Origin of the sequence: Roseovarius sp. A-2, from assembly GCF_002072155.1 — a bacterium.
Taxonomy (GTDB): Bacteria; Pseudomonadota; Alphaproteobacteria; order Rhodobacterales; family Rhodobacteraceae; genus Roseovarius.
In genome coordinates, this window is the sequence record NZ_BDIY01000007.1 from 112,757 (window position 1) to 163,911 (window position 51,155).

Genomic DNA, 51,155 nt, shown 5'->3' on the forward strand with positions numbered 1-51,155 from the left:
GTGATCAAGGCGATCGAGGCCACCGGCAACGAAGATCTCGTCTCCGATATTCAACAGGTGCTCGGGGCCACCTCGCAGACCGCCGAAGAGGCGTTCCTTGCAGCCGTCCGCGTGCGCCGCGCCAATATCAAGGCGCGCGCGGTGTTGATGACCAAGCTCAAGAAGTTCAAGGCCGAGAAAGAGGCGGCCGCCGGCAAGGCCGACGGCTGAACGGTCGAGCGTCGCGATTTTTTGGCCTTGAGCGGTCGTTGGACTGAGCCGCGCATCGTCGTGCCGCGGTGTGGCGATCCAACGTCCGCTTTGTAGCGCTTTATCTCAGCCAAACCCGAAAAGCATCAGAGCGCAGAGCAGGTTGTAGCCAAATCGCCGCGCCGGGGGGCGGCACGGCGATGCGCGGCGGCCTTACGGCCTTGATTCCGCGCAGAGGCATAAGGGCCAACGGCAGCTTCAGGTCAAACACACCCCCCGTGTCCGCCTCTCACGCCCTGAGCCGCCCCCCCTCCGGATCGAACGGCGGCGCGTGCAGGATACGCGCGCGGTGTGGCTGGCCCAGCACCATCACCTCCACCGCATCACCGGGGCCGGCATCGCCCTTCACATATCCAAGCGCCAGGCTCATCCCCACGCCATAGCCGTAAGCCCCGGACGTCACGCGCCCCACCCCCACGCCATCCTTGAAGATCGGCTCGCCGCCCGTCGCATCGGCGTTCGAGGCACTCACATCCTCCTCGTCCAGCGCCAGCAGCACCAGCCGCTCGCGCGGCGCCTCACCGATCACCCGCTCCAGCGCCTGCTTGTTCAGGAAATCCTTGTCCATCTTGCACAGCCCCGCCAGCCCGGCCTCCTGCGGCCAGTATTCGGGGCTGTATTCGCGCGACCATGATCCATAGCCCTTCTCGATCCGCAGGCTCATCAGCGCGCGGCTGCCGACCGGCCCGGCACCCATTTCGCGCCCCGCCTCGATCAACGCGGAGTAGAGCCGCGTCTGATCCTCGGCCGCACAATGCAACTCCCAGCCCAGATCGCCGGTGAAACTCACCCGCAGCGCCACGCACGTCACCCCCGCGATCTCGATCTGTTGACTTGCCATGAACGCAAAATCCTCCGTGGCCAGCGACGCATTGGTCAGTCGCTGCAACATCTCGCGCGAGCGTGGCCCCGCCACGTTGAAGCCGCAAACCGCCTCGGTCAGGCTCTCGAACACGGTCCCTTCCGGCAGTGGCACGGCATCGAAGAACCGCTTGTGATAACGCTCCGCCATGCCCGAGGAGATCACCAGGAACTCCTCTTCGCCCAACCGCGTCACCGTCGCATCCCCGGCAATCCCGCCGCGCACGCCAATCAGCGGCGTCAGGCACGACCGGCCCACAGCTTTCGGCATCCGGTTGGCGAAAACGGCGTTGAGCCAATCCTCCGCCCCCGGCCCCTTGACCCGATACTTGGCGAAATTCGAGATGTCGATGATGCCCGCCCGCTCGCGCAGCATGCGGGCCTCGGCGCCCACCGGCCCCCACCAGTTCTGCCGGGTGAAACCGTTGGTATCGACCACCCCCGGCTCATCGGCGAACCACAAAGGATGCTCCCAGCCATAGTTGAGGCCAAAGACCGCACCCATGTCCTTCTGCATCCCGTAGGCGGGCCGCATCCGCAAGGGCCGCCCCACCGCGCGCTCTTCATTTGGGTAATGGATGGCAAAGCGATGCGCGTATTGATCGCGCACCTTCGCCTTGACGAACGCCCGGTCATTGGCCCACAGCCCGAACCGCGCGATATCCCAGGCGAACATGTCGTATTTCATCTCGCCATGCACCAGCCATTCCGCCACCATCCAGCCCATGCCCGCCGATTGGCTGAATCCGGGAATAATCCCGTTACAGCAGAAATAACCCTTCAACTCCGGCACCGGCCCAAGGATCACATTGGCATCGGGCGACCAGATCATCGGGCCGTTGATGACCCGCTTGATGCCTGCCTCGCCCACCACCGGAACCCGGTCGATGGCGCGCATCATGTTCTCCTCGATCCGCTCCAGATCGTCGGGAAAGAGGTCATGCGCGAAATCGAGCGGCGTGCCATCTTCCGCCCAGAACCGCATGTCACGCTCATAGGCCCCGATCAGCAGGCCCTTACCCTCCTGCCGCAGGTAATACTCCCCATCCCGGTCCGCGACCGAGGGCAGCCGCCGGTCCATCCCGGCGATTTCCGCGATCGTCTCGGTCACGAAATACTGGTGTTCGGTCGGCTGCAAGGGCAGGTCGATCCCAGCCAGCTTCGCCACCTCACGGCCCCAGAGGCCCGCTGCATTGATCACCCAAGGGGTGTGAATATTGCCCTTGGGCGTCTCGACGATCCATGTCCCGTCGGGTTGCGGCACTGTCGCCATAACCGGGGTGAAGCGATGGATCTCCGCCCCCCGCTGCCGCGCCCCTACCGCATAGGCATTGGTCACGCCCGAAGGATCAACATTGCCGCCATCGGGCTCATACATGATGCAGCGGATGCCGTCGAATTCAACCAACGGGTGCAGCCGCTCGGCCTCGTCCCGGGAAATCTCGTGGAAATTCATTCCGTAAAGCTTGGCCTTCGCGGCCTGCAACCGCAACTGATGCGCCCGGTTCTCGGTCTGCGCCAGATAGAGTGACCCCGGCTGAAATACCCCGCAGCTTTGCCCGGTCTCCTCCTCCAGCGCGTTATACAAATTCATCGTGTAATGCTGCAGGCGGCTGATATTGGCGCTGTCATGCAACCCATGAATATTGGCCGCTGCATGCCATGTGCTGCCGCTCGTCAACTCGTCGCGTTCCAGCAGGACGACATCGCTCCAACCCAGCTTGGCCAAGTGATAGAGGATCGAACATCCGATAACGCCGCCGCCGATCACGACAGCCTGTGCATGGGTCTTCATGGGGTGCCCTTCATTTTTTTCTCGCCCTCCACCCTGAAGCGCGCAGTCTTAGCGCGATTGCCCGTTTCCGACACGTTCTGTCGCGGTGATACACGGCCCCGCTGTTTCTTTACGGCTCAAGTACTCCGGGGAGTTTGAGGGGCAGCGCCCCTCATCCCGACAAATGCAGCGCGGCGCAGCCGCCCTGCATCGAAAGACACAGACACCCAAGAAAAACGACACATCCTGTCGCAAACCGGCATGCGGCGCGGTGGCGCGGCCTCAAATCTGGGCGCAGCATCAGCGAGGAGGCCGCATCCATGAAAACCAGCACCCGTGTGGTCGTGATCGGCGGCGGCGTCGTCGGCTGTTCCGTGCTCTATCACCTGACCAAGCTGGGCTGGTCCGATGTCATGCTGCTGGAACGCTCGGAACTCACCTCCGGCTCCACCTGGCATGCGGCGGGCGGATTTCACACGCTCAATGGCGACACGAACATGGCCGCGCTTCAGGGCTACACCATCCGGCTTTACAAGGAACTCGAAGAGATCACCGGCATGTCCTGCGGACTGCATCACGTCGGCGGCGTGACGCTCGCCGACAATCGCGACCGCTTCGACATGCTGCTCGCCGAGCGCGCCAAGCATCGCTACATGGGCCTCGAAACCGCGATCGTCACGCCCGATGAAATCCGTGAAATTGCCCCCGTTACCAACATCGAAGGCATCATCGGCGGGCTTTATGACCCGCTTGACGGCCATCTCGACCCGTCTGGCACCACTCATGCCTATGCCAAGGCCGCGCGCATGGGCGGCGCGCAGATCGAAACCCATTGCATGGTGCAAGAAACCAATCAGCGCCCCGACGGCACTTGGGACGTGGTGACGGACAAGGGCACCATCCACACCGAACACGTGGTCAACGCGGGCGGCCTCTGGGCGCGCGAGGTCGGGGCTATGGCGGGCGTCTACCTGCCGCTGCACCCGATGGAGCACCAGTATATCGTCACCGACGAAATACCGACAATATACGACCGCGACTCCGAACACCCCCACGTGATGGATCCGGCGGGCGAAAGCTATCTGCGGCAGGAAGGGCGCGGGCTGTGTATCGGCTTCTACGAGCAGCCCTGCAAACCCTGGGCGGTGGACGGCACGCCTTGGGATTTCGGCCATGAACTGCTGCCTGACAACCTCGACAAGATCGAGGCCAGCATCGAATTTGCCTATCGTCGCTTTCCGGTGCTGGAGAAAGCTGGCGTGAAATCGGTCATTCACGGCCCCTTCACCTTCGCCCCCGACGGCAACCCGCTGGTCGGCCCCATCCCCGGTCTGCGCGGCTACTGGTCGGCCTGCGGCGTGATGGCGGGCTTTTCCCAGGGCGGCGGCGTCGGCCTCATGCTGGCGCAGTGGATGACCGAAGGGGAATGTGAACGCGACGTGACGGCGATGGACGTGGCCCGCTTCGGCGACTGGATCAGCCCGGGCTATACGCGTCCGAAAGTCATTGAAAACTATCAGAAAAGATTCTCCGTCTCCTACCCGAACGAGGAACTGCCCGCCGCCCGCCCCTTCCGTCAGACGCCAATGTATGATGTCTTTGACGACATGGGCGCGGTCTGGGGCGCGCAATACGGGCTTGAGGTGGTCAATTACTTTGCCACCGGCGATGAACCGCGATACGAGACTCCGTCGTTTCGCCGCTCAAACGCCTGGGAGGCCACCGCGCGCGAGGTGAAAGCGGTGCGCGAGGCCGTCGGCATCAACGAGGTCCACAATTTCGGCAAATACCTCGTCAGCGGCACTGGTGCCCGCGACTGGCTCGACCGGATCATGGCGGGCCGCATCCCCAAACCGGGGCGGCTCTCGCTCACGCCGATGCTGTCGCCCAAGGGGCGGCTCTGGGGCGATTTCACCGTGTCCTGCCTCAACGACGAGACCTTCCAGCTCACCGCCTCCTACGGCGCGCAGGCCTTCCACATGCGCTGGTTCGACCAGAACGGGGCCAGGGACGTTAGGGTCGAAAACATCTCCGACCGGCTGAACGGATTTCAGATCGCAGGACCAAAGGCGCGCGAGGTGCTCATCGCCTGCACCCGTGACAGGCTCGCGGACATGAAATTCATGGATATCCGTCCCGCCGTGCTCGGCATGGTCGATTGCCTCGTGCAGCGCGTCAGCTATACCGGCGATCTGGGATACGAGATCTATTGCGACCCGATGGCGCAACGCGCGCTGTGGGATGTGCTGTGGTCCGAGGGGCGAAAGCACGGCATGCGGCCCTTTGGCATGCGCGCGATGATGTCGCTGCGGCTTGACCGGTTCTTCGGTGCGTGGCTGCGTGAATTCTCACCCGATTACACCCCCGGCGAGACCGGGATGGACCGGTTCATCGCGTGGAAGAAAAACACCGATTTCATCGGCCGCGCGGCGGCAGAGGCCGAACGCACCCAAGGGGCCGCGCGCGCGCTCGTCGCTTTTGAGGTAGAGGCCGAGGATGCCGACGTGAACAGCTATGAACCGGTCTGGATTGAGGGCGCGGTGCGCGGGTTCTGTACCTCGGGCGGCTATTCGCATCATACGGGCAAATCCATCGCCCTTGCCCTCATTCCGACCGAACACGCGCAGGGCGGGCTGGAGGCCGAGATCGAAATCCTCGGACACCGCCGCGCCGCTCGGCTCATCACCGAACCGCTCTTTGATGCGGACGGGACGCGGATGCGGGGCTAAGCGCACAACCCCGGCGCAGATGAAGAATCGAGCCGGGGTTTATTTGAGTATTTTCAGAACGATGAATGGCAAAGTTAATCTTTTGTCTCGTCTGGATCGGCTTGTCCCACGCCGAGGAACAGCCGCTTGAGCGGCGCGATCCAGATGAATCCCAGCCCCACATAGACCAGCAGTTCGATCCAGAAAGATGGCCGGTCGATCCAGTTCACGATGGTCACGGCGGTCACGATGTAGGCGGGCAAACCCACCAATAGCACCACCAGCGACCAGCGTTTCCGGGCCTTGTAGCTGAGCATTGCGCCTCCTCAATCCGCGAACGGGTCGGTCACCAGGATGGTGTCCTCGCGTTCCGGTGAGGTGGAGAGTAGTGCTACGGGGCAGTCGATCAACTCTTCGACGCGGCGCACGTATTTGATCGCGTTGGCGGGCAGATCGGCCCAGCTGCGTGCGCCTTCGGTCGAGTCTGTCCAGCCCGGCAGTTCTTCGTAGACGGGCGTGCAGCGGGCCTGTTCCTCGGCGGCAATCGGCAGGTAATCCAGCCGCTTGCCGTCAAGATCATAGCCCACACAGATCTTGAGCGTCTCGAACCCGTCGAGCACGTCGAGCTTGGTGAAGGAAATGCCGTTCACGCCGCTCGTGACGCAGGTCTGCCGCACCAGGCAGGCATCGAACCAACCGCAGCGCCGCTGCCGCCCGGTCACCGTGCCGAATTCATGCCCGCGCTCACCCAGCCGCTGACCATCGGCGTCTTGCAACTCGGTCGGGAACGGCCCCTCGCCCACACGGGTGGTATAGGCCTTGACGATGCCCAGCACGTAATCGATCGAACCCGGCCCGATCCCGACACCCGTCGCCGCCTGTCCCGCAATCACATTCGACGAGGTGACAAAGGGGTAGGTGCCGAAATCAATATCCAGCAGCGCGCCCTGCGCGCCCTCGAACAGGATGCGCTTGCCCGCCCGGCGCTGCTCGTTGAGCACCTTCCAGACCGGTGCGGCATAGGGCAGGATCTGCGGTGCGATCTCGATCAGCTGCGCAATCAGTGCCTCGCGGTCCACCGCCTCGATCCCCAGTCCCCGGCGCAGCGGATCGTGATGCTGCAACGCCCGGTCAACCCGTGCGATCAGAGTCTCCTCATCGGCCAGATCGGCCACCCGCACTGCGCGGCGGCCCACCTTGTCCTCATAGGCGGGGCCGATGCCGCGCCCGGTGGTGCCGATCTTGGTGCCCTTGCTCGCCGCCTCTTCGCGGGCCCGGTCCAATTCGCCGTGAATCGGCAGGATCAGCGGTGTGTTCTCGGCGATCATCAGCGTCTCGGGCGTGATCTCCACCCCTTGCTCGCGGATCTGCGCGACCTCATTCATCAGATGCCACGGGTCGAGCACCACGCCATTGCCGATCACGCTCAGCTTACCGCCTCGCACTACGCCCGAAGGCAGCGCGTTGAGCTTGTAGACCTTGCCGTCGATCACGAGGGTATGGCCCGCGTTGTGGCCACCCTGAAACCGCGCGATCACATCGGCGCGCTCGCTCAGCCAGTCCACGATCTTGCCTTTTCCCTCGTCCCCCCACTGGGCCCCGACGACGACGACATTTGCCATGATTTACCCCTCGGCATTTGGTCCAAACCGCACGCCGGTATAACGGTGCGCGGCCCCGGGCGAAACAGCTAAATGGTGACGACCCACTGGACAGCCCGCGCGCCCTGCGGCACATCTTGGCAAGGTATTGGGCGATGGGGGTATAAGACATGGGATTTCTGGCAAGGTGGGTGGTGGCCTTTGGGCTTTTGGCGTCGACCTTCAACCCGACTGAGCTGAATTTCATCAGCTGGGCACGGGCGAATGTCAGCACGCAACTGCCGCTCACTGTGCTGCTTGGGCTGCTGCTGATGGTGGGTTACATCATATACCTGCGCGCCACGCTGCGCTCCATCGGCGGGGTCGGAATGGGGCTGGTTCTGGCGATCGCGGCATCGTTGATCTGGGTGCTGCACGATTTCGGACTGATCAGCTTCGACGATCCGACGCTCAATGTCTGGCTGGCGCTCGTGGCGCTGTCGCTGGTGCTCGGCATCGGGCTAAGCTGGAGCCACGTGCGCCGAAGACTTTCGGGTCAGGCGGATATGGATGATGTGGATGAATAGGGCGCGCGGCCGATAAGGCCCGATTGAACACACGGTCCTCACACAACTGACCTGGCACAACTGATCCCGGTCAAAAGAATGCCCCGGACATGATCCGGGGCATTTTCATCTCTCTCAGTGGGCAACCGCTCCCCGGCCTTCATTGCCGGATTTGAGCGCCGTCTCGGCGGCGGCGGCCTCTTCGGCTTCCTCGTCCCAGTCCACCGGCTCGGGCGTGCGCGTCAGCGCCAGTTTCAGCACATCGCGAACATGATCGACCGGAATGATATCGAGCCCCTCCTTCACGTTGTCGGGAATCTCGGTCAGGTCCTTCTCGTTGTCGCGCGGGATAAGCACCGTCTTGATCCCGCCCCGCAGCGCCGCCAGCAGTTTCTCCTTGAGCCCGCCGATGGGCAGCGCGTTGCCGCGCAGCGTGACCTCGCCGGTCATGGCGATATCCTTGCGCACCGGGATGCCGGTCAAGACGGATACGATCGAAGTCACCATCGCCAGACCGGCCGACGGCCCGTCCTTGGGCGTCGCCCCTTCGGGCACGTGGACGTGGATGTCCCACTTCTCGAACTTTGGCGGTTTAACCCCGATTTCGGGCGCAACCGAGCGGACATAGCTTGACGCGGCGTCGATCGATTCCTTCATCACGTCGCCAAGTGTGCCGGTCGTCTTCATCCGGCCCTTGCCCGGCAGGCGCAACGCCTCGATATTCAACAGCTCGCCCCCCACCGAGGTATAGGCCAGCCCGGTGACCACGCCGACCTGATCGCTCTCTTCGGCCAGACCGAACTTGTATTTCCGCACCCCAAGGAAATCTTCAAGGTTCTCGGGCGTCACGGTGATCGCCTTGTCCTCGCCCTTGATGATGCGTGTCACCGCCTTGCGCGCGATCTTGGCGATCTCGCGTTCCAGGTTCCGCACCCCGGCCTCACGGGTGTAGTAACGCACGATATCTGTCAGCGCCGCGTCGGTCAGCTCGAACTCGCCCTTCTTCAGGCCATTGTTCTTGATTTGCTTGTCGAGCAGATGCTGCTTGGCAATCTCGCGCTTTTCATCCTCGGTATAGCCTGCCAGCGGAATGATCTCCATCCGGTCCAAAAGCGGGCCTGGCATGTTGTAGCTGTTGGCCGTGGTCAGGAACATCACGTTCGACAGGTCGTATTCCACCTCGAGGTAGTGATCGACGAAGGTCGAGTTCTGTTCCGGGTCCAGCACCTCGAGCATCGCGCTCGCCGGATCCCCCCGGAAATCCTGCCCCATCTTGTCGATCTCATCGAGCAGAATCAGCGGATTTGTGGTCTTGGCCTTCTTCAGCGCCTGGATGATCTTGCCCGGCATCGAGCCGATATAGGTCCGGCGGTGACCACGGATCTCGCTCTCGTCGCGCACGCCGCCCAGCGAAATACGGATGAACTCACGCCCCGTTGATCGCGCCACGGATTTTCCGAGGCTCGTCTTGCCCACGCCCGGCGGGCCGACAAGGCACATGATCGGGCCTTTCAGCTTTTTGCTGCGTTGCTGCACCGCCAAGTATTCGACGATCCGTTCCTTGACCTTCTCCAGCCCGTAGTGATCGGCATCGAGAATGTTTTGTGCCTTGTGCAGGTCCTTCTTCACGCGGCTTTTCACGCCCCACGGAATACCCAGCATCCAGTCGAGGTAATTGCGCACCACGGTGGCCTCGGCGCTCATCGGGCTCATGTTCTTGAGCTTCTTGAGTTCGGCCGCGGCCTTGTCTTTGGCCTCTTTGCTCAGCTTGGTGTTGGCGATGCGCTCTTCCAGTTCGGCAATCTCGCCTTCGCCGTCCTCGCCATCGCCCAGTTCCTTCTGAATGGCCTTCATCTGCTCATTCAGGTAATACTCGCGCTGCGTCCGCTCCATCTGGGATTTCACGCGCGTCTTGATCTTCTTCTCGACCTGCAAAACGCTCATCTCGCCCTGCATCAGGCCGTAAACCTTCTCCAGCCGCTCGCTTACGCTCAGCGTCTCCAGCAGGTCCTGCTTGCGATCGACCTCGATGCCCAGATGCCCGGCCACAAGATCAGCCAGCTTCGCCGCCTCGTCGGAATCCGTCACAGCGGCCAGCGCCTCGTCGGGGATGTTCTTCTTGACCTTGGCGTAGCGTGCGAACTCGTCGCCGACGCTGCGCAGCAGCGCCTCGATGGTGGTCGCGTCACCGGGCGTCTCGTTCACATATTCGGCGCGCGCTTCGAAGAAATCGTCATTCTCCAGGTACTCGGTGATGCGCACCCGCGCCACGCCCTCGACCAGCACCTTGACGGTGCCGTCGGGCAATTTCAGCAATTGCAGCACATTGGCCAGCACGCCGACGCGGTAGATATCGCCTTCTGCGGGGTCGTCATCGGCAGGGTCGATCTGGCTCGACAACAGGATCTGCTTGTCGTCCTGCATCACCTCCTCCAGCGCGCGCACCGACTTGTCGCGCCCCACGAAAAGCGGCACGATCATGTGTGGAAACACCACGATATCTCGCAGCGGCAGCACGGGATAGGATGCGTTGAGTGGGTCTTGCATGCTCGTTTTCCTGTTCTTGGCAAGAGGACACCGGCCCCGGCTTCGCGGCAGCCCCGGCCCTCTCCGTTTCGCTTGGGTCTTACTTGGGGCAGACCCGGCCCCGTTTCAACGGATGTGGCGCAGAATGCCCCGCCACGCCGGTGGGGGCAAGCGGCGAATCCGCCGGGTTTGAGGCATTCCGCTGCGCCAAACGCGACGGATCCGGGTTTTCGCGCGGCGGCTGTCTGCACGCGGCTGATCCCTGCGTCACACCCGCGCCTGCGTGTGCTTGCGCAGTTCCGCGCGGGCCACCTGGCGGCGATGCACCGCGTCCGGCCCGTCGGCCAGCCGTAATGTGCGCACATGGGTCCACATCGAGGCCAGCGGCACATCCTGTGAAATGCCTTGTGCCCCGAACATCTGCACCGCCTCGTCGATCACCCTGAGCGCTACCCGCGGGGCCACCACCTTGATCTGGCTGATCCACGGCGCCGCGGCGCGCGCGTCACCCTGATCCATCACCCACGCGGCCTTGAGACACAAAAGCCGCGCCTGCTCGATTTCCATCCGGCATTCGGCGATGATGTCGTAATTCGCCCCCAGCTGCGCCAGCGGCTTGCCGAACGCCTCGCGCGCGATGCTGCGTTTGCACATCATCTCTAGCGCGGCCTCGGCCTGCCCTATCGCTCGCATGCAATGATGTATGCGGCCCGGCCCGAGACGTCCCTGCGCGATCTCGAACCCGCGACCTTCGCCCAACAGCATGTTTCGGGCGGGTACGCGCACATTATCGAACTTGAAATGCATATGACCGTGCGGCGCGTCGTCATGGCCGTAGACCTCCATCGGGCGCAGCTTCTTGATGCCGGGCGTGTCGGCGGGCACGACGATCATCGAATGACGCTGATGTTTGGGCAGGTCATCACCCCCCGTCCGGACCATCACGATGTAAACCCGGCACCGCGGATCACCTGCCCCGGTGGCCCACCATTTCTGGCCGTTCAGCACGTAGTGATCGCCGTCGCGCACGCAGGACATGGCAATGTTGGTCGCATCAGAACTGGCGACCTCCGGCTCGGTCATGAGGTAAGCGCTGCGGATCTCTCCCTCCAGCAGCGGCACCAGCCACTGGGCCTTCATCGCCTCGGTACCGTAACGCTCGAACACTTCCATATTGCCGGTATCGGGGGCGTTGCAGTTGAACACCTCCGCACCCATTGGCGTGCGCCCCATCGCTTCGGCGAAATAGGCATATTCGACCGTAGTCAGGCCAAAGCCGCGCGCGCTGTCGGTCAGCCAGAAATTCCACAGCCCCTCAGCCTTGGCGCGCGCCTTCAGACCTTCGAGAATCTCGGCCTGGCGGGGGGTGTAGGTCCAACGGTCGCCTTGGCCCACCTCGGCGTGATACTCGGCCTCCAGCGGCATGATCTCGTCGCGCACCACTGCCTCAACGCGTTCCAGCAGCGCACGAATCTCGGCCCGCATTCCAAGGTTCATCTGCATGCCCGTCTCCATTGGTCTACTGCGTATCGCGGTCCAGGGCAGAGCCTTGCAACCTCTGCGCGACATGCCTGTGGTGGCGCGCAATCACAGGCGGGCGAACCCGGCCAAATGACAAAACCTTACCCGTGCCCGTGCCAAATTCCGCCACATTACAGGTGTTATCTACTCTTGCGCCGGTCACGCTTCGCCGCACCGCGAGCGACCCGCGCATTTAGTGACGTGAGTGATTTAAAGAGTGATCTGTTTTCAGTACGGTAAGCAATAGTAAATCAGGTGGCCGCCGCGCGGCGGTCGCCTGATCTCAAAGCAAAGCCCAACCGGGCCCCCGCGATTACTCAGAGCGCAGTCCAGCCGCCATCGACGCTGATCGTCGTTCCGGTGATCTGCGCCGCTGCGTCGGAACACAGGAACAGCGCCGTGCCGCCCAGTTGCTCTGTGGTGGCAAACTCCTTCGATGGCTGACGCTCCAGCATGACCTTCTCGATCACCTCGTCGCGGTCCATGCCGTATTTCTCCATCGTGTCGGGGATCTGCGATTCGACCAGCGGAGTCAGCACGTAGCCCGGGCAGATCGCATTCGCGGTGATCGGCTCTTTCGCGGTTTCCAGCGCCACCACCTTGGTCATGCCGACGATGCCGTGCTTGGCCGCCACATAGGCCGATTTGTAGGGGCTCGCGGTCAGACCATGCGCCGAGGCGATGTTGACCACCCGGCCCCAGCCCGCCTTGCGCATCATGGGCAGCGCGGCGGCGGTGGTGTGATAGGCCGAGTTGAGGTTGATCGCGATGATCGCGTTCCACTTGTCTGCCGGAAACTCGTCGATTGGGGCGACGTGCTGGATGCCCGCGTTGTTGATCAGGATATCGCAGGTCCCGGCCTGTTCGATCAGCGCGCGGCACTGGTCGCCATCGGACATGTCGGCCTGAATGTAGCGCGTTTTCGTGCCGGTCTCGTCGGCGATCTTTTTGGCCAGCGCGTGATCCTCATCCGAATCGGTAAAGGAGTTCAGCACCACATTGACCCCCGCGCGCGCCAGTTCCCACGCGATGCCCAGACCGATACCGGAATTCGATCCGGTGATGACTGCGGTTTTGCCTTTGACGCTCATGCGCGTTCTCCCTTGTTTAGAATGCACGCGCAGCATATGTGCCGCATCTGCAAATTGCACGGGGAATGAGGATCACGAGGGGGCGAGCGGGCCAAAAAAAACGCCCGCACGAGGCGGGCGTCAAGTTATTGAGGCAGGTTTCATACAGGCAAGAAACCTATCGAGCAGTGCATCCGTTATAAGCAATCCTGCGCCGCAGTCCAAGCTAAAAGTTTGAAAAGACGTGAATCCGCCTCTACCCTCAGCGTCTGATAAACAAGGATCATTGAGGATTGTCGCCAAAATGGGATCAGAATTTTTCCACAAAATACGGGGGGCCCTCTGCGCGATAATCCTTGCAGGGGCGGCCACACAGGCACTGTCGCAACCCGCGCATGGCATAGCTATGTATGGCACCCCCGTCCTGCCACCTGATTTTGTGTCCCTGCCCTATGCCAACCCGGATGCCCCCAAGGGTGGCCGCGTGGTCACTGGCAATGTCGGCGGCTTTGATTCGCTCAACCCGTTCATCCTGCGCGGCAGCCCACCCTGGCAACTAGCGCATCTGACGCATGAGACCCTCATGGGGCGATCCTGGGACGAGCCATTCACGCTTTACGGGCTTCTGGCCGAATCGGTCGATACGGACGAGGCCCGCACATGGGTCGAGTTCACCCTGCGCGAGGACGCCCGATTCTCCGACGGCAGCCCGGTGACGGTCGAAGATGTGATCTGGTCCTTTGAGATCCTGGGCAGCAAGGGCCACCCGCGCTATCGCGGCTTCTGGTCCAAGGTGGGCCGCATCGCGCAGACCGGGCCGCGCAGCCTGCGCCTTGAGTTCACCGAGGCGGACCGCGAACTCGCCCTTCTGGCCGGTCTGCGCCCGATCCTGCAAAAGGCGCAGTGGCAGGGCCGCGACATCGCCGAGGCGGGGATCGACGATATCCCGATTGGCACCGGACCCTATGTCATCGAGGATTACGAGGTGAACCGCCACGTCACCCTGCGCCGCAACCCAGACTATTGGGGCCGCGACCTGCCCTTTCGGCGCGGCACCAGCAATTTCGACGAGATCCGGATCGAGTTTTTCGGCGACGACACCGTGCTGAAAGAGGCGTTCAAGGCCGGAATCATCAGCTATGTCCGAGAATTCAACGCCGAGGCCTGGGCCGAGGAATACGATTTTCCCGCCGTGCAGCGCGGCGAAATCGTAAAATCGGAGATCCCGCATCAGAAACCCTCGGGCATGACCGGCTTCGTTATGAACACCCGCCGTGCCCCGTTGGATGACTGGCGCGTTCGCGAGGCGCTGATCACCGCGTTCAATTTCGACTATATCAACGACACGCTCACCGGCGGGCGACAGCCGCGCATTACCTCGTATTTCTCCAATTCCGAACTGGGCATGGATCACGGCCCCGCCACAGGCCGCGTGCGCGCTTTACTGGAGCCTTACGCCGACACCCTGCCCCCCGGCACGCTGGAGGGTTACAGCCTGCCAGAGGGCGACGGCACCGCGCGCAATCGCACCGCGCTGCGCCGCGCGATGCAGCTTTTGACGCAGGCAGGCTGGCGGGTCGAGGACGGGCGGCTGGTGAACGCCGAAGGTGCACCGCTGCGCCTGACGGTGCTCTTGCAGCAGGACGGGTTGATCGCGCAGGCCAGCGCAATGATGGATATCTATGCCCGCGCGCTTGATCGGCTGGGGATCACGCTTGAGGTCGAGACGGTGGACAAGGCGCAATATGCCGAGCGCGAGGCGCAGTATGATTTCGACCTGACGATGATGCGCAGGTCGCTGTCGCTCAGCCCCGGCAACGAACAGATGTATTACTGGGGCTCCGAAGGGGTGGACGATCCCGGCAGTCGCAACCTGATGGGCATGCGCTCCGAGGCGGCAGAGACGATGATCCGCACCATGCTGGGCGCGCGCGACCGCGAGGAATTCGTCGCCGCCACGCGCGCACTTGACCGGATATTGACGGCGGGGCGCTACGTAATCCCGATCCACCAATACAGCGTCGGCCGTATTGCCCATAAGGCGCAGTTGAAGTATCCTCGCGACAGATTGCCGATTTACGGGGACGGAATAGGGTTCCTCCCCGAGGTCTGGTGGTTCGAGGCAGAAGAATAAAAACAGGCAACAACCATAGGCAGGAGCATGCGAAAACTGATTGCGCTTGTCCTCATCGCCGCGCTGGCAGGCTGTGCCACCGTCGACGGTGTGGGACGTGACATATCGGGTGCTGCGCGCGGCGTTCAGAGCTGGTTCTGAGCGCGGCTTTCAGCAACAGGACCGAGGGTGTTTTGGCCCCTGCCCGCCTGTGGCGGCGCAGGAATGGTCTTTGCTGTGCGGGGTTCGGCGACAGACCGCACGCCTTTCCCCTTGACGCCCCCGCGCATCCTGTCAAAACCGCCCGCATGAGCAGCGCGACCCTGACTATCGACCTTGATGCCATCGCCGCCAACTGGCGCGCCCTTGATGCCATGACCGGCGGCGAGACCGCCGCCGTGGTCAAGGCCGATGCCTACGGGCTTGGGGTCGAGCGGGTAGCGCGCGTTTTGGCGCGCGCGGGTGCGCTGCATTTTTTCGTGGCCATCGCCGAAGAGGGCGTGACCCTGCGGCGGGCGCTTGGCCCCGATGTAGCGATCTACGTCTTTTCCGGGCACATGCCGGGCGATGCGGACATGATCCGCGACATGGACCTGATCCCGATGATCAATTCGCTCGATCAGATGATCCGCCATGCCGAGGCGCTGCCGGGCCACCCCTTCGGCGTGCAGCTGGACAGCGGCATGAACCGGCTTGGAATGGAGCCCACGGAATGGCAGGCGGTGCGCCAGATCGCGCTCGCGCAGAACCCGGTCATGCTGATGAGCCACCTGGCCTGCGCCGATGAGCCCGATCAGGCGATGAACGCGCAGCAACTGGCCGCTTTCCGCGCGATGACCGACGACACCGATGTGCCGCGCTGTTTCGCCAATACCGGCGGCGTCCTGCTGGGCTCCGACTATCATTTCGACCTCGCCCGTCCGGGTATCGGGCTCTATGGCGGACGGCCTTACACCGACGCGCGCCCGGTGGTGACGCTCGACATTCCGGTGATCCAGTGCCGCGACATCGCGCCGGGCGAGACGGTGGGCTATGGCTGCGACTTCACCGCCCCGCGCCCCATGCGCATTGCCACAGGCGCGGCGGGGTATGCCGACGGCATCCTGCGCGCCGTGGGGCCGAAAACCAGCCTCTGGGACGGCGACACCCCCTGCCCCATCACGGGCCGCATCTCGATGGATCTGATCGGCATCGACATTACCCATCTCGGATATGATCCGTCCCATCTGCAACTGCTGGGGCCGCATCAGGGCATCGACGTGCTGGCGGATAATGCGGGAACCATCGGCTATGAAATCCTGACCTTACTGGGGGCGCGTTACATGCGGCGCTATATCGGCGGATGAGTTTTATCCTGGGCTTTCTGGCGTCCATCGGACGCATGGTGCTGGCGGGACTGGCGAGCGTGGGACGGATCACGCTCTACGCCTCGGACGCGGTCAGCCATCTGGCGCGGCCTCCTTTCTACTGGCGCGAATTTGGCCATGCGCTGGTGCAAATCGGCTGGCTGTCCCTGCCCGTAGTGGGCATGACCGCGCTTTTCACCGGCGGCGCGCTGGCGCTGCAGATCTACGCCGGCGGCGCGCGCTTCAACGCCGAAACCGTGGTGCCCTCGATCGTCGCCATCGGCCTGACCCGAGAGCTTGGCCCGGTGCTGGGCGGCCTCATGGTGGCCGCGCGCGTGGCCTCCTCCATCGCCGCCGAGATCGGCACGATGAAAGTGACCGAGCAGATCGACGCGCTCACCACCCTTTCCACCAATCCGATGAAATACCTCACCCTGCCCCGCGTGCTGGCCGCCACCCTCGCCGTGCCGCTGCTCGTGGGCGTGGGCGACGTGATCGGCATCATGGGCGGGTTTCTGGTGGGCGTCGGACGGCTCGATTTCGGCGCGGCGACCTACCTGCACAACACGATTGACTTCCTCGAGACATGGGATGTCGTCTCCGGCATGATCAAGGGCGCGGTCTTTGGCTTTATCGTGGCGCTGATGGGCTGTTATTACGGGATGAACTCGGGCCGCGGCGCGCAGGGCGTCGGGCGCGCCACCAAGACGGCGGTGGTCGCGGCAAGCGTGCTGATTCTGGCCTCCAACTATATCCTGACAGAGGTGTTCTTTTCGGCATGATCGAACTGCGCGACGTCCATAAGGCCTTTGGCGAGAACCGCGTCCTGCAGGGCGTGAACCTGACCATCGAGTCGGGCTCCTCCATGGTGATCATCGGTGGATCTGGCACTGGTAAATCGGTGGCGCTCAAGTGCGTTCTGGGGCTCATCCGGCAGGACAGCGGATCGATCACGCTGGACGGCAAGGACGTCACCACCGGCGACCGCGACGCCTTTCTCGCGCGGTTCGGCATGCTGTTCCAGGGTGGCGCGCTGTTCGATTCGCTCCCCGTCTGGCAGAATGTCGCCTTCCGCCTGCTGCGCGGCTCACTCAAGCGGCCCCGCACCGAGGCGCGCGAGATCGCAGTGGAGAAACTGCGCCGGGTCGGGTTGAAACCCGACGTGGCCGACAAGTTCCCGGCGGAACTCTCAGGCGGCATGCAAAAGCGTGTGGGCCTTGCCCGCGCCATCGCGGCAGAACCAGAAATCATCTTTTTCGACGAGCCAACGACGGGCCTCGATCCGATCATGTCGGGCGTGATCAACGAACTGATCCGTGAGATCGTGGTCGAGATGGGCGCGACGGCGATGACCATCACCCATGACATGACCAGCGTGCGCGCCATCGCCGATAATGTCGCGATGCTGCATGATGGGGTAATACAGTGGACCGGCCCGGTGGCCGAGATGGACAATTCGGGCGATCCATACCTTGACCAGTTCATCCACGGTCGCGCCGACGGCCCGATCGAGGCGGTCCGGTGACGTCCCGCGCCAAGAATTTTCGAAAATTCTTGGCAAAAATCTTGCAAGATTTTTGCGCGGAGCCTCGGCGGTATGGCGCATAACATGCTGAAATACGCCAATCTCTTCCTTCTGATCCTCTTTCCCGTCGCATGGTTCGCGCCGCTTCTGCGCGCCGGGATTGCCCTGCCGCTCTTCGGCCTTAGTGAAATCAGCATCGTCTCCGGGTTGCAGGCGCTATGGCAGAGCGACGTCGTCCTGGCCCTGCTGGTCACCTTCTTTGCGCTCTTCGCGCCCTATCTCAAGACCATCGGGTTGGCGCTGGTGCAGTTCGACCTGCTGGCCCCGCGTGCCCTGCCCACGCTGCATCTGCTGGGCAAGCTGGCGATGGCCGACGTGTTTCTGATCGCGCTCTATGTAATCGTGGTCAAGGGCGTCGGACTGGCGCGGGTCGAGGTAGCCTGGGGGCTCTATCTCTTTTCCGTCTGCGTGCTGGCCTCGATCGCCTTTGGCCATCTGGCGAACAAAGCGCCGCGCGCCACCTGAACTGTCGCCATTTCGGCAACAACCCGGCGCAGTCACGCAACACTCCTCCATTGTTGAGCCGGTGTTGAACGAATTAACCCTTTGCCTTTGCCGCAATCGGCGTAAACTCGCCTATATTGGATATGATCTTTCAGGGGGGAAGTCATGCCCGCACAGTTGAAAACCTTTGCGCTGCTGACCCAGTTTTTGTTCCAACGGCTTGCCGTTGCTTTATTTCTTTTCGCCGCACTCGCGCTGAGCGCGGCCAGCGTCGGGGCAGCGATTGGCCTGCTGCCATGGCTTGAATTCGAGGCCGGGTTCGGCGGTGCGATTTACCACAATGCCGGGCAGATTGCGCAGGTGGGCCTGACCATTCTGGCGGTGCTCTTGTGCTTTTTCCTGCCCTCGAATGCCCGGATCATGGCGCTGGAGACCTCGCACCGGCGCTTCAATATTGGCATGCAGGACGTGGCCCGCGCCTATCACGCCGCCCATGCGGCGGATCGCGAGGGGCTGTTTCAGCTCTCATCCGAGTTCGACGCCGTGCGCGAACGGCTGGCCTATCTGCGTGAGCATCCCGATCTGGGCACGCTGGAGCCGGACCTGCTCGAAGTGGCGGCCCAGATGTCGCATATCAGCCGCGAACTGGCCGAGGTCTATTCCGACGAGAAGGTCGCCCGCGCGCGGCAATTCCTGCATCAGAGGCAGCAGGAGGTCGAGGCGTTCAATGCGCGGCTGGATCAGGCCAAGCAGATCAGCCGCGACCTCAAGCACTGGGCGCATGAGGTTGATCTGGAGGAAAGCGTCGCGGCGAGCCAGCTGACCCGCCTGCGCGATGACCTGCGCGAGGTGCTGCCGGAACTGGGTCTGGAGGAGATGCTGCGCGCCGATGGCACGGTGATCGACCTCAACAAGAAGGCCGCCGAGTAACCGCGCTGCATTTTCGGGTTTGACCGTGGTCCGCCCTTGGGGCATGACCCGGGCATGGCGAAATCCTCGACCTTCACCTGTTCGGCCTGCGGCGCGGTGCATAGCCGCTGGTCGGGCCGTTGCGATGCCTGTGGCGAATGGAACACCATCGTCGAGGAGGCGCCGCTCTCGACCGGTCCCAGGGGCAAGACGCTCAGCGGCAAGCGCGGCGCGCAGCTGACACTCACCGATCTGTCGACGGAAGAGGCCCCGCCGCCGCGCACCCTCTCGGGCATCGGCGAGCTTGACCGGGTTCTGGGCGGCGGTCTGGTGCCGTCGAGCGCGGTTCTGGTGGGCGGCGATCCAGGGATCGGCAAATCCACGCTTTTGTTGCAGGCCGCCGCGCGCTTCGCGGGTGCGGGCCTCAAGACATTCTACGTCTCGGGCGAGGAGGCCAGCGCGCAGGTGCGGATGCGGGCGCAGCGTCTCGGGCTGGAAAACGCGCCTGTCAAACTCGCCGCCGCCACATCGCTGCGCGATATCCTGACCACGCTCGAGGCGGAAAAGCCCGATCTGGTGATCATCGATTCCATTCAGACCATGTGGTCCGACACCGTCGAGGCAGCACCCGGCAGTGTCTCTCAGGTCCGCGCCGCGGCCCATGAGCTGACCACATTCGCCAAGCGCTTTGGCACCTCCGTGATCCTTGTCGGCCATGTCACCAAGGACGGCCAGATCGCCGGCCCCCGTGTGGTCGAGCACATGGTCGATTGCGTGCTTTATTTCGAGGGCGAGCGTGGCCATCAATTCCGCATCCTGCGCTCGGTCAAGAACCGCTTTGGCCCTGCCGACGAGATCGGCGTGTTCGAGATGACCGGCGGCGGGCTGGCCGAGGTCGCCAACCCGTCGGAACTGTTTCTCTCGGGGCGCGGCGCGCCCTCGCCCGGCTCGGTGGTGTTTTCCGGCATCGAGGGCACGCGGCCCGTTCTGGTCGAGATGCAGGCGCTGGTCGCCCCCACGCCGCATGCGCAGCCCCGCCGCGCTGTCGTGGGCTGGGACGGCGCACGGCTGGCCATGATCCTTGCTGTGCTCGAGGCGCGCTGCGGCATCCCCTTTGCGGGGCTCGACGTCTATCTCAACGTGGCCGGTGGCTTGCGGATCAGCGAACCGGCGGCCGATCTCGCAGTCGCGGCGGCCCTGCTCAGCGCGCGCGAAGACGCGGCCCTGCCCGCGGAAACGGTGATTTTCGGAGAAATCAGCCTCTCGGGGGCACTGCGTCCGGTAGGACAGTCCGAAAACAGGTTGAAAGAGGCGCAAAAACTTGGTTTCACATCGGCAATCATTCCGTCCGGAGGCAAGACCGGCGGCACCAGCGGCCTCAGCCTCACCCGGATGGGCGATCTGACCGCGTTCGTGGGCGATATTTTCGGCGCAGGTTAGAGGCGCCCAGAGGGACAGGACAGGGCCATGGAAGGTTTCACCATCATCGACGGCGTCGTGGCGCTTTTCATTGTGCTTTCGGCGCTGCTGGCCTATTCGCGCGGCTTCGTACGCGAGGCGCTGGCCATCGCGGGCTGGGTCGTGGCCGGTATCCTCGCCTTCATCTTTGCGCCGCAGGTCGAGCCGCTGGTCAAGGAAATCCCGGTCGTGGGAGAGTTCATCGCCGACAGCTGCGAACTCTCGATGATCGGTGCCTTCGCTGTGGTCTTTGCCGTGGGGTTAATCGTGGCCTCACTGATCACGCCGCTTTTTTCATCGCTGGTGCAGCGTTCCGTTCTGGGCGGATTCGACCAGGGGCTGGGCTTTGTCTTTGGCGTGGCGCGCGGGGTTTTGTTGATTGCCATTGCCTATTTCGTCTATGAGACGGTGATCAGTTCGCAAAGCATCGCGATCATCGACGACAGCCGCTCGGCGCGGGTCTTCGCGCAGCTGACCGGCAAGGTCGAGGATGGCAATCCCGAACAGGCGCTCGGCTGGATCACGCAGCAATACGAGCAGCTGATCGGCGCCTGCGATGCCCGCAGTCAGTGACGTAGCGTAAAGCGGCACAGGCCCGGCGCGCGCGTCGGTTTCTGTGATAGTTTCGTGACATACGCGATCTGAGCGCGTATGAGGGGCGCAAGTGACAGACACGGGATTCGGAGCTGCCAGCCTTGTCCACTCAAATGCCCCCCGCTCACCCCTTCGACGACGACAAACTGAAGGAAGAATGCGGTATATTCGGCGTCATCGGCCTGTCCGATGCCGCGAATTTCGTAGCCCTCGGGCTGCACGCCCTGCAACATCGCGGACAGGAGGCTGGCGGCATCGTCAGCCATGATCCCGAACAGGGGTTCAACTCGGTCCGCCGGTTCGGTTACGTGCGCGACAACTTCACCCGCCAATCATTGATGGAGACGCTTCCCGGGCCACTGGCCATCGGGCATGTGCGCTATTCCACCGCCGGCGCCAAGGGGGCCGCGATCCGCGACGTGCAGCCGTTCTTCGGCGAGTTTTCGATGGGCGGGGCGGCGATTGCCCATAACGGCAACATCACCAATGCAGACGAGCTGCGCCGCGAACTGATCGAGCGCGGCTCGATCTTCCAGTCCGGCTCCGACAGCGAATGCATCATCCACCTGATGGCGCGGTCCCTGCAACGCAACATCCCCGAGCGGATGGAGGACGCGCTGCGCCGGGTCGAGGGGGCGTTTTCCGTCGTCGCCATGACCCGCAGCAAGCTGATTGGCGTCCGTGATCCGCTGGGCGTGCGCCCGCTCGTGCTGGGCCAGTTGGGCGAAGGCTGGGTGCTTAGTTCCGAGACCTGCGCGCTCGACATCATCGGGGCCACCTTCGTGCGCGAAATCGCCCCCGGCGAGATGGTGGTGATCTCCGAGAAGGACGGCGTCGAGAGCCATTATCCCTTCCGCCGTCAATCCTCGCGATTCTGCATCTTCGAGCATGTCTATTTCTCGCGCCCCGATTCGATCATCGGCGGCCGCTCGGTCTATGAGACCCGCCACCAGATCGGCGTGGAACTGGCGCGTGAGGCCCCTGTCGATGCCGATCTCGTCTGTCCGGTGCCCGATAGCGGCACGCCTGCGGCCATCGGCTACAGCCAGGAATCGGGCATTCCCTTCGCCATGGGTATCATCCGCAACCAGTATATGGGCCGCACCTTCATCGAGCCGACCGAGCAGATCCGCAACATGGGCGTGCGTCTCAAACTCAACGTCAACCGCGCCCTGATCGAGGGCAAGCGCGTAATCCTGGTGGATGACAGCGTCGTACGCGGCACCACTTCGCGCAAGATCAAGGAAATGATCCTTGATGCCGGGGCCGCCGAGGTGCATTTTCGCATCGCGTCCCCGCCCACGGCTTGGCCTTGTTTCTACGGTGTCGACACGCCGCAGCGCGAAAAGCTGCTGGCCGCTACCATGTCCGAGGATGAGATGCGCGAGCATCTCAACGTGGACAGCATCCGCTTCATCTCGCTCGACGGGCTCTACCGCGCCGTCGGCGAGGCGCAGGGCCGCGATGCCAAATGCCCGCAATATTGCGATGCCTGTTTCTCCGGCGAATACCCCGTTGAACCCTCGGACATGATTGCCAAGGGATTCGAGCTGAAAGCCGCCGAGTGATCGGGATCAAACCCGCCGGATAAGCGGGGTTTTGCAGCCCAGTGTCGCGCTCTGGCAAATTCCTGCCGCAGTGCAGAAAACGGGCTTTTCTCTGCCGCGCGCGCCGCATAGACGCGCGGGCAGAGAAAAGAAACTCCCGAGGCATTCATGGCAAACGAAACATCCACCCCTGCGGCCACACTGGCAGCAGCGACCCAACAAGGTGCCCTGCCATTGCGCCGGATCACGTTGCTCGGCACGATGCACGGCCCCAGCAATGCCCGCGCCTTGGTGCGCGTGAGCGGTGGCAAGGTGGCCCGGGTCGAGATCGGCGACACGCTCGACCGCGCCACCGTAGCGGCCATCGGCGAGGGCGTCGTGATCCTGTCGCGCGGCGGTCGTGCTGAGGAACTCCGCCTGCCGGGCGCCTGACTCGGCATAGCATAAGGCCGCCCCCGGTTACCCGGGCGCGGCCTGAATTTCAGTCAAACGCCGTGCGGGTTCAGCCGCGACGCGCCTCCAGCGCTTTCCAGCCGCCATAGACGACCATCGCCGCGATCACGGCCTTGACCGCATCGCCGATCAGGAAGGGTGCCATCCAGTGAGCCCAAAGCTCGGGGACCGTCTTGCCCATCACCGCAGCGGGCCATGCAAGGCCGGGGATATAGAGCAGCGCCGACACCGCGATCCCGCACAGCGCCGTCGAGACGACACCGCGTGCCAGTCCCTTTTCCACCGCCAGACCGGCCAGCCACGCGATGCCGACATAGCCGTAAAGGAACCCGGCGGTCGGCCCGACCAGCGACGCCCCGTTCATCCCGTTGGCGAAGACCGGCAGCCCCATGGCCCCCTCGGCCAGGTAGGCCAGCAGCGTCGCCGCACCCAGACGCGAGCCAAAGGTCAGGCCGACGATCAACACCGCCAGCGTCGACAGCGTCATCGGCACCGGAAAGAATGGCACGCTGACCTGCGCGGCAAGCGCCACAAAGAGCGTGCCGGTCAGAACGAGGCCGATCTTGCGCAGCAGGGTATCTTGGCCGATCACGGCCTTGGCTAGAACTGTGTCGCGCGTCATGTCGCGTCCCTCCGTTTATGTATCTAAGTCTCGACTTTTTCGCTGCACGGCGGCGAAAGTCAAGCGATTGCCCTTGATTTGCCCTGCGACAGGTGGGATTTCCCGCATATGACACAGGATACCGATCTTCCCCTTGCCCTCGTAACCGGAGCCTCGCGCGGCCTTGGGGCCGCCATGGCCGAAGCGCTGAGCGACACCCATCACGTCATCGCCGTGGCGCGCACCACCGGCGCGCTCGAGGAGCTTGACGACCGCATTCAGGCGCGCGGCGGCAACGCAACGCTGGCACCGATGGACATTACCAACACGCAGGCAATGGCGCAGCTTTGCCGCTCGATCCACGACCGCTGGGGCACTCTGGCGCTTTGGGTGCACGCGGCGGTGCATGCCGCGCCTTTGGCCCCCGCCAACCATATCTCCGATGGTGACTGGTCCAAATCCGTGGCCTGCAACGTGACCGCCACCGGCATCCTCATCCCTTTCATAGCCCCGCTTCTGGGCGAGGCGGGACAGGCGATGTTTTTTGACGACCCACAGGCGGGCGAGAAATTCTTTGGTGCCTACGGGGCCACCAAGGCCGCGCAAATCGCGCTTGCCCGCAGTTGGCAGGCCGAGAGCGAAAAGTTTGGGCCGCGCGTGCATATCCTGACGCCCGCGCCAATGGTCACCGCCACCCGCGCGCGCTTTCACCCCGGTGAGGATCGCGAGGACCTCGCGCATCCGCGAGATGAGGCCACCCGTCTTCTTGCCCTGATCTGAAGGACCTTGCGCGCCTTGCCCCTGTGGCAGCGCGCCGCTACACAGGGGCGAAACAGCGACAGGCGGGCACGGGCATGCGAATTCTGATTACCAATGACGACGGCATCAATGCGCCGGGCCTCGCCGTGTTGGAGGAGGTCGCCACAGCCCTTGCCGGTGACGATGGCGAAGTCTGGGTCGTGGCCCCCGCCTTCGAGCAATCCGGCGTCGGGCACTGCATTTCCTACACCCGCCCGATGATGATCTCGAAAATGGCCGAGCGCCGCTATTCCGCCGAAGGCAGTCCCGCCGATTGCGTCCTCGCGGGCCTGCATGACGTGATGAAGGATACGCCCCCCGATCTCGTGCTCTCGGGCGTGAACAGGGGCAACAACGCGGCTGAAAACGCGGTCTATTCCGGGACCGTGGGGGCCGCGATGGAGGCCGCCTTGCAAGGCGTGCCCGCCGTGGCGCTCAGCCAGTATTACGGGCCCGCCAATCGCGATCTCGACGACACGTTCGAGGCCGCCCGCGTGCACGGGTTGCCCACCCTGCGCCGCCTGCTCGACAAGGGCGTTTGGACCAGGGATGATTACGGCATCTTTTACAACATCAACTTTCCGCCCCTGCCCGCCGCGGAGGTCAAGGGTCTGCGCGCCGCAAGGCAAGGCTTTCGCCGCGACATGGGCTTCGGGGTTCAGCCACACTCATCCCCCTCGGGGCGGCGCTTTCTCTGGGTCACCGGCGCGCCCCAGCACGAGCCGACCAGCCCTGGCTCGGATGCGGATGTAAACCTGCAAGGCTATATCTCCGTCACGCCGATGCGCGCGGACCTGACCGCGCATGACGCGCTGGAGGCGCTCAAGGCCATCGAATGAGTGACGATGCCGATCATATCGCGGAACGCAAGATGCAGTTCCTCTTTGCACTGCGCTCTCGCGGGGTGACGGACAAGGCGGTGCTGACGGCGATGGAAAAGGTCGATCGTGGCCCGTTCATCCGCGGCTACTTTTCCGAGCGCGCCTATGAGGACATGCCGCTTCCCATCGCCTGCGGCCAGACCATTAGCCAGCCCTCAGTGGTGGGGCTGATGACGCAGGCGCTAAAGGTCTCGAGCCGCGACAAGGTGCTGGAGGTGGGCACAGGCTCCGGCTATCAGGCGGCGATCCTCAGCCAGCTTGCGCGGCGCGTCTATACCGTCGACCGGCACAAGCGTCTGGTTACCGAGGCGAGCGAGATTTTCCGCACCCATGATCTGACCAATATCACCGCGATTACCGCCGATGGCAGCTTTGGCTTGCCCGATCAGGCCCCGTTCGACCGGATCATCGTCACGGCCGCCGCCGAAGACCCGCCGGGGCCGCTCTTGGCCCAGTTGAAAATCGGCGGTATCATGGTGGTGCCCGTAGGCCAGTCGGACGCGGTGCAGCATTTGATCCGCGTAACCCGGCACGAGACCGGGTTCGATTACGACGAGTTACGCCCGGTGCGGTTCGTGCCGCTGGTCGAAGGGCTGGGACGCGACGGGTAAGGAAGTGTTTTGAACTGGGCCCCGGCCAACAAGGGGCAGGATATGAGGATGATCGAGATGCGTCACTTTCCACGACACCTGATCCTTGGGACGGGCATGGCCCTTGCCCTGGCGGCTTGCGACCGGCCGCTCGATCTCGACATGCGCGGGGCATTCGGCAATGCCCCCTCTACCGCCGAGGCGGCGCGCAACGCCACCGCCCCCCGGCCCGAGCCGGATGCGCGCGGCATCATCTCATATCCCGGCTATCAGGTGGCGGTGGCGCGGCGCGGCGACACGCTGGCGCAGCTTGCCACCCGGATCGGTGCGGACGCGCAGGACCTGGCGCGCTACAATGGCATGCAGACCGGCGATCCTCTGCGCGAGGGCGAGGTGATCGTCCTCCCCGGCCGCGTATCCGAGCCGACCGGCGGCCCGATTCAGCCGCCGGAGGATGTGGACATCGACGCACTCGCCGGGGATGCTATCCGACGTGCCGATGCACAGAACGTCGAGGCCACGCCGCTTGAGCCCGCCACCAAGGTCGGCGTCGAACCGGTCCGCCATCAGGTGGAGCGTGGCGAGACGGCGTTCAGCATCGCGCGGCTCTACGATGTGTCGATCCGCAGCCTTGCGGAATGGAATGGACTCGGCCCGGATTTCTCGGTGCGCGAGGGGCAGTATCTACTGATCCCGGTAGCCATGCCAGGCGAAGGAACCGAAAATTTCAACAGTGCCGAGGTGGCTGCCGTGACGCCTCCCGGCGCGGGATCGCCCACGCCGACCCCACCAAGCGCGTCAAAACCCCTGCCCGACGAGAAGACAGTACCTGTCTCGGAACCCGTGGAAACGGTTGCGGCCCCGGATCTGAGCGACAGCGGCACCGAAACTGCGGCAGCCACCGCCGGGGCGGCGCGCATGGTGGTGCCGGTGGAGGGCGACATTATCCGCGATTATGCCAAGGGCAGCAATGACGGGATCGACATCGCCGCCGCCCCCGGTGCCGCCGTGAAGGCCGCCGATAGCGGCACGGTGGCCGCGATCACCGAAGATACCAACGGCATCCCGATCATAGTCATCAAGCATACGGGCAATCTGCTGACCGTCTATTCCAATGTCGGCGCGCTGAACGTTGCCAAGGGTGACAGCGTGAGCCGCGGCCAGAAGGTCGCCGAGATTCGCCGCGACGGTACGGCAGCGCTTCATTTCGAGGTGCGTGACGGGTTCGACAGCGTCGACCCGAATGACTATCTCAGCCCGTCGTGAGGCGTCGGGCCGTTAGTTCGGGGTGATCCGATAGGCAGCACCCTGCCCGACGCTGAGGAACCAGATCGCCCCATCAGGGCCTTCGATGATATCGCGCACGCGGGACGTTTCGGAGGATTCGAGCCGCTCGACCTCTCGGAGCGGACTGCCGTCCAGCCGTGAGATCATGTCAAACTTGAGCGAGCCGACGAAGATATCGCCACGCCAGTCGGGAAACATGTCGCCCTGATAGATCATCATGCCAGAGGGTGCGATGGACGGATCCCAGTAATGCGCGGGCTGTTTCATGCCCTCCTTCTGGGTGCCCTCACCGATCTTCGCACCGGAATAGTGCCGACCGTAGGAAATCACCGGCCAGCCGTAGTTTGCGCCCTTCTCGACGCGGTTCACCTCGTCGCCACCACGCGCGCCATGCTCGACAAGCCAAAGCGCGCCGGACCCGTCCAGCGCCGCGCCTTGCGGATTGCGGTGCCCGTAGGACCAGATTTCCGGCTGTGCGCCTGGCGTATCGACAAAGGGGTTGTCCGACGGCACCGCCCCGTCGCGTGCGATGCGGATCACCGAGCCGTTCTCGCGCCCCAGATCCTGCGCTGACGGCCTATCGCCGCGATCACCTGTGGTGGCGTAGAAATAGCCATCGCGCCCCTCGACCAACCGCGAGCCGAAATGCCGCCCGCCGGTGGAGCCCGGCACCATCTCGAAAATCACCGAGAGGTCACTCAGCCGATCCGCACCGGGGTCCAGCCGCGCCCGCGCGATGGCGGTGCCCGCCCCGCCTGATTGGGGCTTGGAATAGGTGAAATAGATCTCTCGGCTCTGCGCGAAATCGCGCGGGACCAGCAGGTCGAGCAAGCCACCCTGCCCGCGCACGGCAATCTCTGGCAGTCCCTTGATCGCGCGGCTTTGCCCGTCAGCGATATGCAAAAGCCGCCCATCGCGCTCGCTGATGAGCATCTCGCCACCCGGCAGGAAGTCCAGCGCCCAAGGCTCATCGAGCCCGTCGACCATCTTGGTCACGGTCACATTGCCGACGCTCGTCTCAAGCGCATGGGCAGGAATGGCGGTTACACCTAGGGCGAGCAAGCATACGGCAAGACGGGTCATGGAGATCTCCTTTCCCGTCTCAAGATACGCACGTCAGGCGCGTTTGCCACTCACTTGCGCGATATCGAGCAGATCGAGCACTCGCGCCTCGATATCCGACGCGTTCAGCCGGGCCACTGCGTACATATCCGCCGGGCTCGCCTGATCTATGAAGATATCCGGCAACACCATGGAGCGGAATTTGAACCCTTCATCAAAAACATTAGCTTCACTCAGCAAGTGGCTGACATGGCTTGCAAAACCACCGATAACGCCTTCTTCGATCGTGATCATCGCCTCGTGGTTTTCGACCAGATCTAGGATCAGCGCCTCGTCGAGCGGCTTGGCGAAACGGGCGTCGGCCACGGTCGGCGTGATCCCGCGCGCGCGCAGCGCTTCACTGGCCTCCATCACCTCCTTGAGCCGCGTGCCATAGGACAGGATCGCCACGCGGCTCCCCTCCTGAATGATCCGCCCTTTGCCGATCTCCAGAGGCTCGCCGCGCTCCGGCATCGTCACGCCGGCCCCCTCGCCGCGCGGATAGCGAAAGGCAATCGGCCCGTCGTCATGCGCCGCTGCCGTGGCCACCATATGCACAAGCTCCGCCTCGTCGGCAGCGGCCATCACGACAAAACCCGGCAGGTTGGCAAGGAAAGCCACATCGAACGCCCCCGCATGGGTGGCCCCGTCCGCCCCCACCAGCCCGGCACGATCAATGGCAAAGCGCACCGGCAGGCGCTGAATGGCCACATCATGCACCACCTGATCGTAACCGCGTTGCAAAAACGTCGAATAAAGCGCGCAGAACGGCCTCATTCCCCCCGCCGCGAGGCCAGCGGAAAAGGTCACCGCGTGCTGTTCAGCAATACCCACATCAAAACAGCGTGACGGGTAGCGTTCGGCAAAAAGATCAAGGCCGGTGCCATCCGGCATCGCCGCTGTGATCGCGCAGATCTTGTCATCGCGTGCCGCGTGATCGAGCAGCGCATTGGCGAACACCTTGGTATAGCTAGGTGCGTTCGAGGGGGCCTTTTTCTGCTCGCCGGTCACCAGATCGAACTTGGCCGTGGCATGGCCGCCATCGCGGGCGCGCTCGGCCGGGCCATAGCCTTTGCCCTTCTTGGTCAGCACATGGATGAGAATCGGCCCTGTCGCGCGCGCCTTGACCGTGCGCAGCACCGGCAAAAGCTGGTCCATGTCATGCCCGTCAATCGGCCCGACATAGGAAAAGCCCAACTCTTCGAAGAGCGTGCCGCCCACCGTCATACCCTTGAGCATGTCCTTGGCGCGCCGCGCGCCTTCTTGAAAGGGGGGCGGTAGCAGCGAAATCGCTCCTTTGGCGGCGGCTTTGAACTCTTGAAACGGCTCACCGGCATAAAGCCGCGAGAGATAGGACGAGAGAGCGCCGACAGGCGGCGCGATGGACATCTCGTTGTCATTGAGAATGACGATCAGCCGTTTACCCAGATGGCCCGCGTTATTCATCGCCTCAAATGCCATGCCGGCCGACATCGCGCCGTCACCGATGATTGCGATGGCATCCCCGTGCCCGGTCGGACAGGCCCCGCCCAGATCACGCGCAACAGCAAAACCGAGCGCCGCACTGATCGAGGTGGAGCTATGCGCGGCACCGAACGGATCGTAGGGCGACTCCGAGCGCTTGGTAAAGCCCGACAGCCCGTCCTTTTGCCGGATGGTGCGCATACGGTCGCGCCGCCCGGTGAGAATCTTGTGCGGATAGCTTTGATGCGACACGTCCCAGATGATCTTGTCACGCGGCGCGTCAAAAACGTGATGCAGCGCCACGGTGAGTTCCACCACGCCCAGCCCGGCCCCCAGATGCCCGCCGGTTTCCGACACCGCCGCGATGGTTTCGGCGCGCAGCTCATGCGCCAGCCGCTCCAACTGGCTATCGCTGAATCGCTTCAGATCGGCGGGGCTGTGCACCTGATCGAGAAGCGGTGTGGTCGGGCGGTCTGGCATAGGGCCCCTCCTTGGGGGAAATGGCTAGCTCTGGCGCGAAATAACGAAGCGGGCGAGATCCCGCAAGCTGTCGGCACGTGCCTCATATAGAGATAGAGCGTCACAGGCGATCTCAACAAGGGTGGCGGCGCGGGTTTTCGCCCCTTCCAGCCCCAGAAGCGAGACAAAGGTGGCCTTGCCCGCAGCCGCGTCCTTACCCACCGCCTTGCCGACCTGCGCGGCATCACCGGTCACGTCGATCACATCATCCTGAATTTGAAAGGCGAGACCAAGCGCCCGCGCATAAGCCAGCAGTGGCGCGGGATCGGCGCGGCTCATACGCGCCCCCGCCGTGGCCGACCATTCGATCAGCGCGCCGGTCTTGCCCTCTTGCAACGTGGTGATTTCATCGAGCGTCAGTGGTACATCGGCACTTTCGGCGGCGATATCACGCGCCTGTCCCAACACCATGCCCTGCCCGCCCGCGGCCCGCGCCAGCGTATGGGTCAACTCGGCACGCACCTCCGCGCTCAGCCCGGTATTCGGATCGCTCACCATCTCGAAGGCCAATGAGTGCAGCGCGTCGCCCACCAAAACAGCCGTCGCCTCATCCCAATTGACATGCACCGTCGGTTGCCCGCGCCGCAGATCATCGTCATCCATCGCGGGCAGATCGTCATGCACGAGGGAATAGGCATGCAGCGCCTCGATGGCGCAGGCGGGCCAGAGCGCGGCCCCCGCGTCGACGCCGTGCAGCCGCGCGCTCTCCATCACCAGAAAGCCGCGAATGCGTTTGCCGCCGCGCGTGGCATAGCCCATACCCTCGGTCACCGGCCCCGCCGGAAAGGCGCCGATCACCAGATCTAGCTGCGCCTGAATGGCAGCGGCATCGGCGGCAAGCCTGCGCTGCATCTGTCTCAATCGCCCGAAACGGGGCGCGTGCCGGTGGGCTGACCATCGCTGTCGAGGGTGATCGCGGCGACCTTTTCCTCGGCCTCTTTCAATTTGGTCTCGCAGCGCTTCTTCAACTCCGCGCCTCGCTCATAGAGCGTGATCGACTCGTCCAAGGCCACATCGCCGCGTTCCAGCCGCCCGACCACCTGTTCAAGCTCCTTCATCGCCTGTTCAAAGCTCATCTCGTTGACGGGGGTATCGGGCATGAAAGATCCTGTTGCTGACGTTTTCCGCAACACCATAGACGCGGCGCGCGAGGGGTGCAATTCGGTTGACGCCGCCCGGGGGCTGAGAAAGATTACGGACATGTCACCGCCCACCTATCCGACCGCCAGCCGCGCGCCCGATCCCGAGGCATTGATGGCCGTGCAAACACGGCTGGACGAGGCGCGCGCCGTCGCACCCGCACTGGAGGCGGCAGAAATCGACGAGGTGCTGCGCATCGTGCCCGGCAAGCGCGCGGTGCTGGCGGGGCACTGGCAAGGGCGACCGGCGGTGTTTCGGATGGTGGAACGGGCCGAGGCCGACTGGCAGGCCCGCGAGTGGGCCGAGGTGGCGCGGATCTGGCCGCAAATGCAGGGCCTGCGCTACCGGGTGGCCGAGCCGCTGGCCTATCTACCCGAGGTGTGCATCATGGTTGTGGAACGGGTGGCGGGCACCCCCCTGATGGAGCACCTGTGGTCGCTTGTGCCGGGCGCGCGCGGCGCGCCGATGCAGCAGGCCGCCGCGTGGCTGCGGCGTTATACCGATGTCAGCGAAAGCTGGCGCGCTGCGCGGCCCGAAGGCTGGCTGGCGCGTGCAGAGCGGGCGCGCGGCAAGCAGCCCTTCGCGCGGCTGCGCCAGATCGAGGCCGGGATCGCACGGCATCTGGCCCGTCTCGCGGCGCGGCAGCAGGGCGTGGAATGGCGGATGGCAATCTGCCACGGCGATTTCCACCCCAACAATCTCGTGCTGCGCGGCGAGCGCCTCACGGGGATCGACCTTGGCGGGTCGGCGCAGATGCCGGTCTGCAAGGATATCGCACGCTGTCTGGCGCATATGGGCCGACGGGGCCTGTTTTCCTCGGAGCGGCGGCGGCTCGGGGTCGATGCGGCCGCGCTCGACCAGTTTGCCGAAACCTTTGCCCTGACCGAGACCGAGCGCCGCTGCACTCTGCCATTCTTCATCGGGATCGAGGCGCTGATCCGGGTCGAGAACCGGAGCATGAAGCGCGGGCGCATCCGCCATGCGGAAGCGATGTACAGCGCCTTGCGCGACGATCTGGCGGTCCTGCCGGGATGAGACGCCGCGCAGGGCATGGCGCTCAATCGTGATCGCGTCGCCGAGAGGAAATGTTTGCCTTCCCCTGTGCGTCTTGGCAAGACTGTCGGTATCGTGCACCGGACAGGAGACCACATGCGGCACATCCTGATCGCCCTCTGCCTCGCACTGCTCAGCGCACCGGCGCTCGCCGCGCCGACCGGCACCTTTCGCCACGCGCATAACGTGGGCTTCGGCGCGCAATCCAGCCTCGATCCGGCCTCCAAGGGTCGGGTGCTCCAGATCATCGAGAAAATCCAGAGTCGTCTTGTGCGTCCGGGGCGGGATGGCAAGCCCGCGCCGGACCTTGCGACACGCTGGACCCCCAATGAGGACGGCACGGTCTGGACCTTTCAGATCCGCGAGGGTGTGCGGTTTCATGACGGCAGCACGCTCGATGCCGACGACGTGGTCTATTCAATCGCCCGCGTGATCGACCCTGACTATGGCAGCCCGGCGCGCGCCGCCGTCAAGATGATCGAACACGTCGAGGCCACCGGCCCGCTGACCGTGCGGATGCAGCTTGAGTCAACCTTCGCAGATCTTCCGCTGCAACTGATGGATCCACGGCTGCGCATCATCCCCGAAGGCTCGGGCGAGACGGTGGACCAGACCGGCATCGGCACCGGACCGTTCAGGGTCGAGAAATTCGACCCCGACGGAATCACGGTGCTGACCGCCTATGAGGAGTATTGGGAAGGCCCGCCCGCGCTTGCCCGGATCGAGGTGATCGGCGTGCCCGACGCGCAGGCGCGGCTTCAGGCGTTCCTCAGCGGTCAGTTGGACATGGAACGCGGCATCGCCCCGGTTCTGCGCCGCGCGCTCGACAAATCCTTGCGCTATCAGTTGCTGGAAATCCCCACCGGCAACTGGATGGGGCTGGCCTTTCGCACCGATATCGAGCCTTTCGATGATCCGCGCGTGCGGCAGGCGCTGCGCCTCGTGGTGGATCGCGATGAAATGCTCGATCTCGCACTTGACGGCGGCGGCGTGATCTCCTGCGACACGCCGGTTGCGCCCAATGATCAGTACCGCGCCGAAATGCGCTGCCCGGCCGATCCGGACCGCGCCCGCGACCTGCTGGCGGAGGCCGGGCTGTACGACGGCATCGACGTGGATGTCTATGTCTCCTCGCTCGATCCAAGCTGGCCGGTGATCGGCGTCACCTATCAAGAACAGGCCGCCGAGGCCGGAATCCGGGTCAACGTCGTCACTGCCGCCGCCGATGGCTATTGGTCCACCGTGTGGATGAAGAAACCGGCCTTTACCACGAGCTGGGGCGAGCGCCCCGCCGATCAGGCACTGAACGAGGCGTTCCATTCCTCGGCCAAGTGGAACGAAAGCCATTATTCAAACCCCGAATTCGACCATCTTCTGGAATCCGCCCGCGCCGAGCTCGATTTCAGCAAGCGCCGCGCGCTCTACGTCAAGGCGCAGGAATATCTTGCCATGACCTCGGGCACGCTGATCCCGTTCCACGTCACGCAGCTGGTGGTGTTGTCCAATCGGGTGGCGCATTTTGACCCGGTGCCAAACGATGCCCTGCGCTGGCATCTGGTCGCGGTGGTGGAGTGAGCGCAGTTACCAACGCCCCGACATCACCCGCAGCATGAGGCCGAGCCTGCTGCGCACCGGGGCTAGGTCGAGCGTGCCTTCGGCGACCGATGCCGGGCGGCGCATCGCTGCGCGCAGGACCGGTCCTGTCTCCCACAAAGGAAAAAGTGCCGGGGCCGCCGCGGATGACACATGTGCGCGCGCCGCCCGTGCCCGCGCCAGCCGCCGCAAGCCTTCGCCGGCGAGATTCCGCACCGCTTCCGGTCGTCCGTCAGGCAGGGGTTTGCGTCCCGCAGCCTCCAGCGCGGGCATCGCGCGGAACCAGTTGGAAAGGCCAAGCGCAAAGCCTGCGTCGCACAGCACGTCCTCCTCGGCGGGGCCAAGCGCGCGTGCCGCCGCGCGGATCAGATTGCCCGATGTGGCCTCGATATAGCGGATAAAATCCGCCTCGTCCTCGAACGGCGCGCGCTCGATATCCCACCGCCGCGCCTCGATCAGGTCAATCAGCAACGCGGCCCCCTCCGCATCCAGCACCTGCGCCAGCCTGCTGACCACCTCGTGCCGCCGCACCGCATTGCCTGCGCGGATCTCCTCGAGCGCCTCCACCCACCACTGCAGCCTCATCTCGGCGATCATCGGCTCCTGCGTCACCCAGGGCGCGCGCGCCACCTCGACATTGAAGGCATAGACCGGAAATAGCACTACGCGCGCCGCCACCGGGGCCGCCATCGCCGCCTGAAACCTCGCGGGGTCCGCGCGGCGCACCAGATCGGCACAGGCGGTCAGATCGGCGTCGAACGCAGCGCTCAAACCGCCCCCTCATGCACCAGTTTCCAGTTTATCGCATCAAGCAGCGCCTCAAATGAGGCATCGACGATATTGGGGCTGACCCCCACCGTCGACCAGCGTCGCCCGGCGCTGTCCTGACTGTCGATGATCACGCGGGTCACCGCCTCGGTTCCGCCTTGGGTGATGCGCACCTTGAAATCCACCAGGTGCATATCGGCGATCTGATCCTGATAGGGGCCGAGATCCTTGGCCAAGGCCCGGGCCAGCGCGTTGACCGGCCCCCGGTCATGGCCCTCTGCATCCATCGACTCCGACACTGACAGCTTCTTCTCGTCCCCCACCTTCACGACGACAACCGCCTCTGACAGGCTCACCATCCGGTCATACTTGTTCTTGCGCCGCTCCACCGTGACCTTGTAGCGCTTGACCTCGAAGAATTTTGGCATCTGCCCCAGTTCGGTGCGCGCGAGGATTTCGAAACTCGCCTGCGCGCTGTCATAGGTATAGCCCTGATCCTCGCGCTCCTTGATCACCTCCAAGAGGCGCGCGAGCCGCGCATCGCCCGGGGCCACCTCGATCCCAGCCTCCGCCAGCCGGCGGCGCAGGTTCGATTGCCCGGCCTGATTGGACATCGGGATGATGCGCGCATTGCCCACGGTCTCGGGGTCGATATGCTCGTAGGTGCTGGGGTCTTTCAGGATCGCGCTCGCATGCAGCCCCGCCTTGTGGGCAAAGGCCGAGGCCCCGACATAGGCCGCCTGCCGCAGCGGCACGCGGTTGAGGATCTCGTCCAGTTGTCGGCTAACCGCCGTCAATCTTTTCAGCCCCTCGCGGCTCACCCCGATCTCGTAGGCGTCGGCATAGGGCGGCTTCAGCATCAGCGTCGGAATGAGCGTGGTGAGGTTGGCATTGCCGCAGCGCTCTCCCAGCCCGTTCAATGTGCCCTGCACCTGCCGCGCGCCCGCATCGACGGCGGCGAGGCTCCCTGCCACGGCATTTTCCGTGTCGTCATGGGTGTGTATGCCCAGACGGTCGCCGGGGATACCCGCAGCGATGACCTCGCCCACAATGCGCCCGATCTCGGTGGGCAGGGTGCCGCCATTGGTGTCGCATAGCACGACCCACCGCGCGCCCCCCTCGTATGCGGCGCGCAGGCACGTCAGCGCGTATTCGGGATTGGCGCAGTAGCCGTCAAAGAAATGCTCGGCATCGAACAGCGCCTCGCGTTCCTGCCCCACCAGATGGGCCACGGATTTTGCGATGTTCTCGACGTTCTCGTCGAGCGTGATGCCAAGCGCCTCGGTGACGTGGAAATCGTGGGTTTTGCCGACGAGGCAGACGGCCTGCGTGCCTGCATTCATCACCGCCGCCAGCACCTCGTCGTTCTGCGCCGAGCGCCCCGAGCGCTTGGTCATGCCGAAGGCGGTCAGGGTGGCGCGGGTCTGCGGCACGGCGTCGAAAAAGGCGCTGTCGGTGGGGTTCGCGCCGGGCCAGCCACCCTCGATATAATCGACGCCCAGTCGGTCAAGCGCCTGCGCGATCTGGATTTTCTCGGACGTGGAAAAGCTGACGCCCTGGGTCTGCTGCCCGTCGCGCAGGGTGGTGTCGTAGAGGTAAAGGCGTTCCTTGGTCATAAGGCACCCCGCGCGGAATCAAGGCGCACTTGTGCGCCGCCGCGCGAGCGCCCGACCGCCCGTCGCACCAGAGGTGCGCCGTTGATAGTCGGCACGCCTTTGGCGTGACGGGCGGGCGCTTTTGCAATGTCGCAGCACGCTCCCCGCGCGGAATCAAGGCGCGCCTCGGCGCGCCGCCGCGCAGCGCCCGACCGCCCCCCGGGCGGGCGCTTCTGCAACGTCGCAATCCGAAACGACGTCGCAGTGGTCGGCGCCGTAAAGCGCTCCCCACGACCCGAGTAGCGCCCCCCCGCGGACGGGCGCTGCGCGGCAGGCAGGCGGTGTGCGAAACGGCGCGTCACTTCAACGCCTCCAGCTTAACGGGGTCAAAGTCGGGACCGGGGATCAGGTCGACGCCTTCCTTGGACATACGCACCTCGACGCCAGCTTCAACAAGTTCTGCCTTCAGGCGGTCAAGTTCCGAAAAATCCTTCGACACCATGGCCGCCATGCGTTCTGTCGCAACGCGTTCGGTGAATTGGCTCAATACTGGTGCGTATTTCTTCTCGCTATCTTTTGCCCACAGTCCGATGTCGTCCGTGAGCAGACCTAGTAACTCGGCAGTGGACTTTAGTTTCAATGCGAGTTCGAATCTTCCCTCTGCGGGTCTAGGATAGTTCACATCACCGTCCGCTCTTTGCCGTTCAGCTTTCAACGAAGCCTCTAGACGTTTGGCAAGGCTTGCTACGTTATCGATTGCTGGTTTCGTATTCAGATCTTCCGCCAAATTGATAACGACACTTTCATCAACTGCATCTCGTGATGTACTAATTGGACCGACCTCGTCGAGAAGCGCACGCCAATGTGCCAATTTCACGCGCGCCTCCCGCGACTTCTCTGCCGTCCAGTCCATCGGCTTGCGGTAATGCGTCGAGAGAAACACAAACCGGATCACCTCCCCCGGTATCCCCTGATCCAGCAAATCCCGCACCGTAAAGAAATTGCCCAAGGATTTGGACATCTTCTTGCCCTCGACCTGCAACATCTCGTTATGCAGCCAGTAGCGCGCGAACTCCCCCTCAGGATGTGCGCAGCAGCTTTGGGCGATCTCGTTCTCGTGGTGCGGGAACATCAGATCGTTGCCGCCGCCGTGGATGTCGAAAGTATGCGGATGCTCCCGTGCCTCGGGCGAAAGTTTGGCCTCTACGTCCTCCCATAGCAGCTTCTCCGCCATCGCCGAGCATTCGATATGCCAGCCGGGCCGCCCTCGCCCCCACGGGCTGTCCCAGCCCGGCTGCCCCTCATCCGACGCCTTCCAAAGCACGAAATCCATCGGGTTGCGCTTATAGGGTGCCACCTCGACCCGCGCGCCCGCGATCATGTCATCGACCGTGCGCCCCGATAGCTTGCCATAGCCCTCGCGCCACGAATCCACGGCAAAGAGCACATGGCCTTCCGCCTCATAGGCATGACCCTTGGCAATCAAATCCTCGATCATCGCCACCATCTGCGGGATATACTGCGTCGCGCGCGGCATGTGGTCAGGCTCCAAAGCGCCCAGTTCCGCCATGTCATCCAGAAACCACTGCGTCGTCTCCGCCGTGATCTCGCCAATCGCGCGCCCGCTCTCCGCCGCGCGCGCGTTGATCTTGTCATCCACGTCGGTGAAGTTGCGCACATAGGTGACATGCTCCGGCCCATAGACATGGCGCAACAGCCGATACAGCACGTCGAACACCACCACGGGCCGCGCATTGCCCAGATGCGCCCGGTCGTAGACCGTCGGCCCACAGACATACATCCGCACATTCTCGGGATCGAGAGGCGCGAACACCTCCTTCTTGCGGGTGCGGGTGTTGTGCAGCTTGATCGTCGTCATTTTCGCCTCATGCGCCTGTCCTGCGCGGGCTTAGCAACTTCGCGCCGCCTTGAAAACACGCAAAAGCCGCGCCGTTCAGCCGCGCAGCGCGGGCAGACAGACGTGCCGCCCACTGCCTGTCACCTCCACCGCGACCGGCAGGCCATAGACCCGGCTCAGCGCCGCACCGCTCAGAACGGTCCCGGCGGCCCCCTGCGCGATGATCCGACCGTCGCTCATCAGCACCACATCGGCCCCGAGCGCGAAGGCCTGATCGGGGTCATGCGTCGACAGGATCACCCCCTGCCCGGCCGCACCCGCCAGCCCCGCGATCTGCGCCAGAACCTGTGCCTGATTGCCGAAATCGAGGCTTGCGGTTGGCTCGTCCATCACGATCAGCGGGGCCGCCTGCGCCAAAGCCCGCGCGATCAGCACCAGCTGCCGCTGCCCGCCCGACAGGCGCGAATAGTCGCGCGATGCCAGATCGCCGATCCCCAGCCGGTCGAGTGCGGCCTGCGCCGCGTCCCGGTCCGCCGCCCCCGGCTGCGCGAAGGGCCCCAACCGCGCGGTGCGCCCCATCATCACCACCTCCAGCGTCTCGAAGGGAAAGGGCGGCGCATGGGCCTGCGGCACATAGGCGATGCGGCGCGCAATCTCGGTGCGCCTCAGCCGTGTAATCGGTTCGCCCCCAAGCAGAACCTCGCCCGAGAGCGGCGGCAGGAGGCCCAGAAGCGTGCGGAACAGCGTGGTCTTGCCGCAGCCATTCGGCCCAAGCAGACAGGTAACGCGCCCCGGTGCCACCGTGAGCGACAGCCGCGCCCCCACCGTCTCGCGTCCGTAACCGATGCTCAGATCTCGCGCCTCGAGCCTCATGACCAGCCGCGCCGCCCGCGCGCCAGCAGCCAGACGAAAAAGGGCGCGCCGATGACCGCTGTGAGGATGCCCAAGGGCACCTCGATCGCCGCGATGCTGCGCGCGGCGGTATCCACGACCAACAGATAGCCCGCGCCAATCAGCACCGAGGTGGGCAGCAGACGACCGAAACCCGGCCCCACCAGCATCCGCGCGATATGCGGGATGACAAGGCCAACCCAGCCCACGACCCCGGCCAGCGCCGTCACGCTCGCGGTGATCAGCGTGGCCGCAGCGATCACCAGAAACCGCGTGCGCCCCGCCTCGACGCCAAGCGCGCGCGCCTCCTCATCCCCCAGCGACAGCACATTGATCCGCCACCGCAGCAGCGCCAGCGGCACGAGGCCGAGGATCACCGCAGGCAGCGCGGGCCCGATATCCGCCGAGGTGACCGAGGCCAGCGAGCCCAGAAGCCAAAAGGTGATCGCGGGCAATTGGTCATAGGGATCGGCCAGCACCTTCAACAACGAGGTCGCCGCCCCGGCCAATGCCCCGATCACCACGCCGATCAGCACCAGCGTCAGCGTGCGGTCGGTATTGCGCACCAGCCCCGCCACCAAGGTGACGACCCCCACCGCCGCCATGCCGCCCGCAAAGGCCGCGCCCTGAATCGCCGCCACCGGCAACGACAAAAAGATGCCTGCCACGGCCCCCAACCCTGCCCCGGCAGAGACCCCAAGGATGTCCGGTGACACCAGGGGATTGCGAAAAAGCGCCTGATAGCTCGCCCCCGCCGCCGCCAGTGCCGCCCCCACCAGCAGCGCCGCGCCGATCCGCGGCAGGCGGATGTTCCATACAACTATTTGCGCCTGCGCCTCGCCGCGCCCCATCAGCGCCGCCAGAACCTCGCCGGGCGACAGGCCATAGGGCCCGATCATCAGCGCGAGGAAACACAGCGCCAGCACGCCCGCGCAAAGCCCCGTGGTCAGGCTCAGGCCGAGCGGCAGCACGCTTATCCGGGCGGTCGTCCCTCGGCCCATTCCAGCACCTCCTGCAGCGCCGGATCGTCGAGGCGCACGTGGTAATAAAGCTCATAAAACTCCCGCGTCTCGGCCCGCAGATCACCCCGCCAGCGATCGGGGTAGAGCAACCCCGCCATCCAGATGAGCCCCATGATACGGTTGAGCGAGGGCGGCCGGTCGATCCAACCGAAAGGGGCTGTGGGGGCGAGATGGACGCGCCCCTCACGCACCGCCTCGATCCCCTGCCAGAGCGGATCGTCGAAGACGGAGGCAAAGAAATTGCGATCCCACGTCACGATGATCTCGGGGTTGGCGACGATCACCTGCTCCATCGAGGCGCGCACCAATCCCCGCGTGGCACCCCCGTCATCGGCCACGTTGCGCCCACCTGCGCGCTCGATGATCTCGGTGTTGATCGAGCCTTTCATCCCCGTTTCCAGCCCCTCGGGGCCGCGCGCAAGGTAGACGCGCGGGCGCGCCACTTCAGGTACGTCGGCCAGGATCGCGTCGATCCGGGCAAAGACCCCCTCCACGTGGCTCGCCAACCGCTCCGCCCGCTCCGGCACGCCGAGGATATCGCCCATCAGCCGTAGCGCGGTGGGCGTATTTTCGAATCGTCCGTCGATCAGCACATAAGGAATGTCGGTCTGCGCCTGCGTACGGTCCGCGAGATCGACATAAGTGTCGCGCACCGAGCCGAAATCGAAGATCAGATCGGGCGCGATCTGCAACACCCGCTCCAGATTGGCCTCGCCGCCGCGCCCGGTGAGCCGCCCGGTCTCGGGCAGGTCGCGGTAAGGCGCTGCCAGATACGGGCGCTCATAGTCATGCGGCGCGCGCGGCCAGCCGGTCATCGCCTCGGGCTTGAGAATGTAGAGCAGGATCGACGCAGGCGGACCGGCGGCAAAGACCCGTTCGACCCGCTCCGGCACCTCGACCACGCGCCCCGCGCTATCGGTCACCTCGCGCGCCATGACCGGCCATGACATCATCAGGAGAAGAAATAATATCAACCTCATACAAGATATACCTCATCTGCCCGCCGGTTTCGCCGGGGCCTTGGGGGTGAATTCGCAACGGTCGGGCTTGATGTCGATCAGCGGCGTGCCGTCGAGACAATCGAGCCCGCGCACCACCAGCGCCCCCGGCTCCACCGACACCAGCCGCACCTGCGAGGTGCCGATGGGGTTGGGCCGCTGCGGCGAGCGGAGCGCGAAGGTGCCGAAATAGCGGGTGCCATCGCCTTTGGGGTTCTGCCGCACGAGATCACGGCGCGCGCGATCGAGCCAGTAGAGGATTTCCAGATGCGCATAGGCCCCGACCCCCTCCAGGGCGGCGTGCCAGGGCTCGAAAATCTCGATCCGGCAATCGGAGCCGTCGAGCCGCCCCTGTCGCGGGCAATCCTCGCGACGGGCCCAGGGGGTGCGGATGCGCCCGATGAAATAAAGCTGCGCGTCGCTGGCGTCCGGCAGATCCGTGAGCCGCTCGCCCGCGCGTAACCGTGCCTCCATCCCGTGCCCCCCTTGCCTGGTTCCCTAGATGTACCCCGCCACGCGAATATCGCAAGGGGCGCGTGGTCAGCCTAGCGTAGACAGCTTCGCACGATCCGGCGAGACACGATAGGTCAGTGCCGCGTCGTCGCGCGTGGCATGGGCATCGGCACTGGCCTGCAAGACGCCGTGATGGGACGATTTCACGCAGACCGGATCGGTCGCATCCGGATCACCGAGGATCGCCATCGCCTGACAACGACAACCGCCAAAGTCGATTTCCTTGCGCTCGCAGCTCCGGCAAGGCTCCTGCATCCAGTCGGTGCCGCGATAGGCATTGAACGCCGCGCCCTTGTACCAGATGTCATACAGGGGCCGCTCGCTCACGTTGTCAAAGCTCAGATGCGGGATGCTTTGGGCCGCGTGGCAGGGCAAAACCTGCCCGTCGGGAATGACGTTGAGGCCGCTGCTGCCCCAGCCGCCCATGCAGCGTTTGGGCAGGTCCTCGTGATAATCGGCGGGCACATAGTCGATCACCAGCCGCCCCTTGAGGCGCGCCCGCGCCTCGGCCACCAGCCGTGTCGCCTCGTGCGCCTGTTCGCGCGTCGGCATCAACGCATCGCGATTCTCCAGCGCCCAGCCGTGAAATTGCACCGTCGCCACCTCGATCCGGCGCGCGCCTATTTCCTCGGCCATCTCGATGGCGCGTGGCAATTGATGCAGGTTGCGCCGGTGCAGCACGGCGTTCAGCGTCAGCGGAAAGCCGATCGCACCGATCCACTCGGCCACCTGCATCTTGCGGGCAAAGCCGCCGCGATAGCCGCCGATCTCGTCGGCCATGGCCGGATCGGTGCCTTGCAATGACAGCTGCACATGATCGAGCCCGGCAGCGTCCAGGTCCTTCAACCGACGCTCGGTCAGGCCAATGCCCGAGGTGATCAGATTGGTGTAAAGCCCCGCCTCGCGCGCTCCGGCAACGAGGTCTGTCAGATCGCGGCGCGACGCGGGCTCACCCCCCGACAGGTGCAGTTGCAACACCCCCAGATCAGCCGCCTGCCGGAACACGTCCACCCATGTCGCCGTATCCAACTCACGCTCCTGCCGGGTCAGTTCCAGCGGATTCGAACAATAGGGGCATGAGAGCGGACAGCGATGCGTCAACTCGGCCAGCATGGCTATGGGTGGATTGACCTTGATCATGCAGTCACGTCCAGAAACCGACGGTCGCGCAATGCGGACAGAAACCCGGCGCTGTCCTCGACGATCTGCTCGAGCGGCGCCTCGTATTTCGCGGCCAGCATCTGCGTGATCTCTCCGAAACTGCGCCGCCCGTCCACCTCGGACAGGATCGCATGCCCGACCGCATCAAGCGTCAGCGCACGCTCGGGTGCCAGCAGCACCCAGGTTTCGCGCACCCGGTCGAAATGCAGCCGCACACCGCGCGGCAGGGCGGGGATGTCGGCAGGTTTCATCACGACGCCCTCTGCATAATCAGCCCCTCACCCGGCTGCCACGCGCCGGGCGGGATGCACGCGGGTGCCACATAGGCCGCGTAAAGCGCATCCAGCTGCGCCCATAGCACATCGGTCTTGAAGATCAGCGCGGCGGCGGCGGCCTCCTGTTTTTCGCCGGTGTCGGCGTGGTCCAGCACCCATTGCAACCCGAATGCCACGTCCTTGGGTGCCTCTTTCAACCGATTGCGGAAATAGGACAGCGAACTGTCATCGGCGAACTCGTAATTTTGCAACAGCCCTTCGATGCGCTGCGCGTGGATCTTGGGCGCGAAAAGCTCGGTCAGCGAGGCGGCGACCGCCTCCAGCAGGGTCTTATCGCGCACGAAGCGCACATAGGCATCGACGGCAAACCGCGTGGCGGGCAACACGCCATTGGTCGAGGCCACGTAATCGGGGTCGAGCCCCACCGCCTCGGCCAGCCGAAGCCAGCGGCGAATGCCGCCCTCGTTGGTGTCGGTGCCGTCGTGATCCTCGATCCGCGACCGCCAGATGCGCCGCAGGTCCGGGTCCTCGACCCGGCTCATGAAGGCCGCGTCCTTCATCGGGATCGAATGCTGATAGTAATACCGGTTGATCACCCAGGCCCGCACCTGATCGGGGGTGCAGTCCCCCCCGTGCAACATTCCGTGAAACGGATGCCGGTCGTGATAGCGCTCCGCCCCGATCTGCCGCAGGCGTGCCTCGAATTCCTCTTTCGACGGGGTCATGCCGTGATCTCCATTCCATCCTGACCGATGATCCATCCCGCCGTCTCGGCCTCGGCGCGCTCACTCGATCCGGGGCGCAGGACGGGGTTGGTGTTGTTCATGTGCACAAAAACCTTCTGCCCGATGGTACGCCCGGCAAAGGCGGCGATCGAGCCGTCCGCCCCGCTCATCGACATATGCCCCATGCGCTTGCCGGTCTTCTCGCCCAGTCCCGCGCGCTGCATCTCATCGTCGCGCCACAGCGTGCCGTCGAAAAACACCGTATCCGCGCCGTCCAGCCGCTCGGCCAGCGTGTCGCTCAGCCTCGCGCAGCCCGGAATGTAATAAACCCGCGTCTCGCCCGCGCACAATTCCACCCCAACGGTCTGCTCACCGATCAGATCGGTCTGCACCTCGCCCGCTTCCAGATAGAGCGGCACCTTGCCCGGCACGGCGAACAGCGTCGCGCGCAGACCCGGCACCAGTTCGAACGGCGTATCCAGCGCAATCGCCGCCCGGTCCACGACCGACCGGTTCAGCGCATCGAAAATCGGGTTGGCGTCCAGCACCGCGTGAATGCCCGGCGTCGCGTAGAGGGTAAAGGCCTGCATTTCGCGCAGCGTTAACAGCCCCGCCACATGATCAATATCACCATTCGTGATCAAGACAGACCGCAGCGGCAGCTCGCGCAGCCCGTTTGGATGGAGAGACGGGGCACGCGCGAACTGCTCCCTGATATCAGGAGAAGCGTTCAGGATCGCCCAACTGACGCCATCGGCCGTCACGGCCAGCGATGACTGTGTTTGAGCAGGAATGTCCCCCGCTCGCGCGAGATTACAATTCGGGCACCCGCAATTCCATTGCGGCAGGCCGCCACCGGCAGCCGCCCCGAGTATGCGCGCGCGGAAGGTCATGTCGTCGCGCGCACCCTCGTATTCAGAACAGCACTTCGCGGTCGTCTTCGAATTCCGGGCCGTACATGTTGATTTCCATGCCGCACTCGATTTCGCGGAGCGTGGGTTTGGTCCATGCCATGACAGGGGTCCTCCTCATTGGTATGTCCTTATGACAGTGCCAGACTGCCAGATCACTGGTACTCGGGCTACCCTTATTTTTTTAAGAGATATGCCGACTTTGGTCGGCATCAAGGGGGGGCGATGCGGGGGGGAATGCCCTCAACGCAAAACCCCTTGCTGCGTCTGGACCTAATCTCGAATCCAAAATCACCGGCAGACAGCTTGCGCCGCAGATACCCGCTATAGACATCTGAACCGCCCTGGTTTTCCCGGAGCGGTTCAATCAGGCACAGGGTAAGGATTGCTTCTCCTGCACAAACAGACCGCCACCAGCGCCGGCATCCACAAGGCGACCGTGGTGATTGACGAAAACCCCGCCCCGATGGCTGCGGAGTCGGGCTTTTCCGAGGCGATGGCCCCGCTCGATTTCGAACTGCGCGTGCGCGTGAACCAGTATTCCAACGTCCGTGTCATCGCCGAAACCGACGATGGACTGCACATGACCGGGCGCTTTGACAAGGCGTCGGGCGGCTGTTCGGCCCTCGCCGCGAGGCTCAGAGCATGGTGCGCCACGCCAACTATTCCGGGTTGTAGCGCGACCAGATCACCCAGCTTTTCATCCCCGCCCCTTTCATCGACCATATGGAGGTCTGGCAGGGCAACGACATGCTCTTTACCAAGGATGGCGGCATCTCGATCTCGGAAAACCCGGTCTTCCGATTTTCATATGACGACAACGGATCGACCGACCTGCGCGTGATGGCCACCGATACCGAGGGCGACCGGTTCGAGAGGGTGCTGCCCAAGGGGGCGGATAGCCGATCGCGGCCGTCCGCTGCCTTAACGCCCCTCGAACTGCGCCGGGCGTTTTTCGAGAAACGCCATGACGCCCTCCTGAAAGTCGCGGCTCTGGCCGCAGGCACCTTGCAGCTTGGCCTCAAGATCAAGTTGTTGATCCATAGTGTTATCCCAGGTGCCCCGGATCGCCTGCTTGACGGCGCGATACGTCTGTGTCGGACCCTTGGCCAGATGCGCGGCGCGCGCCTGCCAATGTGCCTCGAAGCCCTCGTCGCTGACGCATTCCCAGATCATCCCCCAATCGCTGGCCTGCCGGGCGCTGATCGGCTCGGCAAATAGGGCGGCTCCCATCGCCTTGGCCATGCCCATTTGACGCGGCAGCGCCCATGTACCGCCCGCATCCGGCATCAGGCCGATCCGCGTAAAGGCTTGTAGGAAATAGGACGCCTCTGTCGCGATCACCACATCCGCCGAGAGCGCCAGGTTGGCCCCTGCCCCCGCCGCAGGCCCGTTGACCGCGCTGATCGTCGGCACCGGGCAGTCGGTGATCGCGCGCAGCATCGGCACGTATTCCTCGCGCAGCACGCGCTCCAGATCGAGGGTCGCGGCATTGCCGCCGTCGCTGAGATCCTGACCGGAGCAGAACGCCTTGCCCTTGCCGGTGAGCACCACGACGCGTGCCGCGCGTCCGGCATGGGTCATCGCATCGGTGATCTCGGCGCGCATCTGGGTATTGAGCGCGTTCATCTTGTCGGCCCGGTCGAGGCAAAGGACGGCAACGCCCTCGATGATCTCAAGCGTGATGGTCTGGTAATCTTTCACGGGAATCGGCCCTCCTGACATGGTCTCGGGGATCAAACCCTATCGTTGCCCCCGGGCCAAGGGCAACGGCGCGTCAGTCGTCGAGAATCTCGCGCAGGCGGCGCTCTTCTGCCTCGCTCAGACGGGCGACCGCGCGTTCGGGTGTTTGCGCCCGGCCGCGCAGGTATATCCCTGCCATCAGCAGGCCCGCGCCCAGCATGATCGGCCCAGCCATCCACAACAGCAGGTTGGAGCCGCCGGTGCGCGGCTTGAGCAGCACGTATTCGCCGTAACGGTCGACGACGAAATCGACGACCTCCTCGTTGGTGTCCCCCACCACCAGCCGCTCGCGCACCAGAAGGCGCAGGTCGCGGGCCAGTTCGGCGTTGGAATCGTCAATGCTTTCGTTGCGACAGACCAGACAGCGCAGGCCCGCCGAGATATCGCGCGCGCGATCCTCCAGCACCGGATTGTCGAGAATCTCGTCCGGTTGCACCGCAAACGCCGGGGCCGTGATCACACAGAGTACAAGGAACAGGCGTTTCATTCCGCGGGCACCCCTTGCGGCAGCTTGCGCGCCCCGGCGGCAACCCGGTAGCGGCGGTCGCTGAGCGACAGGAATCCGCCAAGCGCCATCAGGATCGAACCACCCCAGATCCAGTTCGCCAGCGGTTTGTAATAGCTGCGCACGGCCCATCCTCCGCCCTCCTGCGGATCGCCGATCACCACGTAGATGTCGCGCAGGAACGCGTTATCGAGCGCCGCCTCGGTCGTAGGCATCTGCGCCACCGGATAGACGCGCTTTTCGGGCTGCATCTCGGCGATCTCGCGGCCGTTTTGGCTGAGGGTAAAGGTGGCCTTGGTGGCCACGTAATTCGGACCCTGCTCCTGATGCACCTCGTCGAGGCGCAGCCCGTAGCCCGCAATCTCGAAATCCTGTCCGACCTGAAGCACCCGGATATCCTCGGCCTCCCAGGCCATCATCGCGGCGACCCCGGCCATGGTCACGCCCAGACCGCCATGCGCCACCGCCTTGCCCCAGTCAGCGCGTGGCAGACGGGTCAGGCGCGCCAGCCGCCCGGTGCCGCGCCCGGTGCGTGCCCAGATATCGACGGCAGACCCCGCAACCAGCCAGGCCCCCAGAAACAGACCCATGGGCCCGAGCGCCGAGCGCCCGGACTGCATCGCCCAAGCCAGCGCCCCGATGGCCACGGCCAACGCGAAGGCGGGGATCAGCTGACGCACGATCCGGCCCACCGTCGCGCGCTTCCATGCCAGCATCGCCCCGACCGGAAGAACCAGGCCCAGAGCCACCATGAACGGGGTGAATGCGGCGTTGAAGAATGGCGCGCCGACCGAGAGTTTTCGGTCGAACGCCATCTCGGCGATCAGCGGCCACATCGTGCCGATGAACACGACGAAACAGGCCACCGCCAGCAGGATATTGTTGAGCACCAGCACCGATTCCCGGCTGACCATGCTGAACACGCCCCGCGCCTGCATGACATTGGCGCGTGCCGCGAACAGCGTGAGCGCCCCCATCATGAAGGCCGCGGTGATGCCCAGCAGGAACACGCCGCGCTCGGGGTCGGTGGCGAAGGCATGTACGCTTGTCAGCACGCCCGAGCGGGTGATGAAGGCACCGATCATAGAAAACCCGAAGGCGATGATCGCCAGCAGGATGGTCCAGCTTTTCAAGGATTCACGCTTTTCCACCACGATGGCGGAATGCAGCAGGGCGGCGGCAATCAGCCAGGGCATGAAGCTGGCATTTTCGACCGGGTCCCAGAACCAGAAGCCGCCCCAACCCAATTCATAATAAGCCCACCAGGACCCAAGGCCGATACCGATGGTCAGGAATATCCACGCCGCCAGCGTGTAGGGCCGCACCCAACGGCCCCAGGCCGCATCGACCCGCCCCTCGATCAGGGCGGCCACCGCAAAGGAGAAGGTCATCGAAAGCCCGACATAACCGAGATAGAGGAACGGCGGGTGAAACGCGAGGCCCGGATCCTGTAGCAGCGGGTTGAGATCCTGCCCGTTGAATGGCGGTGTCCCCATCCGCAAAAACGGGTTGGAGGTGAGCAGGATGAAGGCGAAGAACGCGGCCCCGATCATCGCCTGCACGCTCAGCACCCGCGCCTTGAGCGAGGGCGGCAGGTTCGCGCCGAACCACGCCACCGCCCCGCCAAAGAGCGTGACGATCAGCACCCAAAGCAGCATCGAGCCCTCGTGATTGCCCCACACGCCGGTGATCTTGTAGAGCATCGGCTTGTCGGTATGGCTGTTCAGCGTGACAAGCCGCAACGAGAAATCCGAGGTGACAAAGGCCCATGTGAGCGCCGCAAAAGACGCCGCCGTCAGCAGGAATTGTATCGTCGCCGCAGGTTCGGCAAAGGCCATCCACCCTGGCCAGCGTTTATGCGCGCCGATCAGAGGGATGACCGCCTGCGCGCAGGCGACGAGAAAAGCCAGGATAAGGGCGAAGTGACCGAGTTCTGTAATCATGCGTCAGAGATAACGCAGGCTCGCCCCCGCGCCAATCGTAATCGGCGCAGGGCGCGGTTCACATTGTCGCGGGCGAGTTCATCCTTTCGCGCGCCATTCCTCCAGCGCCGGATTGCCTGAGGGGTTGAGCACGTGCAGCGCGATATCGGCATTGGAGCCGGGGTCGGCGGCACCGGGGCTGTCCGCGCGCAAGGCACGCAGGTGCGCCACGCTCTCCACCACCTGCGGCGCGCGCGCCAGCGTGGCGGCGATGGAGCGCTGAAAGTCCTGCCCCTTCACCTGATAGCGCGCGCCGAAATAGAAACTGACGATCGCGCCCAACAGCCACCAGAGCGGATCGGGCACCAGCGCCAGCCCCGCCATCCGCTCGCCGAACCACAGGGGGTCGACCATCGCCGCGATGAAAAGCGCCAGGGTGCCGAGTGCCAGGGCCGGGCGCGGAACGCGGTTCATGCCGTCGATGATCCGGTCGAACAGCCCGCGCCCGGTGTCCCGAAACTCCGCCGCCATCTGGTCGAGCGCGGCGCGCTGCGTCTCGAACCGGCGCTGATCGGCGGCCTCGGCGTTGACGCGAAATACCTCGGCAGTGTCGCGCACCACGTTGCCACCGGCACCAAACAATGCCCGCAGGATATCCATCACCATGCCGCCACCCTTTCCTGAAATGCCCGATCGCCAAGGTGAAAGCGCGGCGCAATGAACTCTTCGGCGCGGCGAATCCAGCCGCCTTTGCCGCCCGAGCGCGTCCGCGCGAACTTGCGGCTCGTGGGGCGGGCATCGGCCAGGGCAAAGTAATAATTGCGCCGCGCGATCCCATAGGCATCGGCGATGTGATCCGGGGCCGCATGTGCCGCGCGCGCCGCCGCGGCCTGCGTCTGCGGTCCGATGATTCCGTCCACATCCACCGCCTCGCCCATTTCGCGCAGCAGACGTTGCAGGATCTTCACCGCGTTGGCACCGGCATTGACATACATGTCAAAGACGCTGGCGCGCAGCGCCTCAGGCAGACCCGCGATACCGGGCCGACGATAGAAATGATCGATAAAGATGGCCACCGCCTGCCCCCGGCTGAGCCCCCTCACATCGCCGACATCCACGTCGCCATCGCGGTCGAGATCAAGCCCCAGCCGCCGCATCGTGTGGATCGTCACCCCGAAATTGGTGGCCCCGCCGGGATCGTCAGGGTCGTTCACGAAGCCGCCCTCGCGCGCGACGATCTCTTCGGCTATCTGTTCAATGCTTTGCATCCGCCTGCCCTATTTTCTCGCGTGAAACATCGCCGACAAGGATCAGGTCATAGGGGTTAACGAGCCGAAAGCGCCGCGCGCGGTCGTCTTGCCGACCCGTTTTTTTATCGTGGCGTTCCTTCGGCAAACGCCGAGTACATAAAGGTTGCACCGTTCTGCATTGTGCAACCCCGAATTGATTCGCGGTATTGCTTTGGTAAACCGTTGCGAAAACAAGCGCCTACCTGTCAATATAACTTTACTTCACGTAAGGTCACTTTTGTGTTATTCTTCTCTTGGTTGCATTTCACAAAATTTCGACGACCTGCAGCCATTCATTGTTTATAGCTTATGGAGGATAATATGGCCCAAAGAGATACCCCCGATCTTACCCACCTGAGCGGTCGCGACCTTGAGAAAGTCGCGGAGGCGCTTGCCGGTGGGCCTGTCCGTACTCTGCTCGCCAACAAGGAAGCAATTTCGGCGATGAGCATGGAAGACGTCAACAAGTTCGCCGAACTGGCCGCCGCCGGGCGTGCCAACTGCGGTGGCATCGGTTGCGGTTAACCCGGATAATTCACGACACCTGTATGATCGGCCGTGAGACCATGTTTTGCGCGAGGGTGCCATGACGAGCTCGAGCGTGATCTGCGTCCGGGTTAACGGCGGACGGCAATGTCCTCTGGGGCT

The 51,155-nt window shown here is 64.2% G+C and carries 49 protein-coding genes and 1 pseudogene (1 of these 50 cut by a window edge); 22 read left to right on the top strand and 28 right to left on the bottom strand.

Going from position 1 to position 51,155, the window contains the following annotated elements; all coding sequences use genetic code 11:
• A protein-coding gene (locus tag BHD06_RS10640; RefSeq protein ID WP_080456998.1) for a hypothetical protein crosses the window boundary here: on the top strand, positions 1–210 show its 3' portion. Its footprint begins 42 nt before the window's first position; only the last 210 of its 252 coding nucleotides appear in the window; its start codon lies off the left edge, out of view; it ends in the stop codon at positions 208–210.
• Positions 211–478: 268 nt separating this feature from the next.
• Here the strand turns inward: BHD06_RS10640 and BHD06_RS10645 are convergent, their stop codons facing one another.
• Positions 479–2,905, bottom strand: a complete 2,427-nt coding sequence (locus BHD06_RS10645; protein ID WP_080456999.1) for an FAD-dependent oxidoreductase — start codon at positions 2,903–2,905, stop codon at positions 479–481.
• 299 nt (positions 2,906–3,204) lie between these two features.
• On the opposite strand from BHD06_RS10645, the gene BHD06_RS10650 reads away from it, so the two are divergent.
• A complete protein-coding gene (locus tag BHD06_RS10650; RefSeq protein WP_080457000.1) occupies positions 3,205–5,613 on the top strand; it encodes an FAD-dependent oxidoreductase in 2,409 nt (802 codons plus the stop codon).
• A gap of 74 nt (positions 5,614–5,687) precedes the next feature.
• Here the strand turns inward: BHD06_RS10650 and BHD06_RS10655 are convergent, their stop codons facing one another.
• Both BHD06_RS10655 and BHD06_RS10660 read right to left on the bottom strand, forming a co-directional pair.
• The gene (locus tag BHD06_RS10655; protein WP_080457001.1) at positions 5,688–5,909 is read right to left on the bottom strand and encodes a DUF2842 domain-containing protein; all 222 of its coding nucleotides are present in this window, start codon (positions 5,907–5,909) and stop codon (positions 5,688–5,690) included.
• Between the two features lie 9 nt (positions 5,910–5,918).
• Complete coding sequence (locus tag BHD06_RS10660) at positions 5,919–7,214, bottom strand: adenylosuccinate synthase (RefSeq protein WP_080457002.1); 1,296 nt, start codon at positions 7,212–7,214, stop codon at positions 5,919–5,921.
• A 149-nt stretch (positions 7,215–7,363) separates the two neighbouring features.
• Here BHD06_RS10660 and BHD06_RS10665 point away from each other — a divergent pair, with 149 nt between their 5' ends.
• Entirely contained in the window at positions 7,364–7,759 is a 396-nt protein-coding gene (locus BHD06_RS10665; RefSeq protein ID WP_080457003.1) for a DUF6524 family protein, read from the top strand.
• Positions 7,760–7,873: 114 nt separating this feature from the next.
• On the opposite strand, the gene lon is transcribed toward BHD06_RS10665, so the two are convergent.
• From lon to BHD06_RS10680, 3 genes are all read right to left on the bottom strand, one after another.
• Entirely contained in the window at positions 7,874–10,285 is a 2,412-nt protein-coding gene (lon, locus tag BHD06_RS10670) for an endopeptidase La (RefSeq protein ID WP_080457004.1), read from the bottom strand.
• 246 nt (positions 10,286–10,531) lie between these two features.
• On the bottom strand, positions 10,532–11,767 hold the full coding sequence (locus BHD06_RS10675; protein WP_080457049.1) for an acyl-CoA dehydrogenase family protein: 1,236 nt from the start codon (positions 11,765–11,767) through the stop codon (positions 10,532–10,534).
• A gap of 335 nt (positions 11,768–12,102) precedes the next feature.
• A complete protein-coding gene (locus BHD06_RS10680; RefSeq protein WP_080457005.1) occupies positions 12,103–12,876 on the bottom strand; it encodes a 3-hydroxybutyrate dehydrogenase in 774 nt (257 codons plus the stop codon).
• 283 nt (positions 12,877–13,159) lie between these two features.
• Here BHD06_RS10680 and BHD06_RS10685 point away from each other — a divergent pair, with 283 nt between their 5' ends.
• From BHD06_RS10685 to BHD06_RS10735, 11 genes are all read left to right on the top strand, one after another.
• Complete coding sequence (locus tag BHD06_RS10685) at positions 13,160–14,989, top strand: extracellular solute-binding protein (protein ID WP_080457006.1); 1,830 nt, start codon at positions 13,160–13,162, stop codon at positions 14,987–14,989.
• Positions 14,990–15,016: 27 nt separating this feature from the next.
• Positions 15,017–15,130, top strand: coding sequence for an entericidin EcnA/B family protein (locus BHD06_RS10690; RefSeq protein WP_139784696.1), 114 nt, complete (start codon positions 15,017–15,019; stop codon positions 15,128–15,130).
• A 146-nt stretch (positions 15,131–15,276) separates the two neighbouring features.
• Positions 15,277–16,314 carry an alanine racemase gene (gene alr, locus BHD06_RS10695; RefSeq protein WP_080457007.1) on the top strand — a complete coding sequence of 346 codons (1,038 nt, stop codon included), beginning with the start codon at positions 15,277–15,279 and terminating at the stop codon, positions 16,312–16,314.
• Complete coding sequence (locus tag BHD06_RS10700; RefSeq protein ID WP_080457008.1) at positions 16,311–17,096, top strand: ABC transporter permease; 786 nt, start codon at positions 16,311–16,313, stop codon at positions 17,094–17,096. Before alr ends, BHD06_RS10700 begins: the two co-directional genes overlap by 4 nt.
• Positions 17,093–17,839: an ABC transporter ATP-binding protein gene (locus BHD06_RS10705; protein WP_080457009.1), complete on the top strand. Its 747-nt coding sequence runs from the start codon at positions 17,093–17,095 to the stop codon at positions 17,837–17,839. The genes BHD06_RS10700 and BHD06_RS10705 overlap by 4 nt, the downstream gene beginning before the upstream one ends.
• An 84-nt stretch (positions 17,840–17,923) precedes the next feature.
• Complete coding sequence (locus tag BHD06_RS10710; protein ID WP_080457051.1) at positions 17,924–18,364, top strand: paraquat-inducible protein A; 441 nt, start codon at positions 17,924–17,926, stop codon at positions 18,362–18,364.
• A 144-nt stretch (positions 18,365–18,508) separates the two neighbouring features.
• On the top strand, positions 18,509–19,273 hold the full coding sequence (locus BHD06_RS10715; protein ID WP_080457010.1) for a DNA repair protein: 765 nt from the start codon (positions 18,509–18,511) through the stop codon (positions 19,271–19,273).
• Between the two features lie 54 nt (positions 19,274–19,327).
• Positions 19,328–20,692 carry a DNA repair protein RadA gene (radA, locus tag BHD06_RS10720; protein ID WP_080457011.1) on the top strand — a complete coding sequence of 455 codons (1,365 nt, stop codon included), beginning with the start codon at positions 19,328–19,330 and terminating at the stop codon, positions 20,690–20,692.
• A gap of 27 nt (positions 20,693–20,719) precedes the next feature.
• Complete coding sequence (locus BHD06_RS10725) at positions 20,720–21,283, top strand: CvpA family protein (RefSeq protein WP_080457012.1); 564 nt, start codon at positions 20,720–20,722, stop codon at positions 21,281–21,283.
• A 134-nt stretch (positions 21,284–21,417) separates the two neighbouring features.
• Entirely contained in the window at positions 21,418–22,872 is a 1,455-nt protein-coding gene (gene purF, locus BHD06_RS10730; protein ID WP_080457013.1) for an amidophosphoribosyltransferase, read from the top strand.
• A 147-nt stretch (positions 22,873–23,019) separates the two neighbouring features.
• Complete coding sequence (locus BHD06_RS10735; protein ID WP_080457014.1) at positions 23,020–23,283, top strand: type II secretion system protein N; 264 nt, start codon at positions 23,020–23,022, stop codon at positions 23,281–23,283.
• A 70-nt stretch (positions 23,284–23,353) separates the two neighbouring features.
• Here BHD06_RS10735 and BHD06_RS10740 read toward each other — a convergent pair whose 3' ends face one another.
• A complete protein-coding gene (locus BHD06_RS10740; protein WP_080457015.1) occupies positions 23,354–23,926 on the bottom strand; it encodes a biotin transporter BioY in 573 nt (190 codons plus the stop codon).
• Between the two features lie 108 nt (positions 23,927–24,034).
• Here BHD06_RS10740 and BHD06_RS10745 point away from each other — a divergent pair, with 108 nt between their 5' ends.
• From BHD06_RS10745 to BHD06_RS10760, 4 genes are all read left to right on the top strand, one after another.
• Positions 24,035–24,685: an SDR family oxidoreductase gene (locus BHD06_RS10745; protein WP_080457016.1), complete on the top strand. Its 651-nt coding sequence runs from the start codon at positions 24,035–24,037 to the stop codon at positions 24,683–24,685.
• 74 nt (positions 24,686–24,759) lie between these two features.
• Entirely contained in the window at positions 24,760–25,542 is a 783-nt protein-coding gene (gene surE, locus BHD06_RS10750; RefSeq protein WP_080457017.1) for a 5'/3'-nucleotidase SurE, read from the top strand.
• A complete protein-coding gene (locus BHD06_RS10755; protein WP_080457018.1) occupies positions 25,539–26,195 on the top strand; it encodes a protein-L-isoaspartate(D-aspartate) O-methyltransferase in 657 nt (218 codons plus the stop codon). The genes surE and BHD06_RS10755 overlap by 4 nt, the downstream gene beginning before the upstream one ends.
• 48 nt (positions 26,196–26,243) lie before the next feature.
• Positions 26,244–27,440, top strand: coding sequence for a M23 family metallopeptidase (locus tag BHD06_RS10760; protein ID WP_080457019.1), 1,197 nt, complete (start codon positions 26,244–26,246; stop codon positions 27,438–27,440).
• 12 nt (positions 27,441–27,452) lie between these two features.
• Here the strand turns inward: BHD06_RS10760 and BHD06_RS10765 are convergent, their stop codons facing one another.
• From BHD06_RS10765 to BHD06_RS10780, 4 genes are read right to left on the bottom strand one after another with little or no spacing between them, the layout of a single operon-like run.
• Positions 27,453–28,544 (bottom strand): PQQ-dependent sugar dehydrogenase, encoded by a 1,092-nt coding sequence (locus BHD06_RS10765; protein WP_080457020.1) that lies wholly within the window; start codon positions 28,542–28,544, stop codon positions 27,453–27,455.
• A gap of 33 nt (positions 28,545–28,577) precedes the next feature.
• Positions 28,578–30,506 carry a 1-deoxy-D-xylulose-5-phosphate synthase gene (gene dxs, locus BHD06_RS10770; protein ID WP_080457021.1) on the bottom strand — a complete coding sequence of 643 codons (1,929 nt, stop codon included), beginning with the start codon at positions 30,504–30,506 and terminating at the stop codon, positions 28,578–28,580.
• Between the two features lie 24 nt (positions 30,507–30,530).
• Positions 30,531–31,397 (bottom strand): polyprenyl synthetase family protein, encoded by an 867-nt coding sequence (locus BHD06_RS10775; RefSeq protein ID WP_080457022.1) that lies wholly within the window; start codon positions 31,395–31,397, stop codon positions 30,531–30,533.
• 5 nt (positions 31,398–31,402) lie between these two features.
• Complete coding sequence (locus BHD06_RS10780; protein WP_080457023.1) at positions 31,403–31,645, bottom strand: exodeoxyribonuclease VII small subunit; 243 nt, start codon at positions 31,643–31,645, stop codon at positions 31,403–31,405.
• On the opposite strand from BHD06_RS10780, the gene BHD06_RS10785 reads away from it, so the two are divergent.
• Together BHD06_RS10785 and BHD06_RS10790 are read left to right on the top strand one after the other, a co-directional pair.
• Positions 31,644–32,720: an aminoglycoside phosphotransferase family protein gene (locus BHD06_RS10785; protein ID WP_254892385.1), complete on the top strand. Its 1,077-nt coding sequence runs from the start codon at positions 31,644–31,646 to the stop codon at positions 32,718–32,720. The genes BHD06_RS10780 and BHD06_RS10785 overlap by 2 nt on opposite strands.
• Positions 32,721–32,834: 114 nt before the next feature.
• Complete coding sequence (locus tag BHD06_RS10790; RefSeq protein WP_080457024.1) at positions 32,835–34,313, top strand: ABC transporter substrate-binding protein; 1,479 nt, start codon at positions 32,835–32,837, stop codon at positions 34,311–34,313.
• Between the two features lie 6 nt (positions 34,314–34,319).
• Here BHD06_RS10790 and BHD06_RS10795 read toward each other — a convergent pair whose 3' ends face one another.
• The 12 genes from BHD06_RS10795 to pqqA form a co-directional block, all read right to left on the bottom strand.
• Entirely contained in the window at positions 34,320–35,102 is a 783-nt protein-coding gene (locus BHD06_RS10795) for a squalene/phytoene synthase family protein (RefSeq protein ID WP_080457025.1), read from the bottom strand.
• Positions 35,099–36,715 (bottom strand): citramalate synthase, encoded by a 1,617-nt coding sequence (cimA, locus tag BHD06_RS10800; RefSeq protein ID WP_080457026.1) that lies wholly within the window; start codon positions 36,713–36,715, stop codon positions 35,099–35,101. The genes BHD06_RS10795 and cimA overlap by 4 nt, the downstream gene beginning before the upstream one ends.
• A 337-nt stretch (positions 36,716–37,052) precedes the next feature.
• Complete coding sequence (gene cysS / locus BHD06_RS10805) at positions 37,053–38,573, bottom strand: cysteine--tRNA ligase (RefSeq protein ID WP_080457027.1); 1,521 nt, start codon at positions 38,571–38,573, stop codon at positions 37,053–37,055.
• 75 nt (positions 38,574–38,648) lie between these two features.
• Positions 38,649–39,425 carry an ABC transporter ATP-binding protein gene (locus BHD06_RS10810; protein ID WP_080457028.1) on the bottom strand — a complete coding sequence of 259 codons (777 nt, stop codon included), beginning with the start codon at positions 39,423–39,425 and terminating at the stop codon, positions 38,649–38,651.
• Positions 39,422–40,444: an iron ABC transporter permease gene (locus tag BHD06_RS10815; protein WP_080457029.1), complete on the bottom strand. Its 1,023-nt coding sequence runs from the start codon at positions 40,442–40,444 to the stop codon at positions 39,422–39,424. The genes BHD06_RS10810 and BHD06_RS10815 overlap by 4 nt, the downstream gene beginning before the upstream one ends.
• A complete protein-coding gene (locus tag BHD06_RS10820) occupies positions 40,417–41,445 on the bottom strand; it encodes an iron ABC transporter substrate-binding protein (RefSeq protein WP_080457030.1) in 1,029 nt (342 codons plus the stop codon). Before BHD06_RS10820 ends, BHD06_RS10815 begins: the two co-directional genes overlap by 28 nt.
• Before the next feature lie 12 nt (positions 41,446–41,457).
• Positions 41,458–41,937, bottom strand: coding sequence for a tRNA (N6-threonylcarbamoyladenosine(37)-N6)-methyltransferase TrmO (gene tsaA / locus BHD06_RS10825; RefSeq protein ID WP_080457031.1), 480 nt, complete (start codon positions 41,935–41,937; stop codon positions 41,458–41,460).
• 66 nt (positions 41,938–42,003) lie between these two features.
• Positions 42,004–43,116 (bottom strand): pyrroloquinoline quinone biosynthesis protein PqqE, encoded by a 1,113-nt coding sequence (pqqE, locus tag BHD06_RS10830; RefSeq protein WP_176214332.1) that lies wholly within the window; start codon positions 43,114–43,116, stop codon positions 42,004–42,006.
• Positions 43,113–43,388 carry a pyrroloquinoline quinone biosynthesis peptide chaperone PqqD gene (gene pqqD / locus BHD06_RS10835; protein WP_080457032.1) on the bottom strand — a complete coding sequence of 92 codons (276 nt, stop codon included), beginning with the start codon at positions 43,386–43,388 and terminating at the stop codon, positions 43,113–43,115. The genes pqqE and pqqD overlap by 4 nt, the downstream gene beginning before the upstream one ends.
• On the bottom strand, positions 43,388–44,137 hold the full coding sequence (gene pqqC, locus BHD06_RS10840) for a pyrroloquinoline-quinone synthase PqqC (protein ID WP_080457033.1): 750 nt from the start codon (positions 44,135–44,137) through the stop codon (positions 43,388–43,390). The genes pqqD and pqqC overlap by 1 nt, the downstream gene beginning before the upstream one ends.
• Complete coding sequence (gene pqqB, locus BHD06_RS10845) at positions 44,134–45,030, bottom strand: pyrroloquinoline quinone biosynthesis protein PqqB (RefSeq protein ID WP_080457034.1); 897 nt, start codon at positions 45,028–45,030, stop codon at positions 44,134–44,136. The genes pqqC and pqqB overlap by 4 nt, the downstream gene beginning before the upstream one ends.
• Positions 45,031–45,052: 22 nt before the next feature.
• Entirely contained in the window at positions 45,053–45,151 is a 99-nt protein-coding gene (gene pqqA, locus BHD06_RS10850; protein ID WP_050662718.1) for a pyrroloquinoline quinone precursor peptide PqqA, read from the bottom strand.
• Positions 45,152–45,448: 297 nt separating this feature from the next.
• Here pqqA and BHD06_RS10855 point away from each other — a divergent pair.
• A pseudogene (locus BHD06_RS10855) lies at positions 45,449–45,945 on the top strand (thiosulfate oxidation carrier complex protein SoxZ); the annotation flags it as partial.
• A 27-nt stretch (positions 45,946–45,972) separates the two neighbouring features.
• On the opposite strand, the gene BHD06_RS10860 reads toward BHD06_RS10855, so the two are convergent.
• From BHD06_RS10860 to BHD06_RS10880, 5 genes are all read right to left on the bottom strand, one after another.
• Positions 45,973–46,752 carry an enoyl-CoA hydratase-related protein gene (locus tag BHD06_RS10860; protein ID WP_254892386.1) on the bottom strand — a complete coding sequence of 260 codons (780 nt, stop codon included), beginning with the start codon at positions 46,750–46,752 and terminating at the stop codon, positions 45,973–45,975.
• Between the two features lie 73 nt (positions 46,753–46,825).
• The gene (locus BHD06_RS10865) at positions 46,826–47,278 is read right to left on the bottom strand and encodes a cytochrome c-type biogenesis protein (RefSeq protein WP_080457036.1); all 453 of its coding nucleotides are present in this window, start codon (positions 47,276–47,278) and stop codon (positions 46,826–46,828) included.
• Positions 47,275–49,239 (bottom strand): heme lyase CcmF/NrfE family subunit, encoded by a 1,965-nt coding sequence (locus BHD06_RS10870; RefSeq protein WP_080457037.1) that lies wholly within the window; start codon positions 49,237–49,239, stop codon positions 47,275–47,277. The genes BHD06_RS10865 and BHD06_RS10870 overlap by 4 nt, the downstream gene beginning before the upstream one ends.
• Before the next feature lie 78 nt (positions 49,240–49,317).
• Positions 49,318–49,884: a holin family protein gene (locus BHD06_RS10875; RefSeq protein ID WP_080457038.1), complete on the bottom strand. Its 567-nt coding sequence runs from the start codon at positions 49,882–49,884 to the stop codon at positions 49,318–49,320.
• On the bottom strand, positions 49,878–50,486 hold the full coding sequence (locus BHD06_RS10880) for a holin-associated N-acetylmuramidase (RefSeq protein WP_080457039.1): 609 nt from the start codon (positions 50,484–50,486) through the stop codon (positions 49,878–49,880). Before BHD06_RS10880 ends, BHD06_RS10875 begins: the two co-directional genes overlap by 7 nt.
• 342 nt (positions 50,487–50,828) lie before the next feature.
• Between BHD06_RS10880 and BHD06_RS10885 the strand changes: the two genes are divergently transcribed.
• Positions 50,829–51,032 (top strand): hypothetical protein, encoded by a 204-nt coding sequence (locus BHD06_RS10885; protein WP_080457040.1) that lies wholly within the window; start codon positions 50,829–50,831, stop codon positions 51,030–51,032.
• Positions 51,033–51,155 lie beyond the last annotated feature (123 nt).

Excerpts from the sequence above, each read along its gene's own strand:
- BHD06_RS10645 (WP_080456999.1), bottom strand. The coding sequence starts at position 2,905 with ATGAAGACCCATGCACAGGCTGTCGTGATCGGCGGCGGCGTTATCGGA.
- BHD06_RS10650 (WP_080457000.1), top strand. The coding sequence starts at position 3,205 with ATGAAAACCAGCACCCGTGTGGTCGTGATCGGCGGCGGCGTCGTCGGC.
- BHD06_RS10655 (WP_080457001.1), bottom strand. The coding sequence starts at position 5,909 with ATGCTCAGCTACAAGGCCCGGAAACGCTGGTCGCTGGTGGTGCTATTG.
- BHD06_RS10660 (WP_080457002.1), bottom strand. The coding sequence starts at position 7,214 with ATGGCAAATGTCGTCGTCGTCGGGGCCCAGTGGGGGGACGAGGGAAAA.
- BHD06_RS10665 (WP_080457003.1), top strand. The coding sequence starts at position 7,364 with ATGGGATTTCTGGCAAGGTGGGTGGTGGCCTTTGGGCTTTTGGCGTCG.
- lon (WP_080457004.1), bottom strand. The coding sequence starts at position 10,285 with ATGCAAGACCCACTCAACGCATCCTATCCCGTGCTGCCGCTGCGAGAT.
- BHD06_RS10675 (WP_080457049.1), bottom strand. The coding sequence starts at position 11,767 with ATGCAGATGAACCTTGGAATGCGGGCCGAGATTCGTGCGCTGCTGGAA.
- BHD06_RS10680 (WP_080457005.1), bottom strand. The coding sequence starts at position 12,876 with ATGAGCGTCAAAGGCAAAACCGCAGTCATCACCGGATCGAATTCCGGT.
- BHD06_RS10685 (WP_080457006.1), top strand. The coding sequence starts at position 13,160 with ATGGGATCAGAATTTTTCCACAAAATACGGGGGGCCCTCTGCGCGATA.
- BHD06_RS10690 (WP_139784696.1), top strand. The coding sequence starts at position 15,017 with ATGCGAAAACTGATTGCGCTTGTCCTCATCGCCGCGCTGGCAGGCTGT.
- alr (WP_080457007.1), top strand. The coding sequence starts at position 15,277 with ATGAGCAGCGCGACCCTGACTATCGACCTTGATGCCATCGCCGCCAAC.
- BHD06_RS10700 (WP_080457008.1), top strand. The coding sequence starts at position 16,311 with ATGAGTTTTATCCTGGGCTTTCTGGCGTCCATCGGACGCATGGTGCTG.
- BHD06_RS10705 (WP_080457009.1), top strand. The coding sequence starts at position 17,093 with ATGATCGAACTGCGCGACGTCCATAAGGCCTTTGGCGAGAACCGCGTC.
- BHD06_RS10710 (WP_080457051.1), top strand. The coding sequence starts at position 17,924 with ATGCTGAAATACGCCAATCTCTTCCTTCTGATCCTCTTTCCCGTCGCA.
- BHD06_RS10715 (WP_080457010.1), top strand. The coding sequence starts at position 18,509 with ATGCCCGCACAGTTGAAAACCTTTGCGCTGCTGACCCAGTTTTTGTTC.
- radA (WP_080457011.1), top strand. The coding sequence starts at position 19,328 with ATGGCGAAATCCTCGACCTTCACCTGTTCGGCCTGCGGCGCGGTGCAT.
- BHD06_RS10725 (WP_080457012.1), top strand. The coding sequence starts at position 20,720 with ATGGAAGGTTTCACCATCATCGACGGCGTCGTGGCGCTTTTCATTGTG.
- purF (WP_080457013.1), top strand. The coding sequence starts at position 21,418 with ATGCCCCCCGCTCACCCCTTCGACGACGACAAACTGAAGGAAGAATGC.
- BHD06_RS10735 (WP_080457014.1), top strand. The coding sequence starts at position 23,020 with ATGGCAAACGAAACATCCACCCCTGCGGCCACACTGGCAGCAGCGACC.
- BHD06_RS10740 (WP_080457015.1), bottom strand. The coding sequence starts at position 23,926 with ATGACGCGCGACACAGTTCTAGCCAAGGCCGTGATCGGCCAAGATACC.
- BHD06_RS10745 (WP_080457016.1), top strand. The coding sequence starts at position 24,035 with ATGACACAGGATACCGATCTTCCCCTTGCCCTCGTAACCGGAGCCTCG.
- surE (WP_080457017.1), top strand. The coding sequence starts at position 24,760 with ATGCGAATTCTGATTACCAATGACGACGGCATCAATGCGCCGGGCCTC.
- BHD06_RS10755 (WP_080457018.1), top strand. The coding sequence starts at position 25,539 with ATGAGTGACGATGCCGATCATATCGCGGAACGCAAGATGCAGTTCCTC.
- BHD06_RS10760 (WP_080457019.1), top strand. The coding sequence starts at position 26,244 with ATGATCGAGATGCGTCACTTTCCACGACACCTGATCCTTGGGACGGGC.
- BHD06_RS10765 (WP_080457020.1), bottom strand. The coding sequence starts at position 28,544 with ATGACCCGTCTTGCCGTATGCTTGCTCGCCCTAGGTGTAACCGCCATT.
- dxs (WP_080457021.1), bottom strand. The coding sequence starts at position 30,506 with ATGCCAGACCGCCCGACCACACCGCTTCTCGATCAGGTGCACAGCCCC.
- BHD06_RS10775 (WP_080457022.1), bottom strand. The coding sequence starts at position 31,397 with ATGCAGCGCAGGCTTGCCGCCGATGCCGCTGCCATTCAGGCGCAGCTA.
- BHD06_RS10785 (WP_254892385.1), top strand. The coding sequence starts at position 31,644 with ATGAAAGATCCTGTTGCTGACGTTTTCCGCAACACCATAGACGCGGCG.
- BHD06_RS10780 (WP_080457023.1), bottom strand. The coding sequence starts at position 31,645 with ATGCCCGATACCCCCGTCAACGAGATGAGCTTTGAACAGGCGATGAAG.
- BHD06_RS10790 (WP_080457024.1), top strand. The coding sequence starts at position 32,835 with ATGCGGCACATCCTGATCGCCCTCTGCCTCGCACTGCTCAGCGCACCG.
- cimA (WP_080457026.1), bottom strand. The coding sequence starts at position 36,715 with ATGACCAAGGAACGCCTTTACCTCTACGACACCACCCTGCGCGACGGG.
- cysS (WP_080457027.1), bottom strand. The coding sequence starts at position 38,573 with ATGACGACGATCAAGCTGCACAACACCCGCACCCGCAAGAAGGAGGTG.
- BHD06_RS10810 (WP_080457028.1), bottom strand. The coding sequence starts at position 39,425 with ATGAGGCTCGAGGCGCGAGATCTGAGCATCGGTTACGGACGCGAGACG.
- BHD06_RS10815 (WP_080457029.1), bottom strand. The coding sequence starts at position 40,444 with ATGGGCCGAGGGACGACCGCCCGGATAAGCGTGCTGCCGCTCGGCCTG.
- BHD06_RS10820 (WP_080457030.1), bottom strand. The coding sequence starts at position 41,445 with ATGAGGTTGATATTATTTCTTCTCCTGATGATGTCATGGCCGGTCATG.
- tsaA (WP_080457031.1), bottom strand. The coding sequence starts at position 41,937 with ATGGAGGCACGGTTACGCGCGGGCGAGCGGCTCACGGATCTGCCGGAC.
- pqqE (WP_176214332.1), bottom strand. The coding sequence starts at position 43,116 with ATGATCAAGGTCAATCCACCCATAGCCATGCTGGCCGAGTTGACGCAT.
- pqqD (WP_080457032.1), bottom strand. The coding sequence starts at position 43,388 with ATGAAACCTGCCGACATCCCCGCCCTGCCGCGCGGTGTGCGGCTGCAT.
- pqqC (WP_080457033.1), bottom strand. The coding sequence starts at position 44,137 with ATGACCCCGTCGAAAGAGGAATTCGAGGCACGCCTGCGGCAGATCGGG.
- pqqB (WP_080457034.1), bottom strand. The coding sequence starts at position 45,030 with ATGACCTTCCGCGCGCGCATACTCGGGGCGGCTGCCGGTGGCGGCCTG.
- pqqA (WP_050662718.1), bottom strand. The coding sequence starts at position 45,151 with ATGGCATGGACCAAACCCACGCTCCGCGAAATCGAGTGCGGCATGGAA.
- BHD06_RS10865 (WP_080457036.1), bottom strand. The coding sequence starts at position 47,278 with ATGAAACGCCTGTTCCTTGTACTCTGTGTGATCACGGCCCCGGCGTTT.
- BHD06_RS10870 (WP_080457037.1), bottom strand. The coding sequence starts at position 49,239 with ATGATTACAGAACTCGGTCACTTCGCCCTTATCCTGGCTTTTCTCGTC.
- BHD06_RS10875 (WP_080457038.1), bottom strand. The coding sequence starts at position 49,884 with ATGGTGATGGATATCCTGCGGGCATTGTTTGGTGCCGGTGGCAACGTG.
- BHD06_RS10880 (WP_080457039.1), bottom strand. The coding sequence starts at position 50,486 with ATGCAAAGCATTGAACAGATAGCCGAAGAGATCGTCGCGCGCGAGGGC.
- BHD06_RS10885 (WP_080457040.1), top strand. The coding sequence starts at position 50,829 with ATGGCCCAAAGAGATACCCCCGATCTTACCCACCTGAGCGGTCGCGAC.